This window comes from Streptomyces sp. NPDC015130 (assembly GCF_043080005.1).
Classification (GTDB): Bacteria; Actinomycetota; Actinomycetes; order Streptomycetales; family Streptomycetaceae; genus Streptomyces.
Map to the genome: position 1 here is coordinate 1 of NZ_JBIBVC010000019.1, position 56,775 is coordinate 56,775.

General features: G+C 72.2%; 50 protein-coding genes, 1 tRNA gene and 1 rRNA gene (1 of these 52 only partly in view). 29 read left to right on the top strand and 23 right to left on the bottom strand.

What is annotated here, in order from left to right; translation table 11 throughout:
* Positions 1–93 (top strand): 5S ribosomal RNA (rrf, locus tag ACF08F_RS31075); the annotation flags it as partial.
* 5 nt (positions 94–98) lie between these two features.
* Positions 99–174: transfer RNA gene (locus ACF08F_RS31080), tRNA-Thr, on the top strand.
* A gap of 118 nt (positions 175–292) precedes the next feature.
* Here ACF08F_RS31080 and ACF08F_RS31085 read toward each other — a convergent pair.
* Positions 293–2,938 carry a SpoIIE family protein phosphatase gene (locus ACF08F_RS31085; RefSeq protein ID WP_392301859.1) on the bottom strand — a complete coding sequence of 882 codons (2,646 nt, stop codon included), beginning with the start codon at positions 2,936–2,938 and terminating at the stop codon, positions 293–295.
* A 269-nt stretch (positions 2,939–3,207) separates the two neighbouring features.
* On the opposite strand from ACF08F_RS31085, the gene ACF08F_RS31090 reads away from it, so the two are divergent.
* The 10 genes from ACF08F_RS31090 to ACF08F_RS31135 all read left to right on the top strand — a co-directional run bounded on the left by ACF08F_RS31090 (position 3,208) and on the right by ACF08F_RS31135 (position 18,067).
* Positions 3,208–8,691, top strand: coding sequence for a HAMP domain-containing protein (locus ACF08F_RS31090; protein WP_392301860.1), 5,484 nt, complete (start codon positions 3,208–3,210; stop codon positions 8,689–8,691).
* A gap of 295 nt (positions 8,692–8,986) precedes the next feature.
* Entirely contained in the window at positions 8,987–9,661 is a 675-nt protein-coding gene (locus ACF08F_RS31095; RefSeq protein ID WP_024758916.1) for a two-component system response regulator, read from the top strand.
* Between the two features lie 146 nt (positions 9,662–9,807).
* Positions 9,808–12,621 carry a DNA translocase FtsK gene (locus ACF08F_RS31100; RefSeq protein ID WP_392301861.1) on the top strand — a complete coding sequence of 938 codons (2,814 nt, stop codon included), beginning with the start codon at positions 9,808–9,810 and terminating at the stop codon, positions 12,619–12,621.
* A 272-nt stretch (positions 12,622–12,893) separates the two neighbouring features.
* On the top strand, positions 12,894–13,721 hold the full coding sequence (locus ACF08F_RS31105; protein ID WP_392301862.1) for a helix-turn-helix domain-containing protein: 828 nt from the start codon (positions 12,894–12,896) through the stop codon (positions 13,719–13,721).
* Positions 13,722–13,841: 120 nt separating this feature from the next.
* Positions 13,842–15,335, top strand: coding sequence for a 30S ribosomal protein S12 methylthiotransferase RimO (gene rimO, locus ACF08F_RS31110; RefSeq protein ID WP_392301863.1), 1,494 nt, complete (start codon positions 13,842–13,844; stop codon positions 15,333–15,335).
* Positions 15,332–16,006, top strand: coding sequence for a CDP-diacylglycerol--glycerol-3-phosphate 3-phosphatidyltransferase (gene pgsA, locus ACF08F_RS31115; protein WP_392301864.1), 675 nt, complete (start codon positions 15,332–15,334; stop codon positions 16,004–16,006). The genes rimO and pgsA overlap by 4 nt, the downstream gene beginning before the upstream one ends.
* Positions 16,003–16,524 carry a CinA family protein gene (locus ACF08F_RS31120; RefSeq protein ID WP_392301865.1) on the top strand — a complete coding sequence of 174 codons (522 nt, stop codon included), beginning with the start codon at positions 16,003–16,005 and terminating at the stop codon, positions 16,522–16,524. Before pgsA ends, ACF08F_RS31120 begins: the two co-directional genes overlap by 4 nt.
* Before the next feature lie 109 nt (positions 16,525–16,633).
* On the top strand, positions 16,634–17,017 hold the full coding sequence (locus ACF08F_RS31125) for a helix-turn-helix domain-containing protein (protein ID WP_392301866.1): 384 nt from the start codon (positions 16,634–16,636) through the stop codon (positions 17,015–17,017).
* Between the two features lie 204 nt (positions 17,018–17,221).
* Positions 17,222–17,692 (top strand): Dps family protein, encoded by a 471-nt coding sequence (locus ACF08F_RS31130; protein ID WP_392301867.1) that lies wholly within the window; start codon positions 17,222–17,224, stop codon positions 17,690–17,692.
* Between the two features lie 99 nt (positions 17,693–17,791).
* Positions 17,792–18,067: a hypothetical protein gene (locus ACF08F_RS31135; protein WP_392301868.1), complete on the top strand. Its 276-nt coding sequence runs from the start codon at positions 17,792–17,794 to the stop codon at positions 18,065–18,067.
* Here ACF08F_RS31135 and ACF08F_RS31140 read toward each other — a convergent pair.
* The 3 genes from ACF08F_RS31140 to ACF08F_RS31150 all read right to left on the bottom strand — a co-directional run bounded on the left by ACF08F_RS31140 (position 18,015) and on the right by ACF08F_RS31150 (position 24,439).
* Positions 18,015–18,779, bottom strand: coding sequence for an SDR family NAD(P)-dependent oxidoreductase (locus tag ACF08F_RS31140; RefSeq protein ID WP_392301869.1), 765 nt, complete (start codon positions 18,777–18,779; stop codon positions 18,015–18,017). The two genes, ACF08F_RS31135 and ACF08F_RS31140, sit on opposite strands and share 53 nt — an antisense overlap.
* 32 nt (positions 18,780–18,811) lie before the next feature.
* Positions 18,812–19,600, bottom strand: a complete 789-nt coding sequence (locus ACF08F_RS31145) for a DNA-formamidopyrimidine glycosylase family protein (protein ID WP_392301870.1) — start codon at positions 19,598–19,600, stop codon at positions 18,812–18,814.
* A 189-nt stretch (positions 19,601–19,789) separates the two neighbouring features.
* Positions 19,790–24,439 (bottom strand): DEAD/DEAH box helicase, encoded by a 4,650-nt coding sequence (locus tag ACF08F_RS31150; protein WP_392301871.1) that lies wholly within the window; start codon positions 24,437–24,439, stop codon positions 19,790–19,792.
* A 227-nt stretch (positions 24,440–24,666) separates the two neighbouring features.
* Here ACF08F_RS31150 and ACF08F_RS31155 point away from each other — a divergent pair, with 227 nt between their 5' ends.
* The 3 genes from ACF08F_RS31155 to ACF08F_RS31165 are packed head-to-tail and all read left to right on the top strand — an operon-like array spanning position 24,667 to position 26,787.
* Entirely contained in the window at positions 24,667–25,635 is a 969-nt protein-coding gene (locus tag ACF08F_RS31155) for an AraC family ligand binding domain-containing protein (RefSeq protein ID WP_392301872.1), read from the top strand.
* A 10-nt stretch (positions 25,636–25,645) separates the two neighbouring features.
* Positions 25,646–26,482: an AzlC family ABC transporter permease gene (locus ACF08F_RS31160; RefSeq protein WP_392301873.1), complete on the top strand. Its 837-nt coding sequence runs from the start codon at positions 25,646–25,648 to the stop codon at positions 26,480–26,482.
* Complete coding sequence (locus ACF08F_RS31165; protein ID WP_392301874.1) at positions 26,479–26,787, top strand: AzlD domain-containing protein; 309 nt, start codon at positions 26,479–26,481, stop codon at positions 26,785–26,787. Before ACF08F_RS31160 ends, ACF08F_RS31165 begins: the two co-directional genes overlap by 4 nt.
* A gap of 39 nt (positions 26,788–26,826) precedes the next feature.
* Here ACF08F_RS31165 and ACF08F_RS31170 read toward each other — a convergent pair whose 3' ends face one another.
* Positions 26,827–27,756: a hypothetical protein gene (locus ACF08F_RS31170; RefSeq protein WP_392301875.1), complete on the bottom strand. Its 930-nt coding sequence runs from the start codon at positions 27,754–27,756 to the stop codon at positions 26,827–26,829.
* Between the two features lie 79 nt (positions 27,757–27,835).
* Between ACF08F_RS31170 and ACF08F_RS31175 the strand changes: the two genes are divergently transcribed.
* Together ACF08F_RS31175 and ACF08F_RS31180 are read left to right on the top strand one after the other, a co-directional pair.
* Complete coding sequence (locus ACF08F_RS31175; RefSeq protein WP_150265466.1) at positions 27,836–28,030, top strand: DUF3046 domain-containing protein; 195 nt, start codon at positions 27,836–27,838, stop codon at positions 28,028–28,030.
* Between the two features lie 390 nt (positions 28,031–28,420).
* Positions 28,421–29,566, top strand: a complete 1,146-nt coding sequence (locus tag ACF08F_RS31180) for an AI-2E family transporter (protein WP_392301985.1) — start codon at positions 28,421–28,423, stop codon at positions 29,564–29,566.
* A 76-nt stretch (positions 29,567–29,642) separates the two neighbouring features.
* On the opposite strand, the gene ACF08F_RS31185 is transcribed toward ACF08F_RS31180, so the two are convergent.
* The 4 genes from ACF08F_RS31185 to ACF08F_RS31200 all read right to left on the bottom strand — a co-directional run bounded on the left by ACF08F_RS31185 (position 29,643) and on the right by ACF08F_RS31200 (position 34,132).
* A complete protein-coding gene (locus ACF08F_RS31185; RefSeq protein ID WP_392301876.1) occupies positions 29,643–30,422 on the bottom strand; it encodes a cytochrome d ubiquinol oxidase subunit II in 780 nt (259 codons plus the stop codon).
* 58 nt (positions 30,423–30,480) lie between these two features.
* Complete coding sequence (locus ACF08F_RS31190) at positions 30,481–31,848, bottom strand: cytochrome ubiquinol oxidase subunit I (RefSeq protein WP_392301877.1); 1,368 nt, start codon at positions 31,846–31,848, stop codon at positions 30,481–30,483.
* Positions 31,849–31,988: 140 nt separating this feature from the next.
* Positions 31,989–32,666 (bottom strand): response regulator, encoded by a 678-nt coding sequence (locus ACF08F_RS31195; protein ID WP_392301878.1) that lies wholly within the window; start codon positions 32,664–32,666, stop codon positions 31,989–31,991.
* Entirely contained in the window at positions 32,663–34,132 is a 1,470-nt protein-coding gene (locus ACF08F_RS31200) for a sensor histidine kinase (RefSeq protein ID WP_392301879.1), read from the bottom strand. Before ACF08F_RS31200 ends, ACF08F_RS31195 begins: the two co-directional genes overlap by 4 nt.
* Before the next feature lie 137 nt (positions 34,133–34,269).
* On the opposite strand from ACF08F_RS31200, the gene ACF08F_RS31205 reads away from it, so the two are divergent.
* The 3 genes from ACF08F_RS31205 (at position 34,270) to recX (ending at position 37,047) form a co-directional block, all read left to right on the top strand.
* A complete protein-coding gene (locus ACF08F_RS31205) occupies positions 34,270–35,091 on the top strand; it encodes an SGNH/GDSL hydrolase family protein (RefSeq protein ID WP_392301880.1) in 822 nt (273 codons plus the stop codon).
* Between the two features lie 248 nt (positions 35,092–35,339).
* Positions 35,340–36,476 carry a recombinase RecA gene (recA, locus tag ACF08F_RS31210; protein WP_392301881.1) on the top strand — a complete coding sequence of 379 codons (1,137 nt, stop codon included), beginning with the start codon at positions 35,340–35,342 and terminating at the stop codon, positions 36,474–36,476.
* Between the two features lie 4 nt (positions 36,477–36,480).
* Entirely contained in the window at positions 36,481–37,047 is a 567-nt protein-coding gene (recX, locus tag ACF08F_RS31215; RefSeq protein WP_392301882.1) for a recombination regulator RecX, read from the top strand.
* Positions 37,048–37,322: 275 nt separating this feature from the next.
* On the opposite strand, the gene ACF08F_RS31220 is transcribed toward recX, so the two are convergent.
* The 8 genes from ACF08F_RS31220 to ACF08F_RS31255 all read right to left on the bottom strand — a co-directional run bounded on the left by ACF08F_RS31220 (position 37,323) and on the right by ACF08F_RS31255 (position 43,886).
* Entirely contained in the window at positions 37,323–37,775 is a 453-nt protein-coding gene (locus ACF08F_RS31220; RefSeq protein ID WP_392301883.1) for a rhodanese-like domain-containing protein, read from the bottom strand.
* On the bottom strand, positions 37,772–38,317 hold the full coding sequence (locus ACF08F_RS31225; RefSeq protein WP_392301884.1) for a cysteine dioxygenase: 546 nt from the start codon (positions 38,315–38,317) through the stop codon (positions 37,772–37,774). The genes ACF08F_RS31220 and ACF08F_RS31225 overlap by 4 nt, the downstream gene beginning before the upstream one ends.
* Positions 38,318–38,411: 94 nt before the next feature.
* Positions 38,412–38,498, bottom strand: a complete 87-nt coding sequence (locus ACF08F_RS31230) for a putative leader peptide (RefSeq protein WP_358477332.1) — start codon at positions 38,496–38,498, stop codon at positions 38,412–38,414.
* A gap of 33 nt (positions 38,499–38,531) precedes the next feature.
* On the bottom strand, positions 38,532–40,316 hold the full coding sequence (locus tag ACF08F_RS31235; protein WP_392301885.1) for an FAD-dependent monooxygenase: 1,785 nt from the start codon (positions 40,314–40,316) through the stop codon (positions 38,532–38,534).
* A 227-nt stretch (positions 40,317–40,543) separates the two neighbouring features.
* Positions 40,544–41,434, bottom strand: a complete 891-nt coding sequence (locus ACF08F_RS31240) for an amino acid ABC transporter permease (RefSeq protein WP_392301886.1) — start codon at positions 41,432–41,434, stop codon at positions 40,544–40,546.
* Entirely contained in the window at positions 41,431–42,105 is a 675-nt protein-coding gene (locus ACF08F_RS31245) for an amino acid ABC transporter permease (RefSeq protein WP_392301887.1), read from the bottom strand. The genes ACF08F_RS31240 and ACF08F_RS31245 overlap by 4 nt, the downstream gene beginning before the upstream one ends.
* A 120-nt stretch (positions 42,106–42,225) precedes the next feature.
* On the bottom strand, positions 42,226–43,047 hold the full coding sequence (locus ACF08F_RS31250; RefSeq protein ID WP_392301888.1) for a glutamate ABC transporter substrate-binding protein: 822 nt from the start codon (positions 43,045–43,047) through the stop codon (positions 42,226–42,228).
* A gap of 53 nt (positions 43,048–43,100) precedes the next feature.
* Positions 43,101–43,886 carry an amino acid ABC transporter ATP-binding protein gene (locus tag ACF08F_RS31255; protein WP_392301889.1) on the bottom strand — a complete coding sequence of 262 codons (786 nt, stop codon included), beginning with the start codon at positions 43,884–43,886 and terminating at the stop codon, positions 43,101–43,103.
* A gap of 262 nt (positions 43,887–44,148) precedes the next feature.
* On the opposite strand from ACF08F_RS31255, the gene ACF08F_RS31260 reads away from it, so the two are divergent.
* Both ACF08F_RS31260 and ACF08F_RS31265 read left to right on the top strand, forming a co-directional pair.
* Positions 44,149–44,865: a response regulator transcription factor gene (locus tag ACF08F_RS31260; protein WP_392301890.1), complete on the top strand. Its 717-nt coding sequence runs from the start codon at positions 44,149–44,151 to the stop codon at positions 44,863–44,865.
* A gap of 18 nt (positions 44,866–44,883) precedes the next feature.
* The gene (locus ACF08F_RS31265; RefSeq protein WP_392301891.1) at positions 44,884–46,311 is read left to right on the top strand and encodes an ATP-binding protein; all 1,428 of its coding nucleotides are present in this window, start codon (positions 44,884–44,886) and stop codon (positions 46,309–46,311) included.
* Here the strand turns inward: ACF08F_RS31265 and ACF08F_RS31270 are convergent.
* Positions 46,290–47,288 (bottom strand): TAXI family TRAP transporter solute-binding subunit, encoded by a 999-nt coding sequence (locus tag ACF08F_RS31270; RefSeq protein ID WP_392301892.1) that lies wholly within the window; start codon positions 47,286–47,288, stop codon positions 46,290–46,292. The two genes, ACF08F_RS31265 and ACF08F_RS31270, sit on opposite strands and share 22 nt — an antisense overlap.
* A 494-nt stretch (positions 47,289–47,782) precedes the next feature.
* Here ACF08F_RS31270 and ACF08F_RS31275 point away from each other — a divergent pair, with 494 nt between their 5' ends.
* The gene (locus ACF08F_RS31275) at positions 47,783–48,289 is read left to right on the top strand and encodes a LuxR C-terminal-related transcriptional regulator (RefSeq protein WP_392301893.1); all 507 of its coding nucleotides are present in this window, start codon (positions 47,783–47,785) and stop codon (positions 48,287–48,289) included.
* A 27-nt stretch (positions 48,290–48,316) separates the two neighbouring features.
* On the opposite strand, the gene ACF08F_RS31280 is transcribed toward ACF08F_RS31275, so the two are convergent.
* From ACF08F_RS31280 to ACF08F_RS31290, 3 genes are all read right to left on the bottom strand, one after another.
* Positions 48,317–48,976 (bottom strand): NUDIX domain-containing protein, encoded by a 660-nt coding sequence (locus ACF08F_RS31280; RefSeq protein ID WP_392301894.1) that lies wholly within the window; start codon positions 48,974–48,976, stop codon positions 48,317–48,319.
* Positions 48,973–49,377: a DUF4406 domain-containing protein gene (locus ACF08F_RS31285; RefSeq protein ID WP_392301986.1), complete on the bottom strand. Its 405-nt coding sequence runs from the start codon at positions 49,375–49,377 to the stop codon at positions 48,973–48,975. The genes ACF08F_RS31280 and ACF08F_RS31285 overlap by 4 nt, the downstream gene beginning before the upstream one ends.
* Before the next feature lie 153 nt (positions 49,378–49,530).
* Positions 49,531–50,316: a DeoR/GlpR family DNA-binding transcription regulator gene (locus tag ACF08F_RS31290; protein WP_392301895.1), complete on the bottom strand. Its 786-nt coding sequence runs from the start codon at positions 50,314–50,316 to the stop codon at positions 49,531–49,533.
* Positions 50,317–50,493: 177 nt separating this feature from the next.
* On the opposite strand from ACF08F_RS31290, the gene miaB reads away from it, so the two are divergent.
* Together miaB and ACF08F_RS31300 are read left to right on the top strand one after the other, a co-directional pair.
* Positions 50,494–52,023: a tRNA (N6-isopentenyl adenosine(37)-C2)-methylthiotransferase MiaB gene (miaB, locus tag ACF08F_RS31295; RefSeq protein ID WP_392301896.1), complete on the top strand. Its 1,530-nt coding sequence runs from the start codon at positions 50,494–50,496 to the stop codon at positions 52,021–52,023.
* A 147-nt stretch (positions 52,024–52,170) separates the two neighbouring features.
* Positions 52,171–52,878 carry a class III extradiol dioxygenase subunit B-like domain-containing protein gene (locus ACF08F_RS31300; protein ID WP_392301897.1) on the top strand — a complete coding sequence of 236 codons (708 nt, stop codon included), beginning with the start codon at positions 52,171–52,173 and terminating at the stop codon, positions 52,876–52,878.
* Between the two features lie 189 nt (positions 52,879–53,067).
* Here the strand turns inward: ACF08F_RS31300 and ACF08F_RS31305 are convergent, their stop codons facing one another.
* Entirely contained in the window at positions 53,068–53,325 is a 258-nt protein-coding gene (locus tag ACF08F_RS31305) for an antitoxin (protein WP_392301898.1), read from the bottom strand.
* A gap of 69 nt (positions 53,326–53,394) precedes the next feature.
* Entirely contained in the window at positions 53,395–53,781 is a 387-nt protein-coding gene (locus ACF08F_RS31310) for a hypothetical protein (protein ID WP_392301899.1), read from the bottom strand.
* A gap of 178 nt (positions 53,782–53,959) precedes the next feature.
* On the opposite strand from ACF08F_RS31310, the gene miaA reads away from it, so the two are divergent.
* The 4 genes from miaA to ACF08F_RS31330 all read left to right on the top strand — a co-directional run.
* The gene (gene miaA, locus ACF08F_RS31315) at positions 53,960–54,898 is read left to right on the top strand and encodes a tRNA (adenosine(37)-N6)-dimethylallyltransferase MiaA (protein ID WP_392301900.1); all 939 of its coding nucleotides are present in this window, start codon (positions 53,960–53,962) and stop codon (positions 54,896–54,898) included.
* A 108-nt stretch (positions 54,899–55,006) separates the two neighbouring features.
* Entirely contained in the window at positions 55,007–55,486 is a 480-nt protein-coding gene (locus tag ACF08F_RS31320) for a hypothetical protein (RefSeq protein ID WP_392301987.1), read from the top strand.
* A 197-nt stretch (positions 55,487–55,683) separates the two neighbouring features.
* On the top strand, positions 55,684–56,592 hold the full coding sequence (dapF, locus tag ACF08F_RS31325; protein WP_392301901.1) for a diaminopimelate epimerase: 909 nt from the start codon (positions 55,684–55,686) through the stop codon (positions 56,590–56,592).
* A 140-nt stretch (positions 56,593–56,732) separates the two neighbouring features.
* Positions 56,733–56,775 carry the 5' portion of a RelA/SpoT family protein gene (locus ACF08F_RS31330; protein ID WP_392301902.1) on the top strand. 2,198 nt of this gene lie beyond the right edge of the window, so only the first 43 of its 2,241 coding nucleotides appear in the window; it begins with the start codon at positions 56,733–56,735; its stop codon lies off the right edge, out of view.

Sequence of the window (56,775 nt, forward strand, 5' to 3'; positions counted from 1 at the left end):
ACGCCCGGTTACATTCCGAACCCGGAAGCTAAGCCTTTCAGCGCCGATGGTACTGCAGGGGGGACCCTGTGGGAGAGTAGGACGCCGCCGAACAACCCGCCCTTTTAGCTCAGTCGGTAGAGCGTCTCCATGGTAAGGAGAAGGTCAACGGTTCGATTCCGTTAAAGGGCTCCACAAAGAAAAGGCCCCCGCCATTGGCGGGGGCCTTTTTGTGTTTGCCGGCCTCTGGAGTGTCGGGAGATCGGAGAGGACGCGGTCGTGGCGGCCCCTGTGCAGGGGCCGCCTTGGTGTGTCAGCGGGGGTCAGGCTCGCGGAGACGCATCGCCAGGATGGCCATGTCGTCGGAGGCGGGGGCCTGGGCGAAGCGTTCGACCGCGCGGAGGACACGGGAGGCGACCGCGCCGGCCGTCAGGCCCGTACACGTCCGGAGCACTTCGGCGAGGCCGTCGTCGCCCAGCATGCGGGTGCCCTCACGGCGCTCCGTCACTCCGTCCGTGACACAGAGGAGGACGTCGCCCGGATCGAGCGTGATCGTCTGCTCGTAGAGTTCCAGGTCCTCCATGACGCCGAGGAGGGGCTGCGGCTCGGCCGCCGGCTCGACCGTGCCGTCCTGACGTAGGCGCAGGGGCAAGGGGTGACCGGCACAGACGACCTTCAGGATCGCCGAGCCGTCCTCCTGCGGGCGCATCTCGCCGTAGAGCAGGGTGAGGAAGCGGCTGCGTGCGCCCTCGTCGAGGATCGCGGCGTTGAGCCGCTCCAGGACCGCCGGGCCGCCGAAGCCCTCGCGGGCCAGGAGACGCAGGGCGTGGCGGGCCAGGCCGGTGACGGCCGCGGCCTCCGGGCCCGTACCGCAGACGTCGCCGATGGCGAATCCGTACGCGCCGTCGCGGATCGGGAAGAGGTCGTAGAAGTCACCGCCCACCTCGTTGCCCTCGCCGGCCGCACGGTAGATGACGTCGACCTCGACGCCGGGGATGTCCGGGAGGCCGGGCGGGAGGAGGCTGCGCTGGAGGGACTGGCTGATCGCCACGCGTTCCGAGTACAGGCGGGCGTTGTCCAGGGCCAGGGCCGCTCGGCGCGAGAGGTCCTCGGCGAGCTCCAGGATCTCCTGGCGGAAGTGGTCCTCGGAGGGCCTGCCCAGGGTCAGCATGCCGATGACCCTGTTGCGGGCGACCAGCGGCAGGACGACTGTCTCGCCGGCGACCGTGCTCGCGGTGGCCAGGGTCGTGTCGATGCCGGAGGACAGCGGGCTCGTGGGGTGGTCGAGGGCGCGGACCGAGGCGGAGAGCGCCGCTCGGTGCGCCGCGTCCCCGGGGGCCGTCCACACCCGGGCACCGGGCGTCGGCACCGGGTCGGGCGGGGAGATCGACGAGAGCAGCTCCTTCAGGCCGTCGATGCGGTCCTCGTCCTCGTGGAGCACGTACGAGAGGTACGGGTCGGAGGCCTGGTCGGCGATCGTGTAGACCGCGCACCAGGTGGCGAGGGTGGGGACCGTCATCTGGGCCATCAGGGCCAGGGTCTGGTCGCGGTCCAAGGTGCCGGCGAGGAGGTCGGAGGCCTCGACGAGGAAGCTGAGGGAGCCGCGGCGGAGGCGTTCGAGCTCGCCGAGGCGGGCCGACTCGACCGCGAGGGCGATGCGGTCGGCGGCGAACTGGAGGCGGAGGGCCTCTTCGTTGGAGTAGCGGTTCGGGGACTCCGCGGCGACGCCCAGGGAGCCGGTGAGCCGGCCCTCGACCTTGAGCGGGACCGTGACCACCGAGCGCATGCCGGTGGCTTCCAGGAGGGGGACGGCGCCGGGGACGGCGGCCAGGTCCTCGTGGACCGCGGGCATGCGGGCGGAGCCGTAGCGGCTGGCGCCGGTCTCGACCGGGACGCGGGCGAAGCGCTGGCGGGCGGCCGGGAGGCCCGTGGTCGCCCGTACCTCGAGCTCGGTCTCGTCGTCCGTGGCCAGGAGGAGGAAAGCGGCGTCTCCGTCGAGCATGTCTCGGGCGCGCTCGACCGTGCGCTGGAGGAGGCCGTCGAGGTCGTCGGGGGCCGGAGAGCCGATGAAGACCTCGAAGGGGTCCGCCGTGCGGCTCTCGGAGCCCGGCTCGGCGGCGGGGCGCTGCGGGGTCTGGAGGATGGCCCGCTCGTGCTCCCGTACGAGGAGGCAGACGGTGGAGGGTTCGCCCTGGGAGTCGCGGACGCGGAGGTGTGACGCGTAGACGGGGACGACGCGGCCGTCGGCGCAGCGGATGCCGTAGCTGCCCTCCCAGCGGGAGAGGCGCAGAGCCTCGGCGAGGCCGGTGCCGATGCCGGGGGTGTGCGGCCAGGCGGCGAAGTCGCCGAGGGGCTTGCCGGTGACCTGGTCGGCCTCGTAGCCGAAGAGCTCGGCGGCGTCCTCGTTCCAGGCGGTGACGACTCCGCCGCGGTCGATCTGGGCGACGGCGACGCGGACGCGGGTCTCTGCGGCCGGGAGGAGGGCGTCGGGGAGGACGGGGCCGGCGGAGCGGGTGCCCACCGGGCGCTGGGGGAGGTCGAGGTGGAACCAGACGTGTTTGCGAGTGGGGGAGTAGTCGACGCCCCACCGGTGGGCGAGGGCGGCGCAGAGCAGCAGGCCCCGGCCGTTCTCGCGGTCGGGGTTGGCGAGGGTGCGCCCGCTCTGGACGGGGATCTCGCGCTCGGGGTACTGGTCGGCGACCTCGACGCGGATGCTGTCCTCGGAGCGGAGGCAGAGGACCTCGGCGGAGGTGCCGGCGTGGATGACGGCATTGGTGACGAGCTCGCTGGTCAGGACGACGGCGTCGTCGACCAGCTCGGAGTGTCCCCAGCCCTGGAGGGTGTCCCTGACGAACGCGCGGGCGGCCGCGACGGACCGCCCGACGGGCTCGAAGCTGGCAGTCGCCCGCGCGGTGATCACAGCACTCCTCGTACGCGTTTCGACGCCCGGCTCTGCCATGCTCGGTCTGTCCCTCCCACTGCCCGGTGGTCGTGCGCGCACCACACCGACCCCGCCGGGCGGACCGGGGTGGTTGGACAGCCGGATGCCAGGTTACTTACCTTCGCTGTCCGCGCGGATGCCGGTCGTCGCAGTTTCCGTCCTCCGGAGATGGGGACGCTGTGCGAAGCTGCCGAACTGTTATCGCCTGGTTCGGTCGCGGTGAAACACTGGGCAGGCTATCGGCGAGAGCCGGAAGCGTACGGTCGACCCCTTTCGGGAGGGACACGGTGGAGTCTGGCACGGCGGCGCGGCGTGGCGGCGGGAGCGGCACGCGCGCGAGGGGCGGGCGTCCTCGTGGGGGGACGGTCCAGGTGGACGAGGCATCGCTGGAGCGGTTGCTGGCCGCGCTGGTGTCGATGCGGGACGGGAACTTCCGCAAGCGGCTCACGGTGTCCGGCGACGGGGTCATGGCGGAGATCTCCGCCGTGTTCAACGAGGTCGCGGACCGGCAGATGCACGTGACAGGGGAGCTGTCGCGGGTCCGTCGGGTGGTCGGGCGCGAGGGCAAGCTGTCCGAGCGGCTGGAGGCCGGGCCGACCGAGGGTGCCTGGGCCGCGGCGATCGAGGCCGCCAACGCGTTGGTCGACGATCTGGCCCGGCCGGTGTCCGAGGTGGGGCGGGTGCTGTCGGCGGTGGCCGAGGGTGACCTGGACCAGCGGATGGACCTGCGTTCGGAGGGTGCGGACGGGGCCGTTCGGCCGCTGCGCGGGGAGTTCCTCAAGGTCGCGCGTACCGCCAACAACCTCGTCGACCAGCTGTCGGTGTTCGCCTCCGAGGTGACGAGGGTCGCCGTCGAGGTGGGTACGGACGGCAAGCTGGGCGGGCAGGCGCAGGTGCGTGGGGTGTCCGGTTCTTGGAAGGACCTCACGGACTCGGTCAACACCATGGCGAACCGGCTGACGGCCCAGGTGCGGGACATCGCGCTCGTGACGACGGCGGTCGCGGACGGTGATCTGTCGCAGAAGGTCACGGCAAACGTCGCCGGCGAGATGCTGGAGCTGAAGAACACCGTCAACCGGATGGTGGACCAGCTGTCGTCGTTCTCCTCCGAGGTCACGCGTGTGGCCCGTGAGGTGGGTACGGAGGGCGAGCTCGGCGGTCAGGCCGAGGTGGCCGGGGTCGCGGGTGTGTGGAAGGACCTCACCGATTCCGTCAACACGATGGCGGGAAATCTCACCAATCAGGTGAGAGGGATCGCCGAGGTGACGACTGCGGTCGCCAACGGCGACCTGTCGCAGAAGGTGCGGGTCTCCGCCCGCGGTGAGATCGCGCAGCTCGCGGACACGATCAACCAGATGACCGAGACGCTGCGGACGTTCGCCGACGAGGTGACCCGGGTGTCGGGGGAGGTCGGCGCGCAGGGTCTGCTGGGCGGTCAGGCGCAGGTGCCGGGCGCGGCGGGGACGTGGAAGGACCTGACCGACTCGGTCAACACCGTCTTCCGGAACATCACCACGCAGGTGCGGGACATCGCGCAGGTGACGACGGCGGTGGCCAACGGTGACCTGTCGCAGAAGGTCACGGTCGACGTGGCCGGCGAGATGCTGGAGCTGAAGAACACCGTCAACACCATGGTCGACCAGCTGTCGGCCTTCGGTTCCGAGGTGACCCGGGTCGCCCGGGAGGTCGGTGTCGAGGGTCTGCTCGGTGGTCAGGCCGAGGTGCCGGGGGCCGCGGGGACGTGGAAGGACCTCACCGACTCGGTGAACACGGCCTTCCGGAACCTGACGGGTCAGGTGCGGGACATCGCGCAGGTGACGACGGCGGTGGCCAACGGTGACCTGTCGCAGAAGGTCACGGTCGACGTGGCCGGCGAGATGCTGGAGCTGAAGAACACCGTCAACACCATGGTGTCGCAGCTGTCGTCGTTCGCCGACCAGGTGACGCGGATGGCGCGGGACGTGGGCACCGAGGGCCGGCTCGGCGGGCAGGCGCGGGTGGACGGCGTCTCCGGCCGCTGGCGCGAGCTCACCGACTCCGTGAACTTCATGGCCGGCAACCTGACCTCGCAGGTGCGGCAGATCGCGCAGGTGACGACGGCGGTCGCCCGTGGTGACCTGTCGCAGAAGATCGACGTGGACGCCCGGGGCGAGATCCTGGAGCTGAAGAACACCATCAACACGATGGTCGACCAGCTCTCCGCCTTCGCGGACCAGGTGACCCGGGTCGCCCGCGAGGTGGGTACTGACGGCCGGCTCGGCGGGCAGGCGCAGGTGCCGGGTGTGGCCGGCGTGTGGCGTGACCTGACGGACTCGGTGAACGGCATGGCCGGGAACCTGACGACCCAGGTCCGCAACATCGCGCAGGTCGCCACCGCGGTCGCCCGTGGTGACCTGTCGCAGAAGATCGACGTGGACGCCCGGGGCGAGATCCTGGAGCTGAAGAACACCCTCAACACGATGGTCGACCAGCTCTCGAACTTCGCCGAGCAGGTGACCCGGGTGGCCCGCGAGGTGGGCACCGAGGGCATCCTGGGTGGTCAGGCCGAGGTGCAGGGGGTCTCCGGCACCTGGAAGGACCTCACCCAGTCGGTGAACTTCATGGCGAACAACCTCACCATCCAGGTGCGGAACATCGCCGAGGTCACGACCGCGGTCGCGATGGGCGACCTCTCCAAGAAGATCACGGTCGACGCCCGGGGCGAGATCCTGGAGCTGGTCACGACCGTCAACACGATGGTCGACCAGCTGTCGAACTTCGCGGACGAGGTCACGCGCGTGGCCCGCGAGGTGGGTACGGAGGGCATCCTCGGCGGCCAGGCACGCGTACGCGGTGTCACGGGTACGTGGAAGGACCTCAGCGACAACGTCAACCTGATGGCCAACAACCTGACGAGTCAGGTGCGGAACATCTCCCGGGTCTCGGCGGCCGTCGCCAACGGCGATCTGACGAAGAAGGTGACGGTCGAGGCGCGCGGCGAGGTCGCCGAACTCGCCGAGACCGTCAACACGATGGTGACGACCCTCTCGTCCTTCGCGGACGAGGTCACGCGTGTGGCGCGTGAGGTGGGTACGGAGGGCGAACTGGGCGGTCAGGCGCGGGTTCCGGGTGTCTCCGGCACCTGGAAGGACCTGACCGAGTCGGTGAACTCGATGGCCGACAACCTCACCGGTCAGGTGCGGCAGATCGCCGCCGTCACCACCGCCATCGCCAAGGGCGACCTGACGAAGAAGATCGACATCGATGCGCGCGGTGAGATCCAGGAGCTGAAGAACACCATCAACACGATGGTCGACCAGCTGTCGAACTTCGCCGAGGAGGTCACGCGCGTGGCCCGCGAGGTGGGCACCGACGGGCAGCTCGGCGGCCAGGCCCGGGTCCGGGACGTGGAGGGCACCTGGAGCGACCTCACCGAGTCCGTGAACGAGATGGCCGGGAACCTGACCCGGCAGGTGCGGGCCATCGCGGCCGTCGCCACCGCGGTGACCCGCGGCGACCTCAACGTCAAGATCGACGGTGTGGACGCGGCCGGTGAGATCCAGGCGCTCCAGGACAACATCAACACGATGATCGCCAACCTGCGCGACACCACCCTCGCCAACGACGAGCAGGACTGGCTCAAGAGCAACCTGGCCCGCATCTCCGGTCTGATGCAGGGCCGCCGGGACCTCGACGACGTCGCCTCGCTCATCATGAGCGAGCTGACGCCGGTGGTCTCGGCGCAGCACGGCGCCTTCTTCGTCGCCATGCCGACCGGGCACGCCCACAGCGACGCCGAACTCGTCGGCGAGGGCGACGGCTCGTACGAGCTGCGGATGCGCGGGAGTTACGGGTACTCCACCGGGTCGATGCCGACCTCGTTCCGCCCCGGCGAGACGCTCATCGGGACGGCGGCCGAGGAGAAGCGGACCATCCAGGTCAACGTGCCGCCGGGCTATCTGAAGATCTCCTCGGGGCTGGGGGAGGCCTCGCCCGCGCATGTGATCGTGCTTCCGGTGCTCTTCGAGGGCAAGGTCCTCGGGGTGATCGAGCTGGCCTCGTTCCAGCCGTTCGCGCAGATCCAGCGGGACTTCCTCAACCAGATCGCCGAGTTGATCGCGACCACCGTCAACACCATCAGCGTCAACACCAAGACCGAGGTGCTGCTGCAGCAGTCGCAGGAGCTCACGGAGCAGCTCAAGGAGCGTTCGGCCGAGCTGGAGCACCGGCAGAAGGAGCTCCAGGGCTCGAACCTGGAGCTGGAGGAGAAGGCGGAGCTGCTCGCCCGGCAGAACCGGGACATCGAGGTGAAGAACACCGAGATCGAGGAGGCCCGGCAGGTCCTGGAGGAGCGTGCCGAACAGCTCGCCGTCTCCATGCGGTACAAGTCGGAGTTCCTGGCGAACATGTCGCACGAGCTGCGCACGCCGCTCAACTCGCTGCTGATCCTCGCCAAGTTGCTCGCGGACAACGCCGAGACCAATCTGACGCCGAAGCAGGTCGAGTTCGCGGAGACGATCCACGGTGCCGGTTCGGACCTGCTCCAGCTGATCAACGACATCCTCGACCTGTCGAAGGTCGAGGCGGGCAAGATGGACGTCTCGCCGACCCGGATCGCGCTCGTGCAGCTCGTCGACTACGTGGAGGCGACCTTCCGGCCGCTCACGGCGGAGAAGGGGCTCGACTTCTCGGTGCGGGTCTCGCCCGAGCTGCCGGCCACGCTCCACACCGACGAGCAGCGGCTCCTGCAGGTGCTGCGCAACCTCCTGTCCAACGCGGTGAAGTTCACCGACTCGGGTGCGGTGGAGCTGGTGATCCGGCCGGCCAACGCGGACGTGCCGCAGTCGATCCGCGAGCAGCTCCTGGAGGCGGGTTCGCTGCGCGACCCGGAGGCCGATCTGATCGCGTTCTCGGTGACGGACACCGGCATCGGGATCGCGGCGAGCAAGATGCGGGTCATCTTCGAGGCGTTCAAGCAGGCCGACGGCACGACCAGCCGGAAGTACGGCGGTACGGGTCTGGGGCTGTCGATCAGCCGGGAGATCGCGCGGCTGCTCGGCGGCGAGATCTTCGCGGCGAGCGAGGCGGGCCGCGGTTCGACGTTCACGCTGTACCTGCCGCTGAGCCCGACGGAGCTGCCGTCGCACGGGTACGGGCAGGGGGCGCCGGACGCCGAGGATCCGCAGCAGGGGGCCGAGGAGGGGGCCGGGGCCGTGCACGCGTTCCCGCACTTCCCGCCGGCGCCCGTACGGACCGAGGCGCGGTCCGGGGCCGGGGCGCTGTTCCGGCACCGGCGGAAGGCCGCGGCGGAGGCGACCGGGGCGCGGACCGCCGTGCCGGGGCAGTCCGGTCAGCCGGGTGCCGTGGACCGGGCGGAGCCGGAGGCGGAGGTCGAGCCCCGGCGGACCTTCAACTTCTCGGGCGAGCGGGTGCTCATCGTGGACGACGACATCCGTAACGTCTTCGCGCTCACGAGCGTCCTGGAGCAGCACGGGCTCGCGGTGCTGTACGCGGAGAACGGGCGCGAGGGCATCGAGGTCCTGGAGCAGCACGACGACGTGACGGTCGTGCTGATGGACATCATGATGCCGGAGATGGACGGGTACGCGACGACGACCGCGATCCGGCGGATGCCGCAGTTCGCGGGGCTGCCGATCATCGCTCTGACGGCGAAGGCCATGAAGGGCGACCGGGAGAAGGCGATCGAGTCGGGTGCCTCGGACTATGTGACGAAGCCGGTCGATCCCGACCACCTGCTGTCCGTCATGGAGCAGTGGATGCGCGGGGAGTGACTCCGGACGGGGGGCCCGCGCGGCGGTTCGCGCGGGCCCCCCGGGCTTCGCTGACGGAGTGTCGCCACGGGGGTGTGAGCGGGCGGGATACGGGGAACCTTCTGGTCTCCCACCGCGTTTCTGCTACGTGCACAGTGACATCGCGGTGACAGGGTGTGGCGACGGGCGGGGTGCGGCTACGATGACCGGCACAAGGACGGACGGCGCTAGGGAGTCGTCTTCTGGGGCGGCACCCGGTGCTTCCCCCGGTCACGGGAGCCGGGGAGAGCCGTTGCCGGGGCGAGGAGGACGGGGCATGGTGCAGAAGGCCAAGATCCTCCTGGTCGATGACCGGCCGGAGAATCTGCTGGCGCTGGAGGCCATTCTCTCCGCGCTCGATCAGACGCTGGTGCGGGCATCGTCCGGGGAGGAAGCGCTCAAGGCGCTGCTGACGGACGACTTCGCGGTCATCCTGCTGGACGTCCAGATGCCGGGTATGGACGGTTTCGAGACGGCCGCGCACATCAAGCGGCGTGAGCGGACCCGGGACATCCCGATCATCTTCCTCACCGCCATCAACCACGGCCCCCACCACACCTTCCGGGGGTACGCGGCCGGGGCGGTCGACTACATCTCGAAGCCGTTCGACCCGTGGGTGCTGCGCGCCAAGGTCTCCGTCTTCGTCGAGCTCTACATGAAGAACTGCAAGCTGCGCGAGCAGGCCGCCCTGCTGCGGCTGCAGTTGGAGGGTGGCGGCGAGGGCGGTCACGGCAAGGAGTCCGCCGGGCTGCTCGCCGAACTCTCCGCCCGCCTCGCCGCCGTCGAGGAGCAGGCGGAGGCGCTGTCGAAGCAGCTCGACGACGACTCCGCCGACGCGGCGGCCGTCGCCACCGCCGCTCACCTGGAGCGGAAGCTCACCGGGCTGCGGCGCGCCCTGGACGCCCTGGAGCCCGGTACGGGCGCCGCGCCGACGCTTCCCGCCCAGACCTGACGTACCGTCACTCGGGGTGGCGGGGCGTGACCCGGCGTCAGCTCCGGTCCCCGGCGGGGATGACACGATCGGGTGACTCGGACACCCGTCCGCCTACCGGCGGGTGAGAGCGGACAGCCCGTCCCCTCACCGGTAACCTCAGCATCATGGCTTCACGTACGTCCGGCAAGGGTTCTCAGGGCACGGCGGGCGCCGCAAAGCCGCGCGCCGGCCGGACGACGGCCGCCGCGAAGAAAGCGGCGCCCGCGAAGTCGCCGGCCAAGCCGCCCGCCAAACCCGCGAAGAAGGCGACGGCCAAGAAGGCCGCGCCCGCCAAGCGCGCGCCCGCGCGGAAGACCGCCGCGAAGAAGGCCCCGCCCCGCCCCGCGCCGTCTCCCACCGGAGGCGTCTACCGGCTCGTCCGCGGTGTCTGGCTGGGCCTCGCCCACGCCATCGGCGCGATGTTCCGGGGGATAGGGCGTGGCGCCAAGGGCCTCGACCCCGCCCACCGCAAGGACGGGCTCGCGCTGCTGCTGCTCGGCATCGCGCTGATCGTCGCCGCTGGCACCTGGTCGAACCTGCGCGGCCCGGTCGGCGACCTCGTCGAGATGCTGGTCACCGGGGCCTTCGGGCGGCTCGACCTGCTGGTGCCGCTGCTCCTCGGCGCGATCGGCGTCCGGGTGATCCTCTACCCCGAGAAGCCCGAGGCCAACGGCCGTATCGTCATCGGGCTCTCCGCCCTCGTCATCGGCGTCCTCGGCCAGGTCCACATCGCCTGCGGCTCACCGGGCCGCGGCGACGGCGCCGAGGCCATGCACGACGCGGGCGGCCTCATCGGCTGGGCCGCCTCCCAGCCCCTCGTCTTCATGATGGGCGAGGTCCTCGCCGTACCGATGCTGGTGCTGCTCACGATCTTCGGCCTGCTCGTCGTCACCGCCACCCCGGTCAACGCCATCCCGCAGCGCCTGCGCGCCCTCGGTGCCCGGCTCGGCCTCGTCGAACCCGCCGACGACCCGGAGCAGGACGAGGGGTACGAGGGGGCCGAGGCGTACGACGAGGAGTGGCGCGAGGCCCCGCCGCGGACCGTCCGCCCCACCCGGCGCCGGGCGACCGGTCCGGCGGAGCCGTACGACGTCGACCGGGCCGAGGCCGAGCTCCTGGAGCGGCGGGCCGGCCGGGCCCCGCGCGGCACGGCGCCCGAGCCCTTCGGCCACGGCATGGACCCGGTGGACATCGCGGCGGCCGCGGCGGCCGCTCTCGACGGGGCCGTGCTCAACGGCATGCCGCCCTCCCCGATCGTCGCCGACCTGACCCGGGACGTCACCGCCGAGCGCGAGGCCGCCCTGGCCGCCGCCGAGGAGACCTCCGGGCCCGACGCCCCCGCCGCGCCCGTACCCGGGGCGCGTGGTCGCGACAAGCGGGGCGGCGGAGGCGTACCCGACCTGACGAAGCCGGCGCCCGAGCCGACCGATCTGCCGCCCCGGGCCGAGCAGCTCCAGCTCTCCGGCGACATCACGTACTCGCTGCCGTCGATGGACCTGCTGGAGCGGGGCGGGCCCGGAAAGACCCGGAGCGCGGCCAACGACCTCGTCGTGGAATCGCTCTCCAACGTGTTCACCGAGTTCAAGGTCGACGCGGCCGTCACCGGCTTCACCCGCGGTCCGACGGTCACGCGGTACGAGGTCGAGCTCGGTCCCGCCGTGAAGGTCGAGAAGATCACGGCCCTGACCAAGAACATCGCGTACGCGGTGGCCTCGCCGGACGTCCGGATCATCTCGCCGATCCCCGGCAAGTCCGCCGTCGGCATCGAGATCCCGAACAGCGACCGCGAGATGGTCAACCTCGGGGACGTCCTGCGGCTCGCGGACGCCGCGGGCGACGACCACCCGATGCTGGTCGCGCTCGGCAAGGACGTCGAGGGCGGCTACGTGATGGCCAACCTGGCGAAGATGCCCCACATCCTGGTCGCCGGAGCCACCGGCTCCGGCAAGTCCTCCTGCATCAACTGCCTCATCACCTCGGTGATGATAAGAGCGACGCCCGAGGATGTCCGGATGGTGCTCGTCGACCCCAAGCGGGTCGAGCTCACCGCCTACGAGGGCATCCCGCACCTGATCACCCCCATCATCACCAACCCCAAGCGGGCCGCCGAGGCCCTGCAGTGGGTCGTGAAGGAGATGGACCTCCGCTACGACGACCTGGCGGCCTTCGGCTTCCGGCACATCGACGACTTCAACCAGGCCATCCGGGACGGGAAGATCAAGCTGCCCGAGGGCAGCCAGCGGGAGCTCAACCCCTACCCGTACCTCCTGGTGATCGTCGACGAGCTCGCCGACCTGATGATGGTCGCGCCGAGGGACGTCGAGGACTCGATCGTCCGCATCACCCAGTTGGCCCGCGCCGCCGGCATCCATCTCGTCCTCGCCACCCAGCGGCCGTCCGTGGACGTCGTCACCGGTCTCATCAAGGCGAACGTGCCCTCGCGCCTCGCCTTCGCGACGTCCTCGCTCGCCGACAGCCGGGTCATCCTGGACCAGCCCGGTGCGGAGAAGCTCATCGGAAAGGGTGACGGACTGTTCCTGCCGATGGGCGCCAACAAGCCCGTCCGCATGCAGGGTGCCTTCGTCACCGAGCACGAGGTCGCGGCCGTCGTGCAGCACTGCAAGGACCAGATGACGCCCGTCTTCCGGGACGACGTCACCGTCGGCACCAAGCAGAAGAAGGAGATCGACGAGGAGATCGGCGACGACCTCGACCTGCTGTGCCAGGCCGCCGAGCTGGTCGTCTCGACCCAGTTCGGCTCCACCTCGATGCTCCAGCGCAAGCTGCGCGTCGGTTTCGCCAAGGCCGGCCGGCTGATGGACCTGATGGAGTCGCGGAACATCGTCGGACCGAGCGAGGGCTCCAAGGCGCGTGACGTGCTGGTGAAGCCCGACGAGTTGGACGAGGTCCTGGCCGTGATCCGGGGCGAGTCGGGGTGAGTCCGGGGGTGTAGCGGAGGGGCGAGCGGGTAGGCGGTCGGCATCGGAGAGACCGGTCGGCGCCCGCGTACCCGATCGAGACCGGGCCGAGACTCACTCGTAAGGGAACGGGGGCAACCGTTTCCCCTGGCCGTACGTCAAGTTGGACGGTGGGACAGAAGGATGTCCCAGCCTCATGGCGTACAAACAGCACCCGCCCGGTTGCCCCACCCTTTCGTACCACCCATAGACTGAACGTCCAGCAGGTGGCTACACGCTCGAAAGGCGCTCTCGTGTCCATCGGCAACTCCCCCGAAGACGACCGGACGTTCCCGGCAGACGACCGGGACTCGATCGGTCGCGCTCTCCAGCAGGCCCGAATCGCCGCCGGTCTCACCGTCGAAGAGGTCAGTGCCTCCACCCGTGTCCGCATCCCGATCGTTCACGCGATCGAGGAGGACGACTTCTCGCGCTGCGGCGGCGACGTCTACGCGCGAGGGCACATCCGCACCCTGGCGCGCGCCGTCGGCATCGATCCGGCCGATCTGATCGAGCAGTACGACGCCGCCCACGGCGGTCGCCCCTCGCCCACCCCCGCCGCCCCGCTCTTCGAGGCGGAACGTATCCGCCCCGAACCGCGGCGGCCCAACTGGACCGCCGCGATGGTCGCGGCGATCGTCGCCGTCGTCGGCTTCGTCGGTTTCACGATGTTCGACGGGAACGAGGCACCCAAGGGCACCACGACCGCCGACGGCGGTCCGGCCCCGGCGCCGGAGAAGGCGACCTCCGCCGCCAAGCCGAAGCCGGTCAAGCCGGTGGCCCCGAAGCCCAGCGAGAGCGCGATCGCCGCGGTCCCGCAGGACAAGGTCACGGTCAAGCTCACCGCCGTCGACGGCAAGAGCTGGATCTCGGCCAAGGCCGAGGACGGGAAGCTGCTCTTCGACGGTCTCCTCCTGGAGGGCGAGTCCAAGACCTTCCAGGACGACGAGCGCGTCGACCTGGTCCTCGGCAACGCCGGTGCGATCGAGCTCTACGTCAACGGCAAGAAGGTCGAAGAGAAGTTCGAATCCGGTCAGGTCGAGCGGCTCACCTACACCAAGGGCGACCCCGAGGCCGGATGATCCGTCCCGGTCGGGCGGGCGGGTCCGTACGGAGCCGCCCGGACCCCGTGATGTGACCTCTGTCGCGCAGGTGAACCCTGCGCGACGGGGGAACGGCCGGGACGAAGTAGTCTTGAGCCCATGCCCGAACGCCGTACCGTCGCCCTTGTCACTCTTGGCTGCGCCCGTAACGAGGTGGACTCGGAGGAGCTCGCAGGCCGCTTGGCAGCGGACGGCTGGGAGCTCGTCGAGAACGCCGAGGAAGCGGACGTCGCCGTCGTCAACACCTGCGGATTCGTCGAAGCCGCCAAGAAGGACTCCGTCGACGCCCTCCTCGAAGCCAATGATCTGAAGGATCACGGCAAGACCCAGGCCGTCGTGGCCGTCGGCTGCATGGCCGAGCGGTACGGCAAGGAGCTCGCCGAAGCCCTCCCGGAGGCCGACGGCGTCCTCGGCTTCGACGACTACGCCGACATCTCCAACCGCCTCCAGACCATCCTCAACGGTGGCAGTGTCGAGGCCCACACCCCGCGTGACCGGCGCAAGCTGCTGCCGCTGTCCCCCGTGGAGCGCCAGGAGGCCGCCGCGGCCGTGGCCCTGCCCGGACACGGCGACGCGGCCGAGGAGCCCGTCGACGCCCCCGCCGACCTGCCCGAGGGCCTCGCGCCCGCCTCGGGCCCGCGCGCGCCGCTCCGCCGCCGGCTCGACACCAGCCCCGTCGCCTCCGTGAAGCTCGCCTCCGGCTGCGACCGCCGCTGCTCCTTCTGCGCCATCCCCTCTTTCCGCGGCTCCTTCGTCTCGCGCCGTCCCTCGGACGTGCTGAACGAGACGCGCTGGCTCGCCGAGCAGGGCGTGAAGGAGGTCATGCTGGTCTCCGAGAACAACACCTCGTACGGCAAGGACCTCGGCGACATCCGCCTCCTGGAGAGCCTGCTGCCCGAGCTGGCCTCCGTCGACGGCATCGAGCGCGTCCGCGTCAGCTACCTCCAGCCCGCCGAGATGCGCCCCGGCCTCATCGACGTCCTGACCTCGACCGACAAGGTCGTGCCCTACTTCGACCTGTCCTTCCAGCACAGCGCCCCCGACGTGCTGCGGGCCATGCGCCGCTTCGGCGACACCGACCGCTTCCTGGAGCTCCTGGAGACCATCCGCTCCAAGGCCCCGACGGCCGGTGCCCGCTCCAACTTCATCGTCGGCTTCCCCGGCGAGACCGAGGCGGACTTCGCCGAGCTGGAACGCTTCATCACCCACGCCCGGCTGGACGCCATCGGCGTCTTCGGCTACTCCGACGAGGACGGCACCGAGGCCGCCACGTACGAGCACAAGCTCGACCAGGACGTCGTCGACGAGCGGCTCGCCCACCTCTCCCGGCTCGCCGAGGAGCTCACCGCACAGCGCGCGGAGGAGCGGATCGGAGAGACCCTGGAAGTACTCGTCGAGACCCTGGACGAGGAGGACGGCTGGATCGGCCGCGCCGCCCACCAGGCCCCCGAGACCGACGGACAGGTGGTCCTCACCACGGCCGACGGTACGAGCCCTGACCTGGCCCCGGGCCGTATGGTCAGTGCGAAGGTCGTCGGCACGGAAGGCGTCGACCTGGTGGCCGAGTGTCTTTTCGAGGAGGCAGGCAGATGACCGGAGTCCCGGCATCCGCGACGGGCGGGACCGGTAGGCCGGCGCCCCGCGGCAAGCTGGGCGCGGCGGCCGTCAACCAGGCCAGCCTGTGGAACATCGCCAACATCCTCACCATGATCCGGCTCGTGCTCGTGCCGGGCTTCGTGATCCTGCTGTTCCAGGACGGCGGGCACGACCCGGCGTGGCGGGCCTGGGCGTGGGCGGCGTTCGCGGTGGCCATGATCACGGACGTGTTCGACGGGCACCTGGCCCGTACGTACAACCTGGTCACCGACTTCGGGAAGATCGCCGACCCGATCGCCGACAAGGCGATCATGGCCGCCGGACTCATCAGCCTCTCCTTGCTGGGCGACCTGCCCTGGTGGGTGACCGGGGTCATTCTCGCCCGCGAGCTGGGCATCACCCTGATGCGGTTCTGGGTGATCCGGCACGGGGTCATCCCGGCGAGCCGCGGCGGCAAGATCAAGACACTCGCGCAGGGCACGGCGGTCGGCATGTACGTGCTCATGCTCACCGGAGCGCTGGCCACCCTGCGCTTCTGGGTGATGGCGCTGGCCGTCGTGCTGACGGTCGTCACCGGCCTGGACTACGTGCGGCAGGCGATCGTCCTGCGCCGCGAGGGCCTCGCCCAGGAGCGGGCGGCCGCGCGGTCGGAGGCGGCGACGCGATGACCGAGGCCGCCCGGGTGCTGGCGCTGCTCGCGGAGCGTGGTCACACGCTGGCCGCCGCGGAGTCGCTCACGGGTGGTCTGGTGGCCGCCGAGCTCACCGGCGTACCGGGCGCCTCGGCGTCCTTCCGGGGGTCGGTCACGGCCTACGCCACGGTCCTCAAGCACGAGCTGCTGGACGTCGACAGGGCCCTTCTCGCGGAGCGCGGCGCTGTCGATCCGGAGGTCGCGCTGCAGATGGCGGCCGGTGTGCGGGCCCGGCTCGGTGCCGACTGGGGGATCTCCACGACCGGGGTCGCGGGGCCCGACCCGCAGGACGGCCAGGCCGTCGGAACCGTCTACGTGGCGGTCGCCGGGCCGGCCGGAGTGTGCGCCGGGGCCGGGAAAGTGGTCTCGTTGAGATTGAACGGCGACCGCGCGGAAATCCGTAGAGAGACTGTACGGAGCGTGTTGGAACTGCTCCATGAGGAACTCTCGGGAAATGCGCGGGCACAGGATACGGAACACAACGGGGGGAATTGATGTTTGCAGCCCTGAGTGAACACGACATCGCTCCCCGCACGGCCGCAGCGCGAGGCGGTACGGTGGGGCGTGAAGGATGCGGCTACGCGGTCCGAGGAGGGAGCCACCGATGATTCTGCTCCGTCGCCTGTTGGGTGACGTGCTGCGTCGGCAGCGCCAGCGCCAGGGCCGTACTCTGCGCGAAGTCTCCTCGTCCGCCCGAGTCTCGCTCGGCTATCTCTCCGAGGTGGAGCGGGGGCAGAAGGAGGCTTCCTCCGAACTGCTCTCCGCGATCTGCGACGCGCTGGACGTACGGATGTCCGAGCTCATGCGTGAAGTGAGTGACGAGCTGTCGCTGGCCGAACTGGCCGAGTCGGCAGCGGCGAGCGAACCGGTGCCGACGCCGGTGCGCCCGATGCTCAATTCGGTGTCGGTGACGTCGGTGGGCGGTGTGCCCACCGAGCGGGTGACCATCAAGGCACCCGCGGAAGCGGTGGACGTCGTCGCTGCCTGAACCGAAGTGGGGCGAAGCCCCGGTCGGTGCCCTCTCAGGGCGCGGACCGGGGCTTTTCTCGTTCCCGGTCGGCTTCTCGCGCGTTCTCCGGTCGACTTCTCTCGCCTTCTCCCGCTCGACTCGTAGCTCCTTCTCCCGCTCGACATGCCGGGTGCCGGTGGGGCTGCCATGGTGGGGAGACGTACGACTGGTTGGAGATCCCGCATGTCTGTCGTGAAGAGCCCGCTGTCCGAGGCCGACCTCAAGACGGTCGGCAACGCGCTCCAGGGGGCGCTGGTCGATCTCGTCGACCTCGCCCTGGTCGCCAAGCAGGTGCACTGGAACGTCGTCGGGCCGCGGTTCCGCTCCGTCCATCTGCAGCTCGACGAGGTCGTCGACACCGCGCGGCTGCACTCCGACACCGTTGCGGAGCGGGCCTCCGCACTCGGCGTCACTCCGGACGGGCGGTCGGCGACCGTGGCCTCCTCCAGCGCGATCGGGACGGTCCCGGAGGGGTGGATCAAGGACGAGGAGGCCGTACGGATCCTGGTCGCCGCGCTGGGAGCCGTCATCACCCGGATGCGGGAGCGGATCGACGCGACCGGTGATCCCGACCCGATCAGCCAGGACATCCTGATCGGTCTGACGGGCGATCTCGAGAAGCACCACTGGATGTTCCAAGCGGAGAGCGCGTAGGGCGGCGTGGCCGACCGTGCGGTGTGCGCCGGGGCTGCAACCGGTGCGCCCTGCCGCTGGGTGATCCTGTCGGTCTAGCCTCGACCGCGGGAGGCGGCCATGGTACGGCGACGTGTTCCGCCGGCGACGCTCGCGCTGGTCGCGGTCGGGCTGGTGGCCGGGGGGCTCTGGTGGTGGGCGGTGCTGCGCCTGCTCCTCGTGCCGGGGGACGCCGGGATCGTCGAAGGGGCGGTGGCCGCGGGCGGCTGGGGGCTGAGCCTGCTCCCCGTCCACGTCGCGGCCTCGGCCCGACGCTCGGAAGCCGGTGGGCCCGGCTCCTTCGTCACCAGGGCATCGCGACGCCGCCGTTGGGGCGCAGGATCTGACCCGTCGTGAACGAGGAGGCGTCGGAGGCGAGATGGAGGACCGCGTGCGCGATGTCCTCCGGCTCGCCGACCCGGCCGAGCGGTGAGTGACGGACCATCGCGGCCTCCGCCTGCTGCTGGGCGGCCGGTTCGTGACGGTCCGTCATGGGTGTGCGGATCCAGCCCGGTGCGACCGCGTTGACCCGGATCCCGTACGGGCCGGCCTCCACCGCCAGGGTCTTCGTCAGCTGCACGACGGCCGCCTTGGTGACGCTGTAGCAGAGCAGTCCCGGGCTCGCGGTGTCCATCGCGCCCGAGGCCATGGTGACGATCGAGCCCGCGGTGCCGGAGGCGATCATCGAGCGGGCCGCCTCCTGGCAGGCGTACAGGACTCCCTTGAAGTTCACCGCGAGGACGCGGTCCAGGTCCTCGTCACGGGTCTCCAGGACGGTGCTCGTGTGCATGATCCCGGCGACGGCGGCCATGACGTGGAGGGGGCCGGCGGAGCGGACGGCGGCGGCCAGCGCGGCCCGGTCGGTGACGTCCAGGGGGTGCGTGTGCGCGGTGCCCCCCTCGCCGGCGACGAGGGCCGCGGTCTCCTTGAGGCCGTGCTCGTCGCGGTCGGCGCCGTGCACGACCGCGCCCGCCTGGGCGAGGAGCAGCGCGGTGGCGCGGCCGATGCCGCTCGCGGCGCCGGTGACGAACGCGGTGCGGCCGGTGAGGTCGTACGCCTTGAGGGTCATGTCCGGACCGTACGACCGGATCTGACGGAGCGTCAATTACTAGGGCCCTGTTGGCAGCCCGGGCACCAGTAAGTGACCCGGTCGCCGAGCTCCGCCTTCCGGATCCGGGCGCCGCAGCGCAGACAGGGCCTGCCCTCGCGGCCGTAGACGTGGAGCGGGGTGCCGGGGCGGCGCGTCGTGGTGGTGCGCCGGTCGGGGCGGTCCTTGTTCGCCTCCAGGAGGCGGTGGGCGGTGGCCACCAGGCGGGCGGGGACGTCGGGGCCGAGCGAGCCGACCGGGAGCCAGGGGGTGACGGCGGCGAGGAAGGCCAGCTCCGACTTGTACACGTTGCCGATGCCGGCCAGGTTGCGCTGGTCGAGCAGCGCCTCGCCGAGCGGGCGGTCCGGCTCGGCGAGCAGCCGGCGCGCGGCCTCCTCCGGGTCCCAGTCGCGGCCGAGCAGGTCGGGGCCGAGATGACCGACCACGCCGGCCTCGTCGGCGGTGCGGATCAGTTCCAGGACCGGGAGCCGGTAGCCGTACGCGGTGGACTCGGTGTTTCCGAGGATCGCCCGGATCTGGTGCTCGGGGCCGCCTCTGGGGCGCTCACCGGTGGCGTAGATCCGCCAGGCGCCGTCCATCCGCAGATGGGAGTGGAGCGTGAGCCCGCCCTCGATCCGGGTGAGGAGGTGCTTACCGCGGGGGGTGACGTCGAGGAGGGTGCGGCCGGTGAGGTCGGCGGTCGCGAACCGGGGCACGCGCAGGTCCGAGCGGGTCAGGACCTGCCCGGCCAGGGCGGCGTGCAGGCGGCGGGCCGCCTGCCAGACGGTGTCTCCTTCGGGCACGGTTCCATGATGCCGGGTGGGGTGTGCCGGTGGGTTGCGATGGGTGGGGGAGCTGGTGGAGGAGCCGGTGGGTTGCGATGGGTGGGGGAGCTGGCGGAGGAGCCGGTGGTAGCGATGGGCCGGGGAGTTCGTCGTAGAGCCGGTGGGTGGTGCTGGGCGGGGGTGCCGGGGCGTTGCCCGGGGTGGGTTTCAGGCGCGGAGGCGGAGGCCTCTCGGGGTGGCGACGAAGCCCGCCGCCTCCAGCGGGCGGGCGAGGGGGGAGGTCAGGGCCGTGGCGCCGTTGATCCGCTCCACCGTGACCGTGCCCAGCGAGCCCGCCCGCGCCGAGGCGGCCAGGGCCTCGGCCGCCGCCGTCAACGCGGGATCGTCCGGCTCCGTCGGCCAGGAGAGGAGCGTCTTGCCTCCCCGCTCCATGTAGAGCGTGAGCTCGCCGTCGACGAGGACCACCATCGAGCCCGCCTTGCGGCCCGGCTTGTGCCCGGCGTCGGTCGGCGGCTCGGGCCAGGACAGGGCCGCCCCGTACGCGTTCGCCGGGTCGGCCGCTGCCAGGACCAGCGCGCGCGGGCCGGCCGCGGCCTCCGCTCCCCGGTCGCGGGCCGTCGCCGCCGCCCGCAGCCGGTCCACGGCCCCGTCCATGGCGAACTGCGCCGCGCCCAGACCCTCCACCACATAGCCCCGCCTGGCCTGGCCGCTGTCCTCGAAGGCCGACAGGATGCGGTACGTCGCCGAGAAACCGCCCTCGACGCCCTCGGCGGCGACCGCGCCCCGGGTGACCACGCCGTGCCGGTCCAGGAGGGTGCGGGCGAGAGCGTGCGCCCGGTGGGTCGGCTCCGGCTCGGGCGGCGGCAGCAGCGCCCAGCGGCCGGAGACCGTCGGCGGACCCGTACGCGAGGCGGGGCGGGCGGCGGCGCCCAGCGTGCCGTACCGGCCGCGCGGCACCGTCCGGCGCGCGCGGTGGGCGGTCGCCCCGGCCGTCCGGCCCGAACCGAGGAGCGAGCGCAGCGGGGCCAGGGTGTCGTTGGTGAGGCGGCCCGACCAGGCCAGGTCCCAGAGCGCGTCGGCGAGCTGTGGGTCGGTCACGTCCGGGTGGGTGGTGGCCCGCACCTGGTCGGCGATCTGCCGGAAGAACAGCCCGTACCCGCCGGAGAGGATGGTGAGCACCGACTCGTGCAGCGCGGACAGCTCCAGCGGGTGCGGCGGCGGGAGGAGCAGCGGCGCCGCGTCCGCGAGGTAGAGCGAGACCCAGCCGTCCTTGCCGGGCAGTGATCCCGCCCCGGCCCAGACCACCTCGCCCGTGGTGGTCAGCTCGTCGAGCAGGGCGGGGGAGTAGTCCCGGACGCGGGACGGGAGGATCAGCTTCTCCAGCGCGGAGGCGGGCACGGGCGCGCCCTGGAGCTGCTCGATCGCGCGGGCGAGGCCGTCGATGCCCCGCAGGCTGTTGCCGCCGAGGTGCTGCCACTGGGGCAGGAACGTCGCGAGCGCCGCCGGGGGCACCGGCTCCAGCTCGTGGCGCAGGGCCGCGAGGGACCGTCGGCGCAGGCGGCGCAGCACGGTCGCGTCGCACCACTCCTGGCCGATGCCGGAGGGGTGGAACTCGCCCTGGACGACCCGGCCGGCGGCGGCGAGCCGCTGGAGCGCGCCGTCCGTGACGGAGGGGCCGAGACCGAAGCGGGCGGCGGCCTGCGAGGAGGTGAAGGGGCCGTGCGTGCGGGCGAAGCGGGCCAGGAGGTCGCCCAGCGGGTCCTTCACCGGCTCGGTGAACGCCTCGGGCACCCCGACCGGCAGAGCGGTGCCCAGGGCGTCACGGAGCCGTCCCGCGTCCTCGATCGCCGCCCAGTGGTCGGCGCCCCCGATCCGGACCCGGATGGCGCGCCGGGCCCGGGCCAGGTCGGGCGCCCAGTCCGTCTCCGCGCCGCGCTCGGCGAGCTCGGCGTCGGTGAGCGGGCCGAGGACCCGCAGCAGATCGGCGACGCCCTCCACGTCCTTGATCCGCCGGTCCTCGGTCAGCCACTGGAGCTCCCGCTCCAGCTCGGTGAGGACCTCCGGGTCGAGGAGCTCGCGCAGCTCGGCCTGGCCGAGCAGCTCCGCGAGGAGCCGGGAGTCGAGGGAGAGCGCGGCCGCCCGCCGCTCGGCGAGGGGTGAGTCGCCCTCGTACAGGAACTGCGCCACGTAGCCGAAGAGGAGCGAGCGGGCGAAGGGGGACGGCTCGGGGGTGGTGACCTCGACGAGCCGGACCCGGCGGGCCTCGATGTCGCCCATCAGCTCGGTCAGACCGGGGACGTCGAAGACGTCCTGGAGGCACTCGCGGACGGCCTCCAGGACGATCGGGAAGGAGCCGAACTCGCTCGCCACCTGGAGGAGCTGGGCCGCGCGCTGCCGCTGCTGCCACAGCGGAGTGCGCTTGCCGGGATTCCGCTTGGGCAGCAGCAGGGCGCGCGCGGCGCACTCGCGGAACCGGGAGGCGAACAGCGCGGAGCCGCCCACCTGGTCGGTGACGATCTGGCCGACCTCGCCCTTGTCGAAGAGGGCGTCGGCCGCGCCGATGGGCGCCTTGTCGGCGTCGTACGTCGTGTCCAGGTGCCGGCCCGGGTCCACCGGCTCGTGGTCGAGGAGGTCGAGACCCATGTCCAGACCCATCAGATCGGCGTCCGGGAGGCGCAGCACGATGCCGTCGTCCGCGTGCATCACCTGCGCGTCCATGCCGTACCGCTCGGCGAGCCGCGCGCTGAGCGCCAGCGCCCAGGGGGCGTGCACCTGCGCGCCGAACGGGGAGTGGATGACGACCCGCCAGTCCCCGAGCTCGTCCCGGAACCGCTCGACCAGGATCGTCCGGTCGTCGGGCACGTGGCCACAGGCCTCGCGCTGCTCGGAGAGGTACGCCAGGACGTTGTCCGCGGCCCAGGCGTCCAGGCCCGCGGCGATCAGTCGCAGCCGTGCGTCCTCCGGTCCGAGGGCGCCGAGCTCCCGGAGGAAGGCGCCCACCGCGCGCCCCAGTTCGAGCGGACGGCCCAGCTGGTCGCCCTTCCAGAACGGCAGCCGGCCCGGCACCCCGGGGGCGGGGGAGACCAGCACCCGGTCCCGGGTGATGTCCTCGATCCGCCAGGACGTGGTGCCGAGCGTGAAGACGTCGCCGACCCGCGACTCGTACACCATCTCCTCGTCGAGCTCGCCGACCCGGCCGCCGCCCTTCTTCGGGTCGGCGCCCGCGAGGAACACCCCGAACAGGCCCCGGTCGGGGATCGTGCCGCCCGAGGTGACGGCGAGCCGCTGCGCGCCCGGCCGGCCCGTCACCGTCCCGGCGACCCGGTCCCAGACCACGCGCGGGCGGAGCTCGGCGAAGGCGTCCGACGGGTAGCGCCCGGCGAGCATGTCGAGCACGCCCGTGAACGCCGAGTCCGGCAGTGAGGAGAAGGGCGCCGCGCGCCGCACCACGGCGAGCAGCTCGTCCACCTGCCAGGTGTCGAGCGAGACCATCGCGACGAGCTGCTGGGCCAGCACGTCCAGGGGGTTGGCGGGGATCCGCATCGACTCGATCGAGCCGGACCGCATGCGCTCCGTGACCACGGCAGCCTGGACCAGGTCGCCCCGGTACTTGGGGAAGACCACGCCCGTCGAGACCGCGCCGACCTGGTGCCCCGCGCGGCCCACGCGCTGGAGCCCGGAGGCGACCGAGGGCGGCGACTCGACCTGGACGACCAGGTCGACCGCGCCCATGTCGATGCCCAGCTCCAGGCTGGAGGTGGCCACCACGGCGGGCAGTCGGCCCGCCTTCAGGTCCTCCTCCACCTGGGCGCGCTGCTCCTTCGACACCGAGCCGTGGTGGGCCCGGGCGAGCAGTGCCGGAGCCCCGTGAGCCGTCCCCGACTGCGCCATGACCTGGGCCGGGGGGCCCTCCTCGGGGAGCGGCTCGCCGGTGGCCCGCTCGTACGCGATCTCGTTGAGCCGGTTGCAGAGGCGCTCGGCGAGGCGGCGGGAGTTGGCGAAGACGATCGTCGAGCGGTGGGACTGGACGAGGTCGGCGATCCGCTCCTCCACGTGCGGCCAGATCGACGGCTTGTCGCCGCCGTCCTTGCCCTCCGAGGCCGGGGAACCCCCGAGCTCGCCCATGTCCTCGACGGGGACGACGACGGAGAGGTCGAACTCCTTCCCCGACGGCGGCTGCACGATCTCCACCGCGCGGCCGGGCGACAGGTAGCGGGCCACCTCGTCCACCGGGCGGACCGTGGCCGACAGGCCGATCCGGCGCGCGGGGCGCGGCAGCAGCTCGTCGAGCCGCTCCAGGGAGAGCGCCAGATGCGCGCCCCGCTTGGTGCCGGCGACCGCGTGGACCTCGTCCAGGATGACCGTCTCCACCCCGGACAGGGCCTCCCGGGCGGCGGAGGTCAGCATCAGGAAGAGCGACTCGGGGGTGGTGATCAGGATGTCCGGCGGCCGGGTCGCGAGACTCCGGCGCTCGGCGGCCGGGGTGTCGCCGGACCGGATGCCGACCCGGATGTCCGGCTCGGGCAGCCCGAGCCGGACCGACTCCTGCCGGATGCCGGTCAGCGGGGAGCGGAGATTCCGCTCGACGTCCACGGCGAGCGCCTTCAGCGGCGACACGTACAGCACGCGGCAGCGCTTCTTCGGCTCGGCGGGCGGCGGCGTGGACGCCAGCCGGTCCAGCGAGGCGAGGAAGGAGGCCAGTGTCTTGCCCGAGCCCGTCGGCGCGACGACGAGCACGTCGGAGCCCTCGCCGATGGCCTTCCAGGCGCCTTCCTGAGCCGACGTGGGCGCGGTGAAGGCCCCGGTGAACCAACCACGGGTCGCGGGGGAGAACGAGTCGAGCGCGGACCTGACCATGCCCCCCATCGTGCACCCGCCCACTGACAACCGCCCGGACCTGGGGAAATCCGCTCATGGCCAGGTGATGCGGTGGAGACGGGGCGGAGGCCGGGGTGGGGGACGGACCGGGGCGCGGCGTGCGGCGGGACGGGAGGCGGGACGGGAGGCGGGACGGGAGGCCGGGGAGGGGCGGGGGCGGAGGTCGGGGTGGGCGTCCGCGGGGGCCCCTGGCGCAGAATGGAGACATGGCGAGCGGGGAGCGGGCACGGTACTGGCAGTACTCCGAGCTGCCCGGGGTCGACCTGCTGCACGCCCACTACATCCACAAGGCCTTCGCCCGGCACACCCACGAGAGCTTCGTCTTCGCCGCGATCACCGAGGGCGTCGAGGCCTTCCACTACCGCGACGAACTCGTCCACGCCGGACCCGGACAGATCGCCCTGGTCAACCCCGACACCTCGCACACCGGGCACGCGGGCGTGCCCGAGGGCTGGACCTACCGCACCATCTATCCGGACGCCGGGCTCGTCCGGTCGATCGCCGCCGACACCCTCGCGCTGCGCGGCTCGGTCGGCTTCACCTCGCCCGTCGTCGACGACCCGTACGCCGCACGGCTCGTCGTGGGCGTCCACCGGGCCGCGGAGGAAGGCAACGCGCTCGCCGCGGACAGCCTGCTTCGGCTCGTCACGGCGCGGATGCTGCGCAGCCACGGAGGGCTGATCACCCCGCTCCCGGCCCGTTCCGCCGGCGCGCGGAACGCGGCACGCGCGCGTGCCGTCCTGGAGGAGCGGATGGCCGACCCGCCCACCCTGGAACGCCTCGCCACCGAACTCGGCACCAGCCCCTTCGCCCTCCTGCGGGCCTTCCGCGACGCGTACGGGATGCCGCCGCACACCTGGCTCACCGACGCGCGCGTGCGGCGGGCCAGGCGGTTGCTCGACGCGGGGACGCCGCCGGCGGACGCGGCCGTCGCCGTCGGCTTCACCGACCAGCCCCACCTCAACCGTCACTTCACGCGGAGCGTCGGGGTGCCGCCGGGCGCCTACCAGCGCGCGCGGGGCGGTTCCGGCGGCCCTGCCGGTCCTGGCGTTCCAGGCGGTTCCGGCGGAAGTGGCCGGTCCGGTGCTGCGGGTGGTGCCTCGGGCGGCAGCTCGGGTGGTGGCCCGGGCGGTGCCGCAAGAACGTACAAGACCGGGCGGCGGCCGCGTACGTAACGTCGCTGACGTGGCAGAACAGACAGCACCTCCCGTCATACGGGACGACGGCGCGACGCGGGCGAAGCCCGACGCGGCCGTCGTCCGCGACGCCCTCGGCGTCGGCGTCGCCGTCGGACTCTCCGGCTTCGCCTTCGGCGTGACCTCGGCCGGCGCCGGCCTCACCCTCGCGCAGACCTGCGTGCTCAGCCTCCTCGTCTTCACCGGCGCCTCGCAGTTCGCCCTCGTCGGCGCGCTGGCCGCGGGCGGCAACCCCTTCACTGCCGCCGCCGGGGCCTTCTTCCTGGGCACGCGCAACGCCTTCTACGGGCTACGGCTCTCGCAGCTCCTCGCCCTGCCGAAGGCCGTCAGGCCGTTCGCCGCGCACTGGGTGATCGACGAGACGACGGCGGTCGCGCTCGCCCAGCCGTCCCGGCGGGCCGCCCGGCTCGGCTTCACCCTCACCGGTCTCACCCTGTACGTCCTGTGGAACCTGACCACGTTCCTCGGGGGACTCGGCGCCGAGGCGATCGGCGACACCGCCGCCTGGGGCCTGGACGCGGCCGGGCCCGCCGTCTTCCTGGCCCTGCTCGCCCCGATGCTGAAGTCGGCCACCGAGCGCGCCACCGCCGGGATCGCCGTCCTGCTCGGCCTCGGGCTGCTGCCCGTGCTGCCGGCCGGTGTCCCGGTCCTCGCGGCGGCCTTCGCCGCGCCCTTGGTGCTCTGGTTCCGGGGCCGCCGCATGGGCCCGGACACCCAGGGCGAGACCGCGCGAGACGTGAGTGCGCGAGACAAGATCGCGCAAGACAAGACCGCACGAGACAAGACCGCACGAGACAAGGACACAAGAGACGAGGCCTCCCGATGAACGTGTGGATCGCGATCGGCCTGACCGCCCTCGGGTGCTACCTGGTCAAGCTCCTCGGCCTGCTCGTCCCCGCGGGCACGCTGGAACGACCGCTCGTCCAGCGACTCGCGGCCCTGCTCCCCGTCGCCCTGCTGGCCGCGCTCACCGCACAGCAGACGTTCAGCACGGGCGGCTCCGTCGTCCTGGACGCCCGGGCCGCCGGACTCGCGGCCGCCGCCCTGGCGCTCGTCCTGCGCGCTCCGTTCCTGGCAGTCGTGGGCGTGGCCGTCGTCGTCACGGCAGGGGTGCGGGCCCTGGGCTGGTGAGGGAAGCTTCCGGCCCGGCCACGCGGACGGACGGGCCGGTCAGTCGACCGGCCGGCCGTGCGCGCGGAGCGTGCGGAGCGCCTCGACGGTGACGATGGGGCGCCACTCCAGGGCCGAACCGGGGGCCCAGGCCCGCCAGCGGATCGGCCAGCCGCCGTCCTCCTCCTGGTCGGCCGCGAGGCGGTCCAGCGACCGGGCCGTCTCCTCGTCCGTGAACCAGCCGGCCGCCAGGGAGTGGGGCACGCGCGCGTAGTCGTGCGGGAAGTGGTGCTCGCCGGGCGCGTACCCGTCCGGGACCGGGTAGTCCTCCGGCCGGTCCGGGTCCAGGACGGCGAGGCCCTGCTCGCGCACCAGCCTCCCCAGCCGGTCGGCGGCCGCCTGGGCGCGCGAGCGGTCCGGGACCCCGTCCAGGAACGCGACGGCGGCCTGGATCTCGTACGGGTGGGACTTCTCCAGCGACTCCACGGCGGCCCAGCAGTACTCCGTGGCCCGGAACAGCCACGCGTGCCACACCTGGTTGCGGTGGAGCAGTCCGACCACCGGGCCGGTCGTGAGCAGCGAGCTCGGCGGGGAGTCGACGACCGGGACGAACGGCGCCGAGGGGTACCCCCGCTGGGACGGGTGGATCGCGGGCAGTGCCCCCTCGTGCGTCGAGATGTCGGTGAGGTAGCGGCAGATCCGTTCCACGCGCATGCCGCCGCACCGGCCGATCGACTCCAGGACCCGGAGTGCGTGCGCGGTGTGGAGGGGCTGGCTGACGGGTCCGCGCAGATCGGGTTCGAGCGCGTGGCCGTAGCCGCCGTCCGCGTTCAGGTACGCCGTGAGGGCCGTCTCGACCTGGTCCGCGCCACCGCGCAGGAAGTGGTAGGAGAACCGCCGCTGTTCCAGGACGCGGGCCGTCAGCCAGACGAAGCGCTCGGCACGGGCCAGGGGAGTCAGGGGCGGCGGAGAGAGGGGTTTTTCGGCCATGCTCCGACGGTAGGGCGGAAAGTCGCGGTGACAAGGCCTGCGGAGCGGGCTGCACTCTTGGGAGCGGGATACTGGCGTCATGCGGTTGACGATTTTCTGGGAGCGGATGGCGGACCACTTCGGTGCGTCGTACGCGGATTCCTTCGCGCGTGACCATGTGATGGCGGAGCTCGGCGGGCGGACGGTGCGGGACGCACTGGACGCGGGCTGGGAGGCCAAGGACGTGTGGCGGGCCGTGTGCGCCGCCGTCGACGTACCGGCCGACAAGCGGTGAGTGGCCGGTAGACGATGGGGTGACCAGGACGGTGTGCGGGGTCCCGGGGGGAATGTCCGTGCGGTGCGCGAGACTGGCGGGGTGGCCCCGACTGACGACAACGAAAAGACAGCCCCGAGCGCTTCGCCCGATCCCACCGATCCGACCGGCCCGAGCGATGAGACCGATCCCACCGGCAAGGCCGACAAGACCGACAAGACCGGCAAGGTCGACCCGGCCGACTCGATCGGATCTGGCGACTCGACCAAGTCGGCCGGGTCTGCCGCGTCGGCCGGCCTGACCGGCCCGGTCGCCCCGGCGGCCGTGACGTCCGCCCCGGCCGCGACGCCTGCGACGGCCGTCGCCGGGGGCCCGGCCGCTCCACCGGCGGCTCCCCAGCAGGCCGCGCGGATGCCCCGCTGGCTGCCCCGTGCGCTCGTCCTGGCCCTCGCGCTCTACTCCTGTTTCCTGCTGGGCAGCTGGGCCTTCCACCAGCTCGTCGGCCTGCTCGTCAACATTCTGCTCGCGTTCTTCCTCGCCCTCGCCATCGAGCCGGCGGTCGGACGGATGGCGGCCCGCGGGATGCGACGGGGTCTCGCCACCTTCCTCGTCTTCTTCGGCGTCCTGGTCTTCAGCGTGGGCTTCGTGGTCCTCCTCGGCTCGATGCTCGCCGGGCAGATCGTGGACATGGTCGAGAACTTCCCCAAGTACCTCGACTCGCTGATCAACTGGATCAACGAGACCTTCCACACGGAGCTGTCCAGAGTCGAGGTCCAGGACAGCGTCCTGAGCTCCGACTGGCTGCAGAAGTACGTGCAGAACAGCGCGTCCGGCGTGCTCGACGTCTCGGCCACAGTCCTGGGAGGCCTGTTCCGGCTCCTGACGATCTTCCTCTTCTCGTTCTACTTCGCGGCCGACGGGCCCCGGCTGCGACGCTCGCTCTGCTCCGTACTGCCGCCCGCCCGGCAGACCGAGGTGCTGCGCGCCTGGGAGATCGCGGTCGACAAGACCGGCGGCTACCTCTACTCGCGCGGACTGATGGCGCTCATCTCCGGCGTCGCCCACTTCGTCCTCTTCGAGATCCTGGACGTGCCGTACGCGCCCGCGCTCGCGGTCTGGGTCGGCCTGGTGTCGCAGTTCATCCCGACCATCGGCACCTATCTGGCCGGCGCCCTGCCGATGCTCATCGCCTTCACCGTCAACCCCTGGTACGCGCTGTGGGTGCTCGGCTTCGTCGTGGTCTACCAGCAGTTCGAGAACTACGTGCTCCAGCCGAAGCTCACCTCCAAGACGGTGGACATCCACCCGGCGGTGGCCTTCGGTTCGGTGATCGCGGGTACGGCGCTGCTGGGCGCCGTCGGTGCGCTGATCGCGATTCCGGCCGTGGCCACCCTGCAGGCCTTCCTGGGCGCCTATGTGAAGCGGTACGACGTGACGGACGACCCGCGCGTCCACGGCCACCGGAGATACGGCGAGGCGGTGGTGGCCCGGCTGCAGAAGGCCCTCCACCACAAGAAGGAGGCTTCGTCGGAGGAGGCCTCGTCGGAGGATTCGTGACGAGGACTTCCGGCGGGACGCCTGCCGGGGGATTCCGGCGGGTGAATCCGGCAGGGAGTTCCGGCGGCCAGGGGCCTCAGAGGTACGAGGGGCGGGTGACCCGGTGCCGGAAGGCGTGCCAGGTCCAGGCCTGGACCGCCACGAGGAGCGGGGTGACGACGAGGAGGGCGGGGACGAGCAGGGCCAGCGTGGTGGGGGAGGCGGCCTTCTCGGCCAGCGGGAGCGCCGTGCCCGCCGCGAGCGGCAGCCCGCCGAGGAGGACACCGGTGAGGGCGAAGGACTGCCAGGGGCGTCCGGCGCGGCCGACGAGCCTGCGGGCCCGCTCGTACGGGAGTCCCGTGAGCCGGAGCGCGGCGAACCCGAGCCCGTGCGCGGCGAACAGGGCGGCCACGGCCAGGGCGGTGAGGGCGGCCGTCGCGCCGGTCGCCGGAGCGTAGGGCCGTCCGGTGAGCAGGGCCGCCAGTAGCCAGCCCCAGGAGAGGGCGACCGTCCAGCTCCCGCACGTCACGGCGGTGTCGCAGCCGGCGCGCCAGCGCGGCCCCGGGCCACGGCCGCGCGACCAGAGCCCCACGTCCCGGACGATCCAGCCGGCCAGCAGGGCGACGAGCACCGGGGCCTGGCCGCTCAGGAGCTCCCCTTCGAGCGCGGGGAAGCAACCCACGAGCACTCCTGCGGTGGCGACCAGCCAGACCTCGTTGCCGAGGAAGAAGGGCGCGAAGGCGGCGAGGACGAGGCGCCGCTCGTGGTCCCCGCGACCGAGCCAGGGGGTGAGCATGCCGGTGCCGATGTCCGCTCCGGCGAGCACGAACCAGCCCGCGGCGAAGAAGGCGAGCAGGACGATGGCCAGGGTCTCCACGGTGGCTCCTCAGGGCGGTGGCGGTCGGTGGGCGTGATCGGTGGCGTCGGCGTCGGGCTCAGTAGCGCGGGGCGGGGAGGGCGTCCGCGGGGTCGGACGAATGCGGGTTGCCCTGGGTGCGGCCCTCCTCGGGGCCGTCGGGGCCCTCGGGGCCCGGATCGTCGGGTCCCGGGCGCCCGTCGGGTCCCGGCCGCTCGTCGTGGCCGAGCCCGGACTCCACCGGGCCGCGGCGCGCGTGCCGGGCGAGGAGCCAGGCGTTGAGGAGGACGAGCAGGCCGAAGACCGTGGCGAAGACGGTCAGTGAGAGCCGCATGGTGCCGGGGGAGAGGTCCGAGACGGCGTCCTCCGTCTTCAGCAGCCCGTAGACCACCCAGGGCTGCCGCCCGGACTCCCGGAACACCCACCCGCCGATCATGGCGAGGTACGGCAGGGGCACGGCCGCCATCAGGACGAGGTGCCAGAGCCTGAACCGGAAGACGAGCTTCTTGAAGCAGGCCAGGATCACCCCGGCGAAGCACAGGTACATCATCAGGCCGAAGCTGATCAGCATCACGAGTCCGCCGCCCCGGGTCCACGCCTCCGAGGGCACGTAGTCGCCCGGCCCGTAGCGGGCCGAGAGCTCCGCCTGGAGCCGGGCGATCTCGGCGGCCTTTCCGCTGAAGACGGCCGACTTCATCGGCTGGAAGGTGGTGAGCGTGGCGAACTGGACCCCGCCGAAGACCGCGGCGGCCATCAGCGCGGGCGCGGAGACGAACACCCCGATCCGCAGGCTGCGCCCGAAGAGATCCCACTCGGGGCTGCGGCGGAAGAGGTGGTACGCGCTCACCCCGGCCATGAAGAACCCGGCGGTGAGCAGCGCTCCCGCGAGGACGTGCCCGAAGGCGAGGAGCGCCGAGGGGTTCGTCAGGACCGCGACCGGGTCGTCGAGGACGAGCTCGCCGTTCTCGGAGGAGTACCCCACGGGGTGGTTCAGGAAGCCGTTGGAGACGAGGATCCAGTACGCCGAGAGGTAGGCGGTGAGGGCGACGATCCAGATGGCGGCCAGATGGGCCCAGCGGTTGAGCCGGTGCCAGCCGAAGATCCACAGACCGAGGAAGGTCGACTCGACGAAGAAGGCCACGAGGGTCTCCACCGCGAGGGAGGCGCCCAGGATGTTGCCCGCCTCGTGGGTGAGCCCGCTCCAGGCCATGCCGAACTGGAACTCCATCACCAGCCCGGTGACGATCCCGACCGCGTAGTTGATCACGTAGAGCTGACCCCAGAAGCGCACCATCCGGGCGTCCTGCGGCTTCCCGCTGAGCGTGGCCTTCGTCTGGAGGGCGGCCACCACGGTGACCAGGCCCAGGGTGAGGGCGACGAAGAGGAAGTGGCCGCCGGCGGTGAGGGCGAACTGCAGCCGTGCGAGATCGAGTACGTCCTGATTCACCCGGTCAGTGTCGGTGTACGGTCATGGGCTCGGCATCGGCCCGGGGAGGACACCTGCGGCACCCGCCGTACCCCACGGGTTGTGCCGGTGCACGCGCGCGTACCCCGTGAGTTGCGGCTCCCGGCCGCGACCCCTGAGGGTCAGGCCAGCCAGCCGGGGGTGATCATCCCCGACTCGTACGCGAGGACGACCAGCTGGGCGCGGTCGCGTACGGCCAGCTTGGTCATGATCCGGCTGACGTGGGTCTTGGCGGTGGCGGGGGAGAGGACGAGCCGGCCGGCGATCTCGTCGTTGGAGAGCCCAGCGCCCACCAGGCCGAGCACCTCGCGCTCCCGCTCCGTGAGGGCGCTGAGTCGGGGGCTCGGGTCCGGCTGCCGCCCGGCGCCCCCCGCGCGTTCGGCGAACTCGGCGATGAGGCGGCGGGTCACGGCGGGGGCGATCAGGGCGTCGCCGCGCGCCACCACCCGCACGGCGTGCAGGAGTTCCATCGGTTCGGTGTCCTTGACCAGGAAGCCCGACGCGCCCGCGCGCAGCGCGCCGTACACGTGGTCGTCGGCGTCGAAGGTGGTCAGGACGACCACCCGGACGCCTTCGAGCCGCTCGTCGGAGGTGATGCGCCGGGTGGCCTCGATGCCGTCGAGCACGGGCATGCGGATGTCCATCAGGACCACGTCCGGGAGGAGTTCGCGGGCGAGGGCGACGGCCTGTTCGCCGTCCCCGGCCTCGCCGACGACCTCGATGCCGTCCTCGTCGGACAGGATCGACCGGAAGCCGGCCCGGACCAGGGTCTGGTCGTCGGCGAGCACGACACGGATCATCGGGGGTCCCCTTCGGGAGCGGGTGTTGTGGGTGGTGCTTTATGGGCTCCCGGTACTTCCGGTACCCCCCGCTCTTCTGAGGCTTTCGGAGCTTCGGGGGCGTTCGGCGCCTCGGGGGCTTCCGGGGGTTCTGGTGCTTCCGGTGCCGATGGTGCTTTCGGCGCTTCCGGTGTTTCTCGTGGGAAGGGCGCGGCCGGTGCGGTGAGCGGGAGTCTCGCGTCGACGAGGAAGCCGTCCGCCTCGTTCCCGGCGGTGAGCTCGCCGCCGAGCGCGCGCGCCCGTTCCGCCATGCCCCGGATGCCGCTGCCCGGGAGGACGCCCTCGGGCGCGCCCCCGCCGTCGTCGGCGATGCGCAACCGCAGCACGCGCGCGCCCGCGTGCGTACGCGTGGAGGCGGCGCCGGAGCGGTCGTCCCCGTCCCGGCCCCTGTCCCACCCCCCGTCCCAGTCGAGAGCGATCCGTACCGTCCGGGCCCCCGCGTGCCGGGTCACGTTCGTCAGGGACTCCTGCACGATCCGGTACGCCGCGAGGTCGACCGGCGGCGGCAGCGGTACGGGCGTGCCCGTGACGCTCGTACGGACGTCGAGTCCCGCGCTCCGGGCCCGCTCCGCGAGTTCACCGAGGAGGGCGAGGCCGGAGGCCGGGGAGGTCGGCGTCGCCTCGTCGGCCCGGCGCAGTACGCCGAGCGTCGCCCGCAGCTCGCGCAGCGCGTCCTTGCTGGTGGACTTCACCGCCTCCAGGGCCTCGGCGGCGGTGGCGAGCCCGGCCTCGGGGGCCGGGTTCTTGCTCAGCCGGTGCAGTGCGGCGCCGGACTGGACGTGGATCAGCGAGACGCTGTGGCCGAGGATGTCGTGCAGCTCACGGGCGATCCGCAGCCGCTCCTCGGTGGCGCTCTGCCGGGCCCGTGCCTCCTGCTCCCGCTCGGCGGCGAGCGCCCGCTGCTCGACCTCGTGCAGATAGGCGAGCCGGGTGCGCTGGGCGCGGCCCACGGCGACGAGGCTGATCAGCCAGCCGGCCAGCATGGCGAGCGAGGTGTCGTCGATCTGGCGGTGCCCCGGCTGCTGCCGGACCTCGCCGAGGCCGACCGCGAGGAGCGTGACGGAGGCGAGCGCGACGGCGGCGGCGAAGCGGCCCTCTGCGGCGGTGGTGTAGAGCGCGAGCGCGAAGGCGATCATCAGAGGGCCGTCCTGGGCGGACAGCGGGTAGTAGACGACGCAGGCGAGCAGGGTGGCGACGGCGACGGCGACCGGTTGCCGTCGCCGGAAGCAGAGGGCTCCGCAGCCGCTCAGGACGAGCACCCAGCCGAGCGCCGTGCGGAGCGCCGATTCGCTCGCCTCGGGCGTGGCGAGAAGCGTCCAGACCGCCACCACGGCCAGGACCGCGCAGGCCACCAGCGCGTCCACGGTCCGTGGTGACATCCGCGGTGACAGGAGGCCGCCGGGGCGGTCGCGGAGGGCGAGGGGCATGCGTCGAAGGATAGGCGGCGGGTGGTCGCGGGGCCCGCGTCCGGCCCCGGTGGACTCGGCGGCCAGCATACATTGAGTTGTATAGTCAAAAAAGTTAATAAGGGCGTCCCGGGGGCGTCGGCGAAGACGGAGGCCTCATGTCGGACGGCACGTTTCTGCGGTACGTCGCCCTGGGTGACAGTCAGACCGAAGGGGTCGGCGACGGTGACGACACCGTCGGCCTGCGCGGCTGGGCGGACCGGCTCGCCGAGCTGCTCGCCCGCGACGAACCGGACGTGCTGTACGCGAATCTGGCCGTGCGCGGCCGGCTCTCCGGCCAGGTGCGCGCCGAGCAGCTGGCCCCGGCGCTCGCGCTGCGGCCGGACCTGGCCACGGTCGTGGCGGGGGTCAACGACCTGTTGCGGCCCGGCTTCGACCCGGAGGAGACGGCAGGGCACCTGGAGGCGATGTTCGCGGCCCTGACCGGCCAGGGTGCCCGGGTCGCGACGCTCACGTTCCCCGACGTCGGCGTGCTGATCCCGGTGGCCCGCCCGCTCGGGTCCCGGGTGCGGGACCTCAACGAGCTCATCCGGGAGGCCGCCCGCCAGCACGGCGTCACGGTCTCCGAGGCGGCGCAGCACCCGGTCGTCACCGACCCGCGGATGTGGAGCGTCGACCGGCTGCACGCCAGTCCGCTCGGACACGAGCGGATCGCCGCGTCGGTCGCCCACGCCCTCGGACTGCCCGGCAGCGACGACTCCTGGTCCCGGCCGCTGCCTCCGCCGCCGCTGCCCCCGCTCACGGGCCCGCGGGCGGCGGTCGCCGAGGTGCGCTGGGCGGGGGCCTTCCTCGGTCCCTGGCTGGGCCGCCGCCTCCGCGGCCGCTCTTCGGGCGACGGGCGCCGGGCCAAGCGTCCGGAGCTGTCGCCGGTGACGGCGTTCCCCGGCCTGTCGTCGCCGACGGGGGACGGCCACCGGTAGAGGATCGGACCGATCCTGGGAGGGGGGGCGGAGTCCACCGCGGCGGGTCGCGCGGGTGGGTGTGGCGTGCTTGACACTAAAATCGAACATCCATTCTGATGGAGGTCCGGCCCCGGGAAATCAGGGCTTGTCGGCGGCTCGTCGGCGAGTTGTCCACAGGTCGGAGGGGACGCCGGGGCCCATTGTCAGTGGCAGGGGTTAGCGTCTTTCACATGAAGCGATCGACTCAAGCAAACCGGGTGGAACCCATGGCAGGAACCGACCGCGAGAAGGCGCTCGACGCCGCGCTCGCACAGATTGAACGCCAATTCGGCAAGGGCGCCGTGATGCGCATGGGCGACCGCACCCAGGAGCCGATCGAGGTGATCTCCACCGGATCGACCGCGCTCGACATCGCGCTCGGCGTCGGCGGCCTGCCTCGCGGCCGTGTCGTGGAGATCTACGGACCAGAGTCCTCCGGTAAGACGACCCTGACCCTGCACGCCGTGGCCAACGCCCAGAAGGCCGGCGGCCAGGTCGCCTTCGTGGACGCCGAGCACGCCCTCGACCCCGAGTACGCCAAGAAGCTCGGCGTCGACATCGACAACCTCATCCTGTCCCAGCCGGACAACGGCGAGCAGGCGCTCGAGATCGTCGACATGCTGGTCCGCTCCGGCGCCCTCGACCTGATCGTCATCGACTCCGTCGCCGCGCTCGTCCCGCGTGCGGAGATCGAGGGCGAGATGGGCGACTCGCACGTCGGTCTGCAGGCCCGTCTGATGAGCCAGGCGCTCCGGAAGATCACCAGCGCGCTCAACCAGTCCAAGACCACTGCGATCTTCATCAACCAGCTCCGCGAGAAGATCGGCGTGATGTTCGGCTCGCCGGAGACCACGACCGGTGGCCGCGCCCTGAAGTTCTACGCCTCGGTGCGCCTCGACATCCGTCGCATCGAGACCCTCAAGGACGGCACGGACGCGGTCGGCAACCGCACCCGCGTCAAGGTCGTCAAGAACAAGGTCGCGCCCCCCTTCAAGCAGGCCGAGTTCGACATCCTCTACGGCCAGGGCATCAGCCGCGAGGGCGGCCTGATCGACATGGGCGTGGAGCACGGCTTCGTGCGCAAGGCCGGCGCCTGGTACACGTACGAGGGCGACCAGCTCGGCCAGGGCAAGGAGAACGCCCGCAACTTCCTGAAGGACAACCCCGACCTCGCCGACGAGATCGAGAAGAAGATCAAGGAGAAGCTCGGCGTCGGCGTCCGGCCCCAGGACCCGTCGGCGGAGCCCGCTGCGGACGCGGCGGCCGGTGCCGACGCGGCCGGCGCGGACGACGCCGCCAAGACCGTCCCGGCACCCGCGACCAAGACCGCGAAGGCGACCAAGGCCACCGCGGCCAAGAGCTGAACCGGTGACCGGTCGCACCGAATGGCCGGGTGACGGCCCCGACTCGTCGAGGGCCGAGAAGGAGCCGTCACCCCAGGATCCGGCCGAGCGGGCGCGCGCGATCTGCCTGCGCCTGCTCACCGGGACCCCCCGCACGCGCAAGCAGCTGGCCGACGCCCTGCGCAAGCGGGAGATCCCCGACGACGTGGCGGAGGAGATCCTCTCCCGCTTCGAGGACGTCGGGCTCATCGATGACGCCGCCTTCGCGGGGGCCTGGGTGGAGTCCCGCCACCACGGCCGGGGCCTCGCCCGCCGGGCCCTCGCCCGCGAGCTGCGGACGAAGGGCGTCGAGCCGACGCTCATCCAGGAGGCGGTGAGGCAGCTCGACTCCGAGCAGGAGGAGATCACGGCCCGCGAGCTCGTCGACCGCAAACTGCGCGCCACGCGCGGTCTCGACAGGGACAGGCGGCTGCGCCGCCTCGCAGGGATGCTCGCCCGCAAGGGATACCCGGAGGGCATGGCCCTCCGCGTCGTCCGCCAGGCCCTGGAGGCCGAGGGCGAGCCCACGGACGGGCTGGACGAGTCCTTCTGACCCCCGGGGGGAGGGAGAAGGACTCGTCCGGCTCCGGTCGGCGGTCAGCCGGCGGCTTTGAACAGTCGGCGGTCAGGTGCCGGTGGACGGCAGCCAGACGTTCGCAGCAGCAGCAGCAGCAGCAGCAGCAGCAGCAGCCAGCAGCCAGCGGTCAGCGGTCAGCGGTCAGGCGTCAGCCGCAGGATGCCGGCCGTCAGCGGTCAGCCACGCAGGACGTCGGCCGTCAGCCGTCAGCCACAGGGCGTCGGCCGCCGGAGGTCAGCCGGTGGTGACGGTCAGCCGGCGGGCGTCGGCAGCAGGACCGGGAGGCCCGCCGCCTTCCAGGCCTGGAAGCCGCCGACCAGGTCGGTCGCGCGGTGCAGGCCCAGCCGGCGGAGGGACTCGACCGCGAGGGAGGAGGCGTAGCCCTCGTTGCAGAGGACGACCACCCGCAGGTCGTGGCTGTCCGCCTCCGGCGCGCGGTGGCTGCCCAGCGGGTCCAGCCGCCATTCCAGTTCGTTGCGCTCCACGACCAGTGCGCCCGGGATCAGCCCGTCCCGCTGCCGCAGGGCCGCGTAGCGCGTGTCCACGAGGAGGGCGTCACCCGCCTCGTACGCCTCGTGGGCTGCGCGAGGGTCGATCCGGTCGATGCCCGCCCTGACCCGTTCGAGCAGCTCGTCGATGCCGACGCGTTCCGTGGTGCCGACTCGTTCCGTGGTGACGTCCCCGGCCACTCGCTCCTCGCTCACTGCCAGTCCTCCGGACGCTCGACCTGCTCCAGGCGGAGCACCGCGCCCGCCCGGCTGAACCGCCGGATCAGCGGGAGCGGCGGGTAGTACGCGTGCACCGACACCGCGTGGGTGTCCGGGGACTCGTTGAGCACCTCGTGCACGTGGTGGCGGCCGAAGGCCCGGCCGTCGCCCTCCGTCAGCAGCCGGGAGCGGTCGAGGCCGTCGGCCAGTTCCAGGGTCTTCCAGCCGCTCGCGGGCAGCCGGACCGCGAGGGCGTTCTCGGTAAGCGCCCCGCGCGCGGTGGCGAAGGCGCCCTGGGACTCGGCGTGGTCGTGCCAGCCGGTGCCCGTGCCGGGCGGCCAGCCGATGAGCCAGGCCTCACTGCCTCCGGGACCGTCGAGCCGTACCCAGGTGCGGCCCTCGGGGTCGAGCGGCAGGGAGTCGACGAGGTCCCGGTCGGCGGCCGTCCGGCGGACGAAGTCGAGGAGTTCGGCCGCGCTCGGGGCGCTCGGGGGCGACGCGGAGTCGACGGGGGAGGGAGAGAGAGCAGGCTGGGGCACGGATGACCGTCCTGGAGTTCGCGAGGAGCGCGCGACGGCACAGGGCACACGGACAGACGTCAGCGGCGGGGCGCGCGCGGGGAAGGGGGCGAAGTCAGCAGGACGGGCGACACATGCAGCCCGCGTAGCGGACGAGGTCCATATGGACCCTCCGCCACAGGCGCACATCGGTGTCGGTCACGCTCCGCAGTACACCATGCGCGCCCGCGCGGAATCAATGCATGTCCACCGAGTGGTCGGCGTCGGCGTCGGCTGACACGGACACGTCCGCCGGGACGTCGGTCGAGACCGCGGCGGAAGCCTTGGCGGGCCGCCGCTCGGGCCTTCCGACGGACGAACCGGTCGGCTCACCGGTCGGCGCCTCGGCCGGTGCCTCCGTCGGCTCCTCGGCGGTGGCCGAACCGCCGCGGGCCGCGTCGGCCGCCGCGTACAGCTCCTTCGGGCGGACCCCGGCGAAGGAGGCGACGAGGTGTCCGTCGGGCCGGACGAGCAGGACGGCGTGGGCCGGGGCACCCGGATACGCCTCGGTGACCAGGACCTCGGCCTTCGCCGGGAGGGCGCGTACGGCCTCTTCGAGCCGGGGCATCACCCCGGCCGTCCGCCAGTGGCGGCGGTCCCACACACCGGTGCCGGGGGCGACGAGCAGGACCAGGAGCCGGCCCTGACCGAGCCGGTCCCGGAGCCGTACGGTCGTGCCGTCCGGGGCGGTGACGCGGACGTCCTCGACCGGGGCGCCCGTCGGCGTGCCCACCGGGGTCTGCCCCTCGGCGCTCTCGGGCGCGAGGGGGGAGTGCGGGTACGCGGGGGGCGCGCCGAGCGGGCCGCGCCCCACGTGACCGTCGGTCAGCAGGGCGTCGTGGACGCGCGCCGCCCCGAGGAGGTACGTCCGCAGTCCGCCGCCGCCGCGCAGCGCCGGCAGCGACTGGTCGGCCGCGCGCAGCCGGGAGGCGATCGCCGTCCGCCGCTCGCTCTGGTAGCTGTCGAGCAGCCGCTCCGAGGCGCCGTGGTGCCAGGTGTGGGCCAGCTTCCAGGCGAGGTTGTCCACGTCCCGGAGCCCCTCGTCGAGGCCCTGGGTGCCGACCGCGCCGAGCAGGTGCGCCGCGTCTCCGGCGAGCAGCACCCGGTCGACCCGCCAGCGCCGGGCGAGCCGGTGGTGCAGGGTGTGGACGCCGGTGTCGATGAGCTCGTACGGCGGAGTCACCCCGTCGCACCAGCCCGCCAGGGTCTCGCGGATGCGGGTGACCAGCGCGTCCGGGGTGACGAGCTCGCCGCGGGGCGGGAGCAGCCAGTCGATCCGCCACACCCCGTCGGGCAGCGGGCGGGCGGCGATCTCCTCGCCGGCGCCCCGCCACGGCGGCTGACGGTGCAGCAGGGCCTCGCCGGGCCAGGGGAGTTCGGTGCGCAGTGCGGCGACCGCGTGACGCTCGACCGCCGTGCGGCCGGGGAACCGGATGCCGAGCAGCTTGCGCACGGTGGAGCGGGCACCGTCGCAGCCGACGAGATGGCTGCCGCGCCACCAGGTGCCCTCGGGGCCGCGGGTGTGGGCGACGACCCCGTCCCGATCCTGCTCGATCGTGTCGAGCCGGGCCTCGGTGACGAGCCGGACGAGCTTCTGCCCGGCGATCGCGTCCCGCAGGCCGCGCGCGAGGGCGTGCTGCGGGATGTGCAGCGGGGCGGCCGGGACGGAGGGGGCGTCCGGGTCCTCGGCCCACTCCTCCGTACCACTGAGCCCCAGGTCGAGCGGGGTGTGACGGACCAGCTGGCGGCGGCGCACGCTGCGCCAGCCGACCCAGCGCACGCCCTCGTCGCGGAGGGTCGTGCAGCCGAGGCGCTCGACCATGGCGGCCATGTCGGCGCGCAGGACGGCGGTCCGCGCGGGACGCGGTTCCTCCTTGCCGGAGCCCTCGTCGAGGACGACGCTGGGCACGCCCTGCGCGGCGAGCGCGAGGGAGAGCGCGAGGCCGACCGGCCCAGCGCCCACGATGATCACCGGGTCCACGGCGCGGCTCCTGAAGGCCGGACGGTCATGAGGGCAGCACAGCTGAGTGTGGCACGAGCCCGGTGGTTGATCACAGACCGTATGCAACCCACTGAGGGTGCTTGCGTCAAGTGACGGGGTGGGCGCGGTGCGGCTGACATGAAGTCAGTGCCGCTCCGGCCCACCCCTGTTGTCCCGCGGACCTCGTCGGACCCCACCGGCCACGGCCGGTCCGCGCCGCCTCGAGGTCAGGCGCCGCGGACGGCGTCCGACTTCGCTTCGGTGGCTTCGGCCTGGGCCGGGATGGCCACCGTGGCGGACTTCTTCCCCTGGCGCAGACGCTTCTCCAGGCGTCCGGCGAGGTTGGTGAGGATGGCGTTGAGGACGATGTAGATCAGCGCGATGACCACGAGGGTGGCGATCGTGTTGGCGCCGTAGTTGGCCGTGATGTTCCGGGCCTGGCTGAGCAGCTCCTCGAAGCCGAGGAGCGCGCCGCCGAGCGCCGTGTCCTTGACGATCACGACGAGCTGGCTGACCAGGGCCGGGAGCATCACGGTGACGGCCTGCGGAAGCAGGACGTACACCATGGTCTGGCTCTTGCGCATGCCGAGCGCGACGGCCGCGTCGCCCTGGCCCCGGGGCAGCGAGAGCACACCGGCGCGGACGACCTCGGCGATCACCGAGGCGTTGTAGAGCACCAGGCCGGTGACGACCGCGTACAGCGGGCGGAAGTCGGAGCTGATGGTCGTGAACTCCCGGTACAGGGCGGCCGCGAACATCATGAGCATCAGGACCGGGATGGCGCGGAAGAACTCCACGACCGCGCCGACGGGCACGCGCACCCAGCGGTGGTCGGAGAGCCGGCCGATGCCGAGCAGGGCGCCGAGCGGGAGCGCGATCAGGATGGAGAGCGCGGCGGCCTTCAGGGTCTCGGTGAGACCGGGCAGCAGGTACGTCGTCCAGATCTGGGAGTCGGCGACGAACGGCTTCCACTTGACGGCGTCCAGCTGGCCCTTGTCGTTCAGAGCGGCGAGCACCCACCAGCCCACCAGGGCGAGGGCGGCCACGAACACGACCGTGTAGAGGACGTTGCGCCGCTTCGCGCGCGGGCCGGGAGTGTCGTACAGGACGGAGCTCATCGCTTCACCGCCAGTCGCTTGGCCGCCCAGCCCAGGATCAGGCCGGTGGGGAGGGTGAGAACGATGAAGCCGAAGGCGAAGACGCCGAAGACGGCGAAGAGCGCGTCCGTCTCGTTCTCGATCATCTCCTTCATCAGGAACGCCGCGTCGGCGGCACCGATGGCGGCCGCCACGGTGGTGTTCTTGGTGAGGGCGATGAGGACGTTGGCGAGCGGGGTGATCGCCGCCCGGAAGGCCTGCGGGAGGACCACCAGGGTCAGCACCTGGGTGAAGCTCATGCCCAGAGCGCGGGCGGCCTCGGCCTGACCCGCCGGGACGGTGTTGATGCCCGAGCGGAGCGCCTCGCAGACGAACGTGCCGGTGTAGGCGACGAGTCCGAGCACGGCGAGCCGGAAGCCGATGTCCTCGGAGCGGTCTCCGCCGAGCGTGATGCTCAGCGTCTGGTTCAGGCCCAGCAGGCAGCCGACCAGGACCACCGTCAGCGGGGTGTTCCGGACGATGTTGACGTACGCGGTGCCGAAGGAGCGCATCAGCGGGACCGGGCTGACCCGCATGGAGACGAGGGCGGTCCCCCAGATCAGCGAGCCGATCGCGGAATAGAGGGCGAGCTTCGCCGTCACCCAGAAGGCGCCGAGCAGGTCGTACTGCCCGGAATCAAGAAAGTCGAACACGATGCCCGCGCTCTCCCCTGGTGGTCGGTCGGTGGGACGGCCGGTGCGTGGGCAGCGGCCGGTGCCGGTGGGACGGCCGCCCCGGATCGGGGGCGGCCGTCACGGCCGGAGCGGATCAGGTCAGTTCTCGACCTTGGGGGCGGGCTCGTACTTGTAGCCCGAGGGGCCGAAGTGCTCCTTGACGAGCTTCTCCCAGGTGCCGTCGGAGACCATCTTCTCCAGCGCCTTGTTGATCTTGCCGCGCAGCTCGTCGTCGCCCTTCTTGACGCCGATGCCGTACTTCTCGTCGCTCATCCGGAGACCGGCGAGCTTGAACTTGCCCGCGTGCTCCTTCTGCGAGGCGTAGCCCGCGAGGATGGAGTCGTCGGTGGTCAGGGCGTCGACGGCCTTGTTCTCCAGGCCGGTCAGGCACTCGGAGTAGCCGCCGAGCTGCTGCAGGTCGGCCTTCGGGGCCAGCTTGTCCTTGACGTTCTGCGCGGAGGTCGAGCCGGTGACCGAGCAGAGCTTCTTGGAGTTGAGGTCCTCGACCTTGGTGATCGAGCTGTCGTCGGCGCGCACGAGCAGGTCCTGGTGGGCCAGGAAGTACGGACCGGCGAAGTCGACCTCCTTCTTGCGCTTGTCGTTGATCGAGTAGCTGGCGACGACGAACTTGACGTCACCGTTCTTGATCAGGTTCTCGCGCTCGGCGCTGGGCGCCTGCTTGAAGTTGATCTTGTCCTCGGCGTAGCCGAGCTCCTTGGCGACGTAGCGGGCGACGTCGACGTCGAAGCCGGCGTACTTGCCGTCCGGGGTCTTCAGGCCGAGGCCCGGCTGGTCGAACTTGATGCCGACGTTGATCTTGTCGCCGTTGCTGCCGGAGTCCGACCCGGTGCCACAGGCGGTGGCGGTCAGCGCGAGGACGACGGCGGCCGCGGCTGCGGCGGAGGCGGTGCGAAGCTTCATGGTGAAACGTCCCTTGAGTAGGCGTGAGTTGGGAAGAATAGGTCCGAACTCGCTCAGTGGTGAAGGATCTTGGAGAGGAAGTCCTTGGCCCGGTCGCTGCGCGGGTTGCTGAAGAACTCCTCGGGCGACGCCTGCTCGACGATGCGTCCGTCGGCCATGAAGACGACCCGGTTGGCCGCGGAGCGGGCGAAGCCCATCTCGTGCGTGACGACGACCATCGTCATGCCGTCCCGGGCGAGCTGCTGCATGACCTCCAGGACCTCGTTGATCATCTCGGGGTCGAGCGCGGAGGTCGGCTCGTCGAACAGCATGACCTTCGGGTCCATCGCGAGCGCGCGGGCGATCGCCACGCGCTGCTGCTGACCACCGGACAGCTGCGCCGGGTACTTCTCCGCCTGCGTGCCCACCCCGACCCGGTCCAGCAGGGCACGGGCCTTGGCCTCGGCGGCCTTCTTCTCCGTCTTACGGACCTTGATCTGGCCCAGCATCACGTTCTCGAGCACCGTCTTGTGCGCGAAGAGGTTGAACGACTGGAAGACCATCCCGACATCGGACCGCAGTCGGGCGAGCTCCTTGCCCTCGGCGGGCAGCGGCTTGCCGTCGATGGTGATGGTGCCGGAGTCGATGCTCTCCAGTCGGTTGATCGTCCGGCACAGCGTCGACTTCCCGGACCCGGAAGGTCCGATGACGACCACGACTTCGCCGCGGGTGATCGTCAGGTCGATGTCCTGGAGGACGTGCAACGCGCCGAAGTGCTTGTTGACCTCGGACAGGACGACCAGGTCGTCCGCGCTGCGCGTGGCGTCCTCGGGACCCTTGGACACTGACACTCCGCTCATGGGCCTCTTGCTCCGTCCTGCTCGGTTGGGGAGGACACTAGAGACCCGATGAGACGACCGTCATCACATCTGAGCGGAAATTGAGGATAACGATCCGGTCGCAAACGGACACTCTCCGTGAACGCGACGGCCCGGGCGTACCGGGTGGATAACAGAAACGTCGGTGTAACAGGGGGAGACTTGACTGTGACGCCGGTGATCGGCGTTCATGCCCTGGTACCACCTGGTACACAGAAGACCTACGTGGACGGAGGAGGGACGCATGCGACTGCTGCTCGTGGAGGACGACGATCACGTCGCCGCCGCCCTCTCCGCGATCCTCGCCCGGCACGGCTTCACCGTCACCCACGCCCGCAACGGCGAGGAGGCGCTCCAGGCCGTCCTGCCCACCGCGCAGGGCGAGCGGCCCTCGTACGGGGTGATCCTGCTCGACCTCGGCCTTCCGGACCAGGACGGCTACCAGGTCTGCGGCCGCATCCGGAAGCTCACCACCACCCCGGTGATCATGGTGACGGCCCGCGGTGACGTGCGCTCCCGGATCCACGGCCTCAATCTCGGCGCCGACGACTACGTCGTCAAGCCCTACGACACCGGTGAACTCCTCGCCCGCATCCACGCGGTGAGCCGACGCAACGCCGGCACCGAGGAGACGGCGGCCGGTACCGCCGGAGCAACCGACGGCACCCAGCTGCGGCTCGGCTCCGTCACCATCGAACTGCCCACCCGACGGGTCAGCGTCGACGGCGAGGCCGTCCCCCTCACGCGCAAGGAGTTCGACCTGCTCGCGCTCCTCGCACAGCGCCCGGGGGTCGTCTTCCGCCGCGAGCAGATCATCAGCGAGGTCTGGCGCACCAGTTGGGAGGGGACGGGCCGCACCCTGGAGGTGCACGTCGCCTCCCTCCGCTCCAAGCTGCGGATGCCCGCCCTGATCGAGACCGTGCGGGGCGTCGGCTACCGCCTGGTCGCCCCCGCCGCGTAACCCCCGGCCGGCCCACCCGTGCGCACCCGACTCCTGCCCCTGCTCATCATCCTGATGGCCGGGGTCCTGCTCGCCCTCGGCTTCCCGCTCGCCGCCAGCCTCGCCGCCTCGGAGCAGCAGCGGGTCGTCGTCGACCGGCTCGACGACGCCGCGCGCTTCGCCGCCCTCGCGCAGTTCGTCAGCGAGAGCAGCCCCGGCACGGACGAGCGGCGCACCACGCTGGGCGGCGAACTCGCCAGCTACCACGACGTGTACGGCATCCGCGCCGGCATCTTCTACCGCGACAACCGGTCCATGGCGGCCGCACCCGAGGACTGGGTCGTCCCGTACGAGGGTGAGAGCCGCCGCGCCTTCCGGGAGGCGCTCCTCGGGCGCCGCAGTCACGACCCGCCCCAGGTCTGGCCCTGGCAGGCCCACGCACGGCTCACCATCGCCTCCCCGGTCGTCCGGGACGGTGACGTCGTCGCCGTCGTCGTCACCGACTCGCCCACCGGCCAGCTCCGCTCCCGCATCCTGCGCGGCTGGCTGCTGATCTTCGCGGGCGAGGCGGCCGCGATGCTGGTCGCCGTCGGCGCGGCCTTCCGGCTCACCGGCTGGGTCCTGCGGCCGGTCCGCGTCCTCGACTCCGTCACCCACGACATCGCCACCGGGCGGATGAACTCCCGGGTCGCCGCGACCGGCGGGCCGCCCGAACTGCGGCGCCTGGCCGAGTCGTTCAACGAGATGGCAGACAACGTCGAGGACGCGCTCGAACAGCAGCGGGCCTTCGTGGCCGACGCCTCCCACCAGTTGCGCAACCCGCTGGCCGCGCTGCTGCTGCGGATCGAGCTCCTCGCCCTCGAACTCCCCGAGGGCAACGAGGAGATCGCCTCCGTACGCACCGAGGGCAAGCGGCTCGCGCAGGTCCTCGACGACCTCCTCGACCTGGCACTCGCCGAGCACGTGGCCGCGGAGCTGAGGCTCACCGACGTCGGCGCGCTCGCGGCGGAGCGGGTCGCGTCCTGGCGGCCGGTCGCCGACGACAAGGGCGTCCTGCTGACCGGGGAGTGCGGCGCGGTCACGGGCTGGGCGGACCCGGTCGCGCTCTCCAGCGCGCTCGACGCGGTGATCGACAACGCGCTGAAGTTCACGCCGGCGGGGGAGGAGGTCACCGTCACGGTCTCGGTGCCCCCGGGCGGCGCGAGCGTCGACGTCGTCGTGGCCGACCAGGGACCCGGCCTCACCGAGGACGAGCTGCTCCGCGTCGGCGACCGCTTCTGGCGCTCGGGCCGGCACCAGAACATCAAGGGCTCCGGGCTCGGCCTCTCCATCACGCGCGTCCTGCTGACGGCGGGCGGCGGCGGCCTCGCCTTCGCCCCGAACGAGCCGCACGGCCTGCGGGTGACGGTCACCGTGCCGCGCCACGCTCCGACGGAGCGGGACGGTCAGGGCTTCACGGAGCGGTAGTAGCGGGCGGCGCCCTCGTGGAGCGGGAGGGGTTCCGTGTAGACGGCCGTCCGGAGGTCCACCAGCTGGGCCGGGTGGACCTGGCCGCCGATCTCGTCACGGCTCCTGATCACCGTACGGGTGAAGCCCTCGACCAGGTCGGGATCGGCCTCGGCCGTCGTGACCAGGAGGTTCGCCACCGCCAGCGTCTCGACCCGCTGGCCGTCCTGCGCCTTGTCGTACGCGTCCGGCGGGATCACCGCCGAGCGGTAGTGCCGGGTCGAGCCGCCGACGTCGTGCAGCCGGTCGACCAGGGTCGCGTCCAGCGGGACCAGCCGGATCGGGTAGCGCTCGGACAGGTCCTGCACGGCCGCGGTGGGCAGCCCGCCCGACCAGAAGAAGGCGTCTATGTCACCGCTCTCCAGGCGCCACGGCATCGTGTCGATGCCCGCCGGGACCGCTTCCACGTCCCGCACGGGCGTGAGGCCGGCCGCCGCGAGGACCCGGTCGGCGATCAGCCGCACCCCGGACCCGTCCTGGCCGACACCGACCCGCAGCCCGCGCAGGTCCCGCACCGTCCGGATCGCCGAGCCCTTGCGGACCACCAGCTGGACGTAGTCGTCGTAGAGCCGCGCGCAGCCGCGCAGCCGCTCGAAGCCAGGCTTCCGCTCGCGCTGGTACTGGGCCACCGCGTCGGCCGTCGCGACGGTGAAGTCCGCCTCGCCCGAGGCCACGCGGGCCAGGTTCTGCTGGGATCCCTCGCTGTCCGTGAGCTCTATCGACACCTCGGGGAGGTCCTCCGCGAGGGCCTGCTTGAGGAGCCCGCCGTACTTCTGGTAGACGCCCGTGGGCACGCCCGTACTGAACGTGACGGTGCCGCTCGGGACCGGGGGACCGAAGGGGACCAGCCACCAGACGAGCACCCCGCACACCGCGATCAGCGCGGCCGAGAGCGCCAGCAGGCGGCGGCGGGCGGCGCGGGAGAGCGAGGCGAACATGGGGGCGATCCTGCCAGCTCACCTCCGCGGCTGGCCAGGGACGGCGGGTGTGAGGTCGACCGGGCTCGTCACCGTCCGCGGCCGCGCCGTCGCCCGGCCGTGCCCAGCCCCGCCCTGCCGGGCGCCCGATCGGGGTCAGGCTCAGTCAGAGAGGGTCCTGATCGGGGTCGCGCTCCGCCTGAGGGGCGCCTGGTCAGAGTCGCGCCCCGCCCGAGGGGCGCCTGATCGGGTCGCGCTCCGCCGAAGCGGTGAGCGGCTCCCGCCCCGCGCGCCGCGCCGTGTGTCCTGCCGTGGCGCCGGGGCGCGGACGGTTAGCGTCGGAGCGCGCTCGGTGATCTTGAGGGCAGTCCCCTGCCCGCCCCTGGCGTGTCCCCGTCCGAGCGCACCACTCGTCTCCGCCCGCCTCCGCCCGCAATACGCCGTTCATCCAGCGGGCGGGGGGCCGGTGGTAGCGTCGAACGCGAGAACGCCCGTGATCGATGGGGGAGTCGCGCGTGCCTTACGTGGTCGAGCTCGTGTTCCGCGGGAGTGAGGCGGACCGGGCCGTACTCGGAGAGGCGCACCGGACGTACTGGCGAAGGATGGCGGCCCGCGGAATCCTCCTCGGAGGCGGCCCGTGGCGGGACGGCACCGGGGAGCTCCTCCTCTGCGAGGCCCACGACCGCCGGACGCTCTTACGGGTGCTCCACGCCGACCCGTACGTACGCGCCAGGGTCGTCGGGGAGCCACGCGTACGGGAGTGGAACGCGGTCCTGGGCCAGGTGGCCCCCGCGCGGCCCTCCCGCCCCGCCCACCCCGCGCGACCCGTCACGGAGCCCGTCGCGGCCCTGACCCCCCACGAGCGCCGGATCGCCAGGATGATGCTGGACGGCCTCACCAACAAGCAGATCGCCGCCTCCTTCACGGTCTCGACCCGCGCCGTGGAGCTCCACATCACCCGTATCTACCGCAAGCTCGACATCCGCCGCCGGGCCCAACTGGCCACGGTCATCGGAACGTAGCGGCGGGGATCCGGAGCAGCGTCTGCTCTACGTCCTCCGGAACGGTCCGTCGAGCGCCGCCCACTGGAGCAGCATGATGGTCTTGGCGTCGGCGATCCGGCCGTCGCGGACCATCGCGAGCGCCTCGGAGAACGGGAGCTCCACGGTCGTGATGTCCTCGCCCTCGGCGGCGATCCCCCCGCCTCCGCCGGAGAACTCCGCCGACTCGTAGGGCGCGGCGAAGAAGTGCAGCCGCTCGGTGACCGAGCCGGGGCTCATGTACACGTCGAAGACGTGTTCGGCGGCGCCGATGGTCTGCCCGGTCTCCTCGGCGGCCTCCCGCCGGATCGCCTCCTCGGGGCTCTCGTCGTCCAGGAGTCCGGCGGCCGTTTCGAGGAGCATTCCGTCCGGGTGTCCGTTGACGTAGGCGGGGAGCCGGAACTGGCGGGTCAGCAGCACCGTGCGGCGTGCGGTGTTGTGGAGGAGGACGGTCGCGCCGTCGCCGCGGTCGTGGGTCTCGCGCTGTTCGCGGCTCCAGTGCCCGTCGCTGTGCTGGTAGTCGAAGGTGGTCTTGCGCAGGACGAACCAGTCGCAGGAGAGCACCTCCACGTCCCGGATCCGCACCCGCGGGTTGCCGGTCAGATCGCGGCCCTGCCGGTCGAGGCCGGTGCGGCCGCGGCGGTCGGGGGTGTCGATGCCGGCGGTCATCGCGCGGCCGCCGGGTCGGTGGTCGACACGGCACCAGGGGTGGCTGCCGGGTCGGCGGTCGGGACGGCGTCGAGGGAGCCGTACACGGCGAGGCCCTGCTCGCGGGCCTGGGCGACCATCATGTCCGCCCCCTCCGAGGGTCCACCGATCCGCAGGACCGCGTCGCAGCGGGAGAGCAGCCGCTCGGCGACCGGGTGGAAGACCTCCTGGAAGAGCGCGTCGCCGGGCCGGGCGCCGCCGGCGGCCTCCAGCAGGGGGAGGGCGAGGGCCTCGCCGGTGACGGGCAGGTGCCCGGCGCGGAAGAGGACGAGTGCGGCCTCGTTCATGGCCCGTACGTTCGCTTCGAGCTTGTGGGGGTCGTCGCCGGTGCCCGAGCGGTACGGGCCGGCGACGAGGATCATCAGCGGGCGGGGAACGGTGGTCACGAGCGGATCACTCCTCGGTACGAAGGTGAAGGACGCGAGCGGCTGCGGGTACGCGCCCGGGCACCTGTACGGATACGGATACGGCTGCGGATTCGGCTACGGGCGGGCGTACGGGCGCGGCGGGCGGTCTCAGGCCAGCCGTACGTCGACGCCCGCGTCCCGCAGCGCGTGCAGCGTCTGCGGCCCGCCCGGATGCGTGGCGGGGTCCTCGGCGGCCCGGTCCGTGACGAAGTGGTGCGCCGCGCCCAGCGAGGCGACCCGGCTGAACGCCCGTACACCGAGCTTGGTGGCGTCGGCCACCGCGACCGTGCGCCCGGCCCGGGCGAGTCCGGCCTGCTTCACGGCCGCGTCGTCCAGGGAGAACTCCGACCAGCCGTGCTCGGCGTGCACCCCGCCGATGGACATCAGGAAGCAGTCGAAGGCCAGCGACTCCAGGGTGCGCAGCGCGAGCGGGCCGACGAGGGAGCGCTCGCCGGGCCGGGAGCGCCCGCCGACGACCAGGAGGTCGATCCCGGGCCTGTCGGCCAGGACCACCGCCGCCTGGACGCTGAGCACGGCGACCGTCAGCGGGCCCCGGGCCGCCAGGTGCTCGGCGACGTGCACGGTCGTGGTCCCCGCGTCCAGGAGCACGCGCGATCCCGGCTCCACCAGCGCGGCCGCCGCCGCACCGAGACGGTCCTTGGTGGCGGCCTGCCAGGGCTCCCGGGCCGAGAACCCGGCCTGTTCCTCCCGTACACGGGTGGCGACGGCGCCACCGTGCACGCGCCGCACGAGTCCCTGACGCTCCAGCGCGTCGAGGTCCCTGCGCACGGTCATCTCCGATACGCCCAGTCGACGGGAGAGCTCCGACACGGAGACCCGGTCGGAGCCCTGCACCAATCGCAGGGTCAGGTCCAGACGATTGGCGACACCCATGACTCATTTCTATCACGGTGGTGTTCGAACGAACGTTGTGGTGTGAGAACTGCGGAGGGGTGGACAGCGGGTTCCAGCGGCCAACCGTCGGGATCCGTCCGGCCGACGATCGGGATCCGTCCGGGCAACCGCCGGGAACCAGCGGGAGCACTCCCCGGACCGCCTACCCTGGTCACCATGACCAGCAGCAGCGACCGGAGTCCCGCAGTGAGCGTTGACGGATCCAAGACCTACGAGATTCGCACCTACGGGTGCCAGATGAACGTGCACGACTCCGAGCGGCTCTCCGGTCTGCTGGAAGAGGCGGGCTACGTCCGGGCCCCCGGCGGGTCCGACGGCGACGCCGACGTCGTGGTCTTCAACACCTGCGCGGTCCGTGAGAACGCCGACAACAAGCTGTACGGCAACCTCGGCCGGCTCGCCCCGATGAAGACCACGCGCCCCGGCATGCAGATCGCCGTCGGCGGCTGCCTGGCCCAGAAGGACCGCGACACCATCGTCAAGAAGGCCCCGTGGGTCGACGTGGTCTTCGGCACGCACAACATCGGCAAGCTGCCGGTGCTCCTGGAGCGCGCCCGCATCCAGGAGGAGGCGCAGATCGAGATCGCCGAGTCCCTGGAGGCCTTCCCCTCCACGCTCCCGACCCGGCGCGAGTCCGCCTACGCCGCCTGGGTCTCGATCTCCGTCGGCTGCAACAACACCTGCACCTTCTGTATCGTCCCGGCGCTGCGCGGCAAGGAGGAGGACCGCCGGCCCGGCGACATCCTCGCCGAGATCGAGGCGCTGGTCGCCGAGGGCGTCTCCGAGATCACCCTGCTCGGCCAGAACGTCAACGCGTACGGCTCGGACCTGGGCGACCGCGAGGCCTTCTCCAAGCTGCTGCGCGCCTGCGGCCAGATCGAGGGGCTGGAGCGCGTCCGCTTCACCTCCCCGCACCCCCGCGACTTCACCGACGACGTGATCGCGGCGATGGCCGAGACGCCGAACGTGATGCCGCAGCTGCACATGCCGATGCAGTCCGGCTCGGACTCGATCCTCAAGGCGATGCGGCGCTCGTACCGGCAGGAGCGTTTCCTCGGGATCATCGAGAAGGTCCGCGCGGCCATTCCGCACGCCGCCATCTCCACCGACATCATCGTCGGCTTCCCCGGCGAGACCGAGGAGGACTTCGAGCAGACGATGCACGCGGTCCGCGAGGCCCGCTTCGCGAACGCCTTCACCTTCCAGTACTCCAAGCGCCCCGGCACCCCGGCCGCCGAGATGGACGGCCAGATCCCCAAGGACGTGGTGCAGGAGCGCTACATGCGCCTCGTCGCGCTCCAGGAGGAGATCTCCTGGGAGGAGAACAAGAAGCAGGTCGGCCGCACCCTGGAGGTCATGGTCGCCGAGGGCGAGGGCCGCAAGGACGGCGCCACGCACCGCCTCTCCGGCCGCGCCCCCGACAACCGCCTCGTCCACTTCACCAAGCCGGAGCAGGACGTCCGCCCCGGCGACGTCGTGACCGTCGAGATCACCTACGCCGCCCCGCACCACCTGCTCGCCGAGGGCCCGACGACGTCGGTACGCCGTACCCGCGCCGGCGACGCCTGGGAGAAGCGCACCGCGGAGGCCGCCGCGAAGCCCGCGGGCGTCCTGCTCGGCCTCCCGAAGATCGGCGTCCCGGAACCGCTCCCGGTCGCCGACGCCCCGGCCTGCGGCAGCCACTGAGCCGCTGAGCCGCCCGACCGGGCGGGTGCGTGAGCCGCAGGATCCACTGACCCGCGGCTGAGTCCGCTGAGCCGCAGGAGCCACCGGCCTGCGGCCCCGGGGCCTGTCCGGGAAGTGACGGCGCGGCGGCGCAGTAGGGTGCGGATCATGCTTGTCGCCGCAGCCGTCTGCCCCTCCCCGCCGCTCCTCGTCCCCGAGGTCGCGACCGGCGCCGCCCCCGAGCTGGACGCCGCGCGCACCGCCTGCGCCGACGCGCTCGGGCTGCTCGCCGCCTCGCGCCCCGACCGGCTGTACGTCGTCGGTCCCGCCGGCGCGGGCGCCACCGGCGTCTTCCCGGCCGGTTCGACGGGCTCCTTCGCCGGCTTCGGGGTCGACCTCTCCGTACGCCTCGGCGACGGCCCCGCCGCCGACCGCCCCCTGCCCGCGAGCCTCGCCGTCGGCGCCTGGCTGCTCGGCCGCGCCGACTGGTCGGACGCGCCCGTGGAGGGCCGGAGCGTGGACGAGCGGGAGCCGGCGGACGCCTGCGCCGCGACCGGCCGTGAACTCGCCGCCTCCGCCGACCGGGTCGCGCTCCTCGTGCTGGGTGACGGCAGCGCGTGCCGGACCGTGAAGGCCCCGGGCTACCTGGACGAGCGGGCGGCCGGCTTCGACGCGGAGGCCGCCCGCGCGCTGGGCGCGGCCGACGTGGCCGCGCTGCTCGCGCTGGACGAGCGGCTCGCGTACGAGCTGAAGGCGGCCGGCCGTGCGCCCTGGCAGGTCCTGGCGGGCGCGGCCGAGGGAGCGGGTCTCGAAGGCAGACTCCTCCACGAGGACGCCCCGTACGGCGTGGAGTACATCGTCGCCGCCTGGTCCTGACGGACCGACGCGGGACGCTCGTACGCGAGACGTGAGACGTGAGACGTGAGACGTGAGACGTGAGACGTGAGACGTGAGACGCGAGGAGATCGCGGGACGGATGGCAGGAACGGCGGACGGCCGCGGAGCGCGATGCTCCGCGGCCGTCCGCCGTACGGAGGGGCTGCGATGTGCGGGTGACGCCGTTCGTCAGGCGGCCGGCGGCGGGGTCGTGCCGCCGCTCCCGGGCGTGCCGTCGTCCTTGTGACCGATCCGGTCCACCACGTCCTTGGCCTTGCCCGTACCGGACTGGATCTTGTCGCTGTACTTGCCCTTGGTCTTCTCGTCGACCAGCTTCGCGGCCTTGTCGAGGCCGTGGTCGATCTTGTCCCCGTGCTGCTGCGCGAGGTCGGCCACCTTGTCCTTGGCCGGGGCGAGCTTGGCCTTCAGCGAATCCAGGAGACCCATGGGGCACCTTCCCTCCGCGGACCCTCGGGGGATCCGTGTTCCGTGTCCTGCCCCCAGGACCCCGGGGGCCTACTTGCGGGCGCTTTCGCCTGCCTCGTTGTCCGCGGCGGCCTCGGCCGACTGCTGCTTCGGGATCTCCACGACCTCGGGGGCGACCGCTCCGGCCGCCCGCTCGTCCGCGCCGACGCCCTCGACAGCGTCCACGTCGGCCGAGCCGTCCACACCGTCCACGTCGTCCACCGGGTCCGCCGCCCCGGCTTCCGGCGCCTCCACGGCCTCGGCCGCGACAACCACGACGTCATCGTCACCGTCGTCGAAAGGGACGTCAGCGGCGACGACGACGTCGACATCCGCATCGGCCGCGGCCTCGGCCATGGCGTCCGTCCCGGTCGCGTCGGCGGCGCCGGCCGTCGACGTCACGACGGCCCCGGTCTCCTCCGACGAGGCCTCGACCACATCCTTCTTCTTACGGCGAAACACTGCAAAAACGCCCATATTCACTCCATAGCGTACTCGGATGGGACGGGCTCGACGGTGATCGACGGCCGGAACCTCGCAACAGGCAACGAAGCCGGATGGGGCTCGTCACGTAGCTCATTCGGGGACGGGCCGGGAGGTTTGCGAGACTGGTGCGGTGAGAAGCGCAGCTCCCGCCCCGCGGGTCATCGCCGTCGTCGGTCCCACTGCGGCCGGAAAGTCCGATCTGGGTGTATTTCTGGCCCAGCAGCTCGGCGGCGAGGTCGTCAACGCCGACTCGATGCAGCTCTACCGGGGGATGGACATCGGGACCGCCAAACTGACGGTGGAGGAACGGGACGGCGTCCCGCACCACCTCCTCGACATCTGGGACGTGACCGAGGCCGCCAGCGTCGCCGAGTACCAGCGACTGGCCCGCGCCGAGATCGACCGGCTCCTCGCCGAGGGCCGCACCCCGATCCTCGTCGGCGGTTCCGGCCTGTACGTGCGCGGGGCCGTCGACGCCCTGGAGTTCCCCGGCACCGACCCCGCCGTCCGCGCCCGGCTCGAGGCCGAGCTGGAGGAGCGCGGCTCGGGCCTCCTGCACGCCCGGCTGGCCGAGGCCGACCCCGAGGCGGCCCGCGCGATCCTGCCCAGCAACGGCCGCCGCATCGTCCGCGCGCTCGAGGTCATCGAGATCACGGGCAAGCCCTTCACGGCCAACCTGCCCGGGCACGACTCCGTCTACGACACCGTCCAGATCGGCGTCGACGTGGCCCGCCCCGAGCTGGACGCGCGCATCGCCGCGCGCGTGGACCGGATGTGGGAGGCCGGCCTCGTCGACGAGGTGCGCACCCTGGAGGCACGTGGCCTCCGTGAGGGCCGTACCGCAGCCCGTGCCCTCGGCTACCAGCAGGTGCTCGCCGCGCTCGCGGGGGAGTGCACCGAGGACGAGGCGCGCGCGGAGACGGTGCGCGCCACCAAGCGCTTCGCGCGCCGCCAGGACTCCTGGTTCCGGCGTGACCCGCGTGTCCACTGGCTCAGCGGAGCGGCCGATCACCGCGGGGAACTCCCGCGGGAGGCGCTGTCGTTGGTCGAACGAGCGGTTACAGCCTGATCACGTGATGGCATCGGGACGCCCTGCCCGTCAGTTCGGCGGTCAGGAGCGTGCCATCATCGAGCATCGATCGACCAAGTGGAGTCCGAGTGGGGAGGGCGCGTGGCGATGGAGGCCGGCCCTCGCGACAGAGAACAGCAGGAAGCGGTCCTGGGTGACCCGACGGGCGCAGCCCCGGTCGGGGCGGCCCCGGGCCTGACACCGGACGGTCCTGACGACGCGGAAGGCACCGCCGTCGAGGTGGACGCCGGCGAGGTCGAGGTCGAGCTCAGACCGCAGCGACGTCTGCGGATCTGGCAACTCGCCCCGATCGTCGGCCTCGCGGCCGTCGGATCCCTGATGTTCGCGTTCCCGCTCGCCTTCGGCTCGGGTGACGGCGGTGCCGTCCTCGCCATGCTCGGACTGCTCATCAGCTCCTGCGCGGCCGGCTGGGGCATGATGGCGGCCCGCAAGGTCGGCTACACCTGGCCCGGGCTCCCGCAGCGCGGCTCGGGCGAGCGCCCCGACTGGCGCGTCCTCGCCCTGTACCTGGCGACGATCACCATCCTGGTCGCCCTGGCCGTCTGGCGCGTCGCCCGCCTCCGCTGAGCCGTCCGCGCACCTCTCCCGTACGCCTCCGCAGTCCTCCCGTACGCCGCTGCACATCCCGTACGCCCTCCGCGGGCCCTCCGCGGCCCTCCCGTACGCCCTCCGCGGTCCTCCCGTACGCCTCCGCCCGCCCCGTACGCCCTCCGCAGTGCGGACGCCCGAGCGGCCTGTCGGACCGGCCCCGTACAGTTGATCGCGTGACCAGCACGCAGACCTCGCCGCTCCCCTTCCTCAAGGGCCACGGCACCGAGAACGACTTCGTGATCGTCCCCGACGCGGACAACGCCGTCGAGCTGAGCCCCGCCTCCGTCGCGCGGCTCTGCGACCGGCGGGCCGGCATCGGCGGGGACGGGCTGCTGCACGTCGTGCGCAGCGCCGCCCACCCCGAGGCCAGGCACCTGGCCGACGAGGCCGAGTGGTTCATGGACTACCGGAACGCCGACGGGTCGGTCGCCGAGATGTGCGGGAACGGGGTCCGGGTCTTCGCCCGCTACCTCCAGCACGCCGGGCACGTCACCGCGGGCGAGGTCGCCATCGCCACCCGCGGCGGGACCAAGCACGTCCACCTCGACAAGGACGGCTCCGTCACCGTCTCCATGGGCCGCGCGGTCCTGTCCGAGGCCGGGGTCACCGTCACCGTCGACGGCCGCAGCTGGCCCGCGCGGAACGTGAACATGGGCAACCCGCACGCGGTCGCCTTCGTCGAGGACCTCGGCCACGCGGGCAACCTCTTCACCGAGCCGCCCTACGAGCCCGCCGCGGTCTACCCGGACGGGGTCAACATCGAGTTCGTCGCCGACCGGGGCCCCCGGCACGTGGCCATGCGGGTCCACGAGCGCGGTGCCTCCGAGACCCGTTCCTGCGGCACGGGCGCGTGCGCCGTCGCCGTCGCCACGGCCCGCCGCGACGGCGCCGACCCCACGGTGATCGGCACCCCCGTCACGTACACCGTCGACGTCCTCGGCGGGACCCTCGTCATCACCGAGCACCCCGACGGCGAGATCGAGATGACCGGACCCGCCGTCATCGTCGCCGAGGGCACCATCGACCCGGCGTGGCTGTCGCTGCCCACCGGAAGCCAGGAAATCGAAACAGTCAACGACTGATCTGTCGCTCGAATGGGTGATCCGATTCACGCTGAGCGAGAGCGTGACTGCGCCACGTGGTGGGGTCGGTAGCATCAAGCACCGGCCCCCAGGGCTCGCCTGGCCCGCCCACCGCCGGTCGATGTTGCCGGAGGTGCCCCATGAGCGCAGAGGCCACCAACCCTGTGAGCGCGGCCGACGCCG

Bases quoted from the DNA above. Each gene is read 5' to 3' on its own strand.
- ACF08F_RS31255 (WP_392301889.1), bottom strand. From the start codon at position 43,886: ATGAGCGGAGTGTCAGTGTCCAAGGGTCCCGAGGACGCCACGCGCAGC.
- ACF08F_RS31320 (WP_392301987.1), top strand. From the start codon at position 55,007: ATGGAGGCCGGCCCTCGCGACAGAGAACAGCAGGAAGCGGTCCTGGGT.
- miaB (WP_392301896.1), top strand. From the start codon at position 50,494: ATGACCAGCAGCAGCGACCGGAGTCCCGCAGTGAGCGTTGACGGATCC.
- ACF08F_RS31135 (WP_392301868.1), top strand. From the start codon at position 17,792: ATGGTACGGCGACGTGTTCCGCCGGCGACGCTCGCGCTGGTCGCGGTC.
- ACF08F_RS31300 (WP_392301897.1), top strand. From the start codon at position 52,171: ATGCTTGTCGCCGCAGCCGTCTGCCCCTCCCCGCCGCTCCTCGTCCCC.
- ACF08F_RS31095 (WP_024758916.1), top strand. From the start codon at position 8,987: ATGGTGCAGAAGGCCAAGATCCTCCTGGTCGATGACCGGCCGGAGAAT.
- ACF08F_RS31180 (WP_392301985.1), top strand. From the start codon at position 28,421: ATGCCCCGCTGGCTGCCCCGTGCGCTCGTCCTGGCCCTCGCGCTCTAC.
- ACF08F_RS31100 (WP_392301861.1), top strand. From the start codon at position 9,808: ATGGCTTCACGTACGTCCGGCAAGGGTTCTCAGGGCACGGCGGGCGCC.
- ACF08F_RS31165 (WP_392301874.1), top strand. From the start codon at position 26,479: ATGAACGTGTGGATCGCGATCGGCCTGACCGCCCTCGGGTGCTACCTG.
- ACF08F_RS31140 (WP_392301869.1), bottom strand. From the start codon at position 18,779: ATGACCCTCAAGGCGTACGACCTCACCGGCCGCACCGCGTTCGTCACC.
- recA (WP_392301881.1), top strand. From the start codon at position 35,340: ATGGCAGGAACCGACCGCGAGAAGGCGCTCGACGCCGCGCTCGCACAG.
- ACF08F_RS31285 (WP_392301986.1), bottom strand. From the start codon at position 49,377: ATGATCCTCGTCGCCGGCCCGTACCGCTCGGGCACCGGCGACGACCCC.
- ACF08F_RS31150 (WP_392301871.1), bottom strand. From the start codon at position 24,439: ATGGTCAGGTCCGCGCTCGACTCGTTCTCCCCCGCGACCCGTGGTTGG.
- ACF08F_RS31290 (WP_392301895.1), bottom strand. From the start codon at position 50,316: ATGGGTGTCGCCAATCGTCTGGACCTGACCCTGCGATTGGTGCAGGGC.
- ACF08F_RS31280 (WP_392301894.1), bottom strand. From the start codon at position 48,976: ATGACCGCCGGCATCGACACCCCCGACCGCCGCGGCCGCACCGGCCTC.
- ACF08F_RS31260 (WP_392301890.1), top strand. From the start codon at position 44,149: ATGCGACTGCTGCTCGTGGAGGACGACGATCACGTCGCCGCCGCCCTC.
- ACF08F_RS31305 (WP_392301898.1), bottom strand. From the start codon at position 53,325: ATGGGTCTCCTGGATTCGCTGAAGGCCAAGCTCGCCCCGGCCAAGGAC.
- ACF08F_RS31155 (WP_392301872.1), top strand. From the start codon at position 24,667: ATGGCGAGCGGGGAGCGGGCACGGTACTGGCAGTACTCCGAGCTGCCC.
- ACF08F_RS31250 (WP_392301888.1), bottom strand. From the start codon at position 43,047: ATGAAGCTTCGCACCGCCTCCGCCGCAGCCGCGGCCGCCGTCGTCCTC.
- ACF08F_RS31170 (WP_392301875.1), bottom strand. From the start codon at position 27,756: ATGGCCGAAAAACCCCTCTCTCCGCCGCCCCTGACTCCCCTGGCCCGT.
- ACF08F_RS31270 (WP_392301892.1), bottom strand. From the start codon at position 47,288: ATGTTCGCCTCGCTCTCCCGCGCCGCCCGCCGCCGCCTGCTGGCGCTC.
- ACF08F_RS31120 (WP_392301865.1), top strand. From the start codon at position 16,003: ATGACCGAGGCCGCCCGGGTGCTGGCGCTGCTCGCGGAGCGTGGTCAC.
- ACF08F_RS31195 (WP_392301878.1), bottom strand. From the start codon at position 32,666: ATGATCCGTGTCGTGCTCGCCGACGACCAGACCCTGGTCCGGGCCGGC.
- ACF08F_RS31085 (WP_392301859.1), bottom strand. From the start codon at position 2,938: ATGGCAGAGCCGGGCGTCGAAACGCGTACGAGGAGTGCTGTGATCACC.
- rimO (WP_392301863.1), top strand. From the start codon at position 13,842: ATGCCCGAACGCCGTACCGTCGCCCTTGTCACTCTTGGCTGCGCCCGT.
- ACF08F_RS31205 (WP_392301880.1), top strand. From the start codon at position 34,270: ATGTCGGACGGCACGTTTCTGCGGTACGTCGCCCTGGGTGACAGTCAG.
- ACF08F_RS31200 (WP_392301879.1), bottom strand. From the start codon at position 34,132: ATGCCCCTCGCCCTCCGCGACCGCCCCGGCGGCCTCCTGTCACCGCGG.
- pgsA (WP_392301864.1), top strand. From the start codon at position 15,332: ATGACCGGAGTCCCGGCATCCGCGACGGGCGGGACCGGTAGGCCGGCG.
- ACF08F_RS31130 (WP_392301867.1), top strand. From the start codon at position 17,222: ATGTCTGTCGTGAAGAGCCCGCTGTCCGAGGCCGACCTCAAGACGGTC.
- ACF08F_RS31175 (WP_150265466.1), top strand. From the start codon at position 27,836: ATGCGGTTGACGATTTTCTGGGAGCGGATGGCGGACCACTTCGGTGCG.
- ACF08F_RS31125 (WP_392301866.1), top strand. From the start codon at position 16,634: ATGATTCTGCTCCGTCGCCTGTTGGGTGACGTGCTGCGTCGGCAGCGC.
- ACF08F_RS31240 (WP_392301886.1), bottom strand. From the start codon at position 41,434: ATGAGCTCCGTCCTGTACGACACTCCCGGCCCGCGCGCGAAGCGGCGC.